The sequence below is a fragment of the Phytopseudomonas dryadis genome, assembly GCF_004327355.1.
Lineage (GTDB): Bacteria > Pseudomonadota > Gammaproteobacteria > Pseudomonadales > Pseudomonadaceae > Aquipseudomonas > Aquipseudomonas dryadis.
Map to the genome: position 1 here is coordinate 167,942 of NZ_QJUM01000006.1, position 57,671 is coordinate 225,612.

43 protein-coding genes and 8 tRNA genes (1 of these 51 cut by a window edge) are annotated in these 57,671 nt (G+C 65.7%); 38 read left to right on the top strand and 13 right to left on the bottom strand.

The annotated features are described in order from the left end of the window. Positions 1 to 959, top strand: the 3' portion of a protein-coding gene (fleR, locus tag DNK34_RS07215) for a sigma-54-dependent response regulator transcription factor FleR (RefSeq protein WP_131174030.1). Its footprint begins 451 nt before the window's first position; only the last 959 of its 1,410 coding nucleotides appear in the window; its start codon lies off the left edge, out of view; the stop codon is at positions 957 to 959. Positions 960 to 2,174: 1,215 nt separating this feature from the next. Here fleR and DNK34_RS07220 read toward each other — a convergent pair. Together DNK34_RS07220 and DNK34_RS07225 are read right to left on the bottom strand one after the other, a co-directional pair. Further along, positions 2,175 to 2,250 (bottom strand) — tRNA-Asn (locus tag DNK34_RS07220). Positions 2,251 to 2,319: 69 nt separating this feature from the next. Next, positions 2,320 to 3,516 (bottom strand): amino acid aminotransferase, encoded by a 1,197-nt coding sequence (locus DNK34_RS07225; RefSeq protein WP_131174031.1) that lies wholly within the window; start codon positions 3,514 to 3,516, stop codon positions 2,320 to 2,322. Positions 3,517 to 3,698: 182 nt separating this feature from the next. Here DNK34_RS07225 and uvrB point away from each other — a divergent pair, with 182 nt between their 5' ends. The 8 genes from uvrB (at position 3,699) to DNK34_RS07265 (ending at position 9,937) form a co-directional block, all read left to right on the top strand. After that, positions 3,699 to 5,714, top strand: a complete 2,016-nt coding sequence (gene uvrB / locus DNK34_RS07230) for an excinuclease ABC subunit UvrB (RefSeq protein WP_131174032.1) — start codon at positions 3,699 to 3,701, stop codon at positions 5,712 to 5,714. A 26-nt stretch (positions 5,715 to 5,740) separates the two neighbouring features. Further along, positions 5,741 to 6,259: a nucleoside 2-deoxyribosyltransferase gene (locus DNK34_RS07235; RefSeq protein WP_131174033.1), complete on the top strand. Its 519-nt coding sequence runs from the start codon at positions 5,741 to 5,743 to the stop codon at positions 6,257 to 6,259. A 162-nt stretch (positions 6,260 to 6,421) separates the two neighbouring features. Continuing rightward, a complete protein-coding gene (gene gltX / locus DNK34_RS07240) occupies positions 6,422 to 7,903 on the top strand; it encodes a glutamate--tRNA ligase (RefSeq protein ID WP_131174034.1) in 1,482 nt (493 codons plus the stop codon). A 268-nt stretch (positions 7,904 to 8,171) separates the two neighbouring features. After that, positions 8,172 to 8,247: transfer RNA gene (locus DNK34_RS07245), tRNA-Ala, on the top strand. 68 nt (positions 8,248 to 8,315) lie between these two features. After that, positions 8,316 to 8,391 (top strand) — tRNA-Glu (locus DNK34_RS07250). A gap of 51 nt (positions 8,392 to 8,442) precedes the next feature. Further along, a tRNA-Ala gene (locus DNK34_RS07255) sits at positions 8,443 to 8,518 on the top strand. Between the two features lie 48 nt (positions 8,519 to 8,566). After that, positions 8,567 to 8,642, top strand: a tRNA-Glu gene (locus DNK34_RS07260). A gap of 860 nt (positions 8,643 to 9,502) precedes the next feature. After that, on the top strand, positions 9,503 to 9,937 hold the full coding sequence (locus tag DNK34_RS07265; protein WP_131174035.1) for an acyl-CoA thioesterase: 435 nt from the start codon (positions 9,503 to 9,505) through the stop codon (positions 9,935 to 9,937). Here the strand turns inward: DNK34_RS07265 and DNK34_RS07270 are convergent. Continuing rightward, positions 9,928 to 10,347 (bottom strand): hypothetical protein, encoded by a 420-nt coding sequence (locus tag DNK34_RS07270; RefSeq protein ID WP_131174036.1) that lies wholly within the window; start codon positions 10,345 to 10,347, stop codon positions 9,928 to 9,930. The genes DNK34_RS07265 and DNK34_RS07270 overlap by 10 nt on opposite strands. Before the next feature lie 167 nt (positions 10,348 to 10,514). Here DNK34_RS07270 and DNK34_RS07275 point away from each other — a divergent pair, with 167 nt between their 5' ends. Next, the gene (locus DNK34_RS07275; protein WP_131174037.1) at positions 10,515 to 11,492 is read left to right on the top strand and encodes a tRNA dihydrouridine synthase; all 978 of its coding nucleotides are present in this window, start codon (positions 10,515 to 10,517) and stop codon (positions 11,490 to 11,492) included. 522 nt (positions 11,493 to 12,014) lie between these two features. Continuing rightward, entirely contained in the window at positions 12,015 to 12,461 is a 447-nt protein-coding gene (locus DNK34_RS07280; RefSeq protein WP_131174038.1) for an Hsp20 family protein, read from the top strand. 60 nt (positions 12,462 to 12,521) lie between these two features. Here DNK34_RS07280 and DNK34_RS07285 read toward each other — a convergent pair whose 3' ends face one another. Together DNK34_RS07285 and DNK34_RS07290 are read right to left on the bottom strand one after the other, a co-directional pair. Next, positions 12,522 to 15,449, bottom strand: a complete 2,928-nt coding sequence (locus tag DNK34_RS07285) for an EAL domain-containing protein (RefSeq protein WP_131174039.1) — start codon at positions 15,447 to 15,449, stop codon at positions 12,522 to 12,524. A 103-nt stretch (positions 15,450 to 15,552) separates the two neighbouring features. Then, entirely contained in the window at positions 15,553 to 16,458 is a 906-nt protein-coding gene (locus DNK34_RS07290) for a LysR family transcriptional regulator (protein WP_131174040.1), read from the bottom strand. A 484-nt stretch (positions 16,459 to 16,942) separates the two neighbouring features. On the opposite strand from DNK34_RS07290, the gene leuC reads away from it, so the two are divergent. From leuC to DNK34_RS07415, 24 genes are all read left to right on the top strand, one after another. Beyond that, positions 16,943 to 18,370: a 3-isopropylmalate dehydratase large subunit gene (gene leuC / locus DNK34_RS07300; protein ID WP_131174041.1), complete on the top strand. Its 1,428-nt coding sequence runs from the start codon at positions 16,943 to 16,945 to the stop codon at positions 18,368 to 18,370. Positions 18,371 to 18,380: 10 nt separating this feature from the next. Continuing rightward, positions 18,381 to 19,028 (top strand): 3-isopropylmalate dehydratase small subunit, encoded by a 648-nt coding sequence (gene leuD, locus DNK34_RS07305; RefSeq protein WP_131174042.1) that lies wholly within the window; start codon positions 18,381 to 18,383, stop codon positions 19,026 to 19,028. A gap of 42 nt (positions 19,029 to 19,070) precedes the next feature. Then, positions 19,071 to 19,835 carry a class I SAM-dependent methyltransferase gene (locus tag DNK34_RS07310; RefSeq protein ID WP_131174043.1) on the top strand — a complete coding sequence of 255 codons (765 nt, stop codon included), beginning with the start codon at positions 19,071 to 19,073 and terminating at the stop codon, positions 19,833 to 19,835. A gap of 160 nt (positions 19,836 to 19,995) precedes the next feature. Then, positions 19,996 to 21,078 carry a 3-isopropylmalate dehydrogenase gene (gene leuB, locus DNK34_RS07315; RefSeq protein ID WP_131174044.1) on the top strand — a complete coding sequence of 361 codons (1,083 nt, stop codon included), beginning with the start codon at positions 19,996 to 19,998 and terminating at the stop codon, positions 21,076 to 21,078. A 54-nt stretch (positions 21,079 to 21,132) separates the two neighbouring features. After that, on the top strand, positions 21,133 to 22,245 hold the full coding sequence (gene asd, locus DNK34_RS07320; RefSeq protein ID WP_131174045.1) for an aspartate-semialdehyde dehydrogenase: 1,113 nt from the start codon (positions 21,133 to 21,135) through the stop codon (positions 22,243 to 22,245). A 324-nt stretch (positions 22,246 to 22,569) separates the two neighbouring features. Next, complete coding sequence (locus DNK34_RS07325; protein ID WP_131174046.1) at positions 22,570 to 23,580, top strand: aspartate-semialdehyde dehydrogenase; 1,011 nt, start codon at positions 22,570 to 22,572, stop codon at positions 23,578 to 23,580. Positions 23,581 to 23,732: 152 nt separating this feature from the next. After that, complete coding sequence (locus DNK34_RS07330; protein WP_131174047.1) at positions 23,733 to 26,639, top strand: motility hub landmark protein FimV; 2,907 nt, start codon at positions 23,733 to 23,735, stop codon at positions 26,637 to 26,639. 36 nt (positions 26,640 to 26,675) lie between these two features. Further along, positions 26,676 to 27,509, top strand: a complete 834-nt coding sequence (gene truA / locus DNK34_RS07335; protein WP_131174048.1) for a tRNA pseudouridine(38-40) synthase TruA — start codon at positions 26,676 to 26,678, stop codon at positions 27,507 to 27,509. Between the two features lie 40 nt (positions 27,510 to 27,549). Further along, positions 27,550 to 28,173 (top strand): phosphoribosylanthranilate isomerase, encoded by a 624-nt coding sequence (locus DNK34_RS07340; protein ID WP_131174049.1) that lies wholly within the window; start codon positions 27,550 to 27,552, stop codon positions 28,171 to 28,173. A 139-nt stretch (positions 28,174 to 28,312) separates the two neighbouring features. Then, positions 28,313 to 29,197, top strand: coding sequence for an acetyl-CoA carboxylase, carboxyltransferase subunit beta (accD, locus tag DNK34_RS07345; RefSeq protein ID WP_131174050.1), 885 nt, complete (start codon positions 28,313 to 28,315; stop codon positions 29,195 to 29,197). Next, positions 29,194 to 30,489, top strand: a complete 1,296-nt coding sequence (gene folC / locus DNK34_RS07350; protein ID WP_131174051.1) for a bifunctional tetrahydrofolate synthase/dihydrofolate synthase — start codon at positions 29,194 to 29,196, stop codon at positions 30,487 to 30,489. The genes accD and folC overlap by 4 nt, the downstream gene beginning before the upstream one ends. Beyond that, entirely contained in the window at positions 30,482 to 31,087 is a 606-nt protein-coding gene (locus DNK34_RS07355) for an SPOR domain-containing protein (protein ID WP_131174052.1), read from the top strand. Before folC ends, DNK34_RS07355 begins: the two co-directional genes overlap by 8 nt. An 80-nt stretch (positions 31,088 to 31,167) precedes the next feature. Then, the gene (locus DNK34_RS07360) at positions 31,168 to 31,737 is read left to right on the top strand and encodes a CvpA family protein (protein WP_131174053.1); all 570 of its coding nucleotides are present in this window, start codon (positions 31,168 to 31,170) and stop codon (positions 31,735 to 31,737) included. Between the two features lie 28 nt (positions 31,738 to 31,765). Further along, positions 31,766 to 33,271 (top strand): amidophosphoribosyltransferase, encoded by a 1,506-nt coding sequence (purF, locus tag DNK34_RS07365; protein WP_131174054.1) that lies wholly within the window; start codon positions 31,766 to 31,768, stop codon positions 33,269 to 33,271. A gap of 114 nt (positions 33,272 to 33,385) precedes the next feature. Continuing rightward, a complete protein-coding gene (locus DNK34_RS07370; protein WP_131174055.1) occupies positions 33,386 to 34,597 on the top strand; it encodes an O-succinylhomoserine sulfhydrylase in 1,212 nt (403 codons plus the stop codon). After that, positions 34,594 to 35,358, top strand: a complete 765-nt coding sequence (locus DNK34_RS07375) for an SDR family oxidoreductase (RefSeq protein WP_131174056.1) — start codon at positions 34,594 to 34,596, stop codon at positions 35,356 to 35,358. Before DNK34_RS07370 ends, DNK34_RS07375 begins: the two co-directional genes overlap by 4 nt. 107 nt (positions 35,359 to 35,465) lie before the next feature. Then, positions 35,466 to 35,541: transfer RNA gene (locus DNK34_RS07380), tRNA-Val, on the top strand. A 36-nt stretch (positions 35,542 to 35,577) separates the two neighbouring features. Then, positions 35,578 to 35,654 (top strand) — tRNA-Asp (locus tag DNK34_RS07385). Between the two features lie 98 nt (positions 35,655 to 35,752). Beyond that, a tRNA-Asp gene (locus DNK34_RS07390) sits at positions 35,753 to 35,829 on the top strand. A gap of 362 nt (positions 35,830 to 36,191) precedes the next feature. Beyond that, on the top strand, positions 36,192 to 37,007 hold the full coding sequence (locus DNK34_RS07395) for an energy transducer TonB (RefSeq protein WP_131174057.1): 816 nt from the start codon (positions 36,192 to 36,194) through the stop codon (positions 37,005 to 37,007). Positions 37,008 to 37,087: 80 nt separating this feature from the next. Next, positions 37,088 to 37,813, top strand: coding sequence for a MotA/TolQ/ExbB proton channel family protein (locus DNK34_RS07400; protein ID WP_131174058.1), 726 nt, complete (start codon positions 37,088 to 37,090; stop codon positions 37,811 to 37,813). A gap of 1 nt (position 37,814) precedes the next feature. Then, positions 37,815 to 38,216 (top strand): ExbD/TolR family protein, encoded by a 402-nt coding sequence (locus tag DNK34_RS07405; protein ID WP_131174059.1) that lies wholly within the window; start codon positions 37,815 to 37,817, stop codon positions 38,214 to 38,216. Between the two features lie 305 nt (positions 38,217 to 38,521). Next, the gene (locus DNK34_RS07410) at positions 38,522 to 39,454 is read left to right on the top strand and encodes a LysR family transcriptional regulator (protein WP_131174060.1); all 933 of its coding nucleotides are present in this window, start codon (positions 38,522 to 38,524) and stop codon (positions 39,452 to 39,454) included. Continuing rightward, positions 39,451 to 40,404: an alpha/beta hydrolase gene (locus tag DNK34_RS07415; protein WP_131174061.1), complete on the top strand. Its 954-nt coding sequence runs from the start codon at positions 39,451 to 39,453 to the stop codon at positions 40,402 to 40,404. Before DNK34_RS07410 ends, DNK34_RS07415 begins: the two co-directional genes overlap by 4 nt. A gap of 100 nt (positions 40,405 to 40,504) precedes the next feature. On the opposite strand, the gene DNK34_RS07420 is transcribed toward DNK34_RS07415, so the two are convergent. The 4 genes from DNK34_RS07420 to DNK34_RS07435 form a co-directional block, all read right to left on the bottom strand. After that, on the bottom strand, positions 40,505 to 41,158 hold the full coding sequence (locus DNK34_RS07420) for a DUF6250 domain-containing protein (protein ID WP_131174062.1): 654 nt from the start codon (positions 41,156 to 41,158) through the stop codon (positions 40,505 to 40,507). Positions 41,159 to 41,207: 49 nt separating this feature from the next. Then, on the bottom strand, positions 41,208 to 43,955 hold the full coding sequence (locus tag DNK34_RS07425; RefSeq protein WP_131174063.1) for an exo-rhamnogalacturonan lyase family protein: 2,748 nt from the start codon (positions 43,953 to 43,955) through the stop codon (positions 41,208 to 41,210). 102 nt (positions 43,956 to 44,057) lie between these two features. Further along, positions 44,058 to 46,289, bottom strand: coding sequence for a TonB-dependent receptor (locus DNK34_RS07430; RefSeq protein ID WP_131174064.1), 2,232 nt, complete (start codon positions 46,287 to 46,289; stop codon positions 44,058 to 44,060). A gap of 75 nt (positions 46,290 to 46,364) precedes the next feature. Beyond that, positions 46,365 to 47,396 carry an ABC transporter substrate-binding protein gene (locus DNK34_RS07435; protein WP_131174065.1) on the bottom strand — a complete coding sequence of 344 codons (1,032 nt, stop codon included), beginning with the start codon at positions 47,394 to 47,396 and terminating at the stop codon, positions 46,365 to 46,367. 294 nt (positions 47,397 to 47,690) lie between these two features. Between DNK34_RS07435 and DNK34_RS07440 the strand changes: the two genes are divergently transcribed. Continuing rightward, positions 47,691 to 48,881 carry an MFS transporter gene (locus DNK34_RS07440; protein WP_131174066.1) on the top strand — a complete coding sequence of 397 codons (1,191 nt, stop codon included), beginning with the start codon at positions 47,691 to 47,693 and terminating at the stop codon, positions 48,879 to 48,881. A 124-nt stretch (positions 48,882 to 49,005) separates the two neighbouring features. Here the strand turns inward: DNK34_RS07440 and DNK34_RS07445 are convergent, their stop codons facing one another. From DNK34_RS07445 to DNK34_RS07460, 4 genes are all read right to left on the bottom strand, one after another. Then, complete coding sequence (locus tag DNK34_RS07445) at positions 49,006 to 49,824, bottom strand: ABC transporter ATP-binding protein (RefSeq protein ID WP_131174067.1); 819 nt, start codon at positions 49,822 to 49,824, stop codon at positions 49,006 to 49,008. Beyond that, positions 49,821 to 51,389: an ABC transporter permease gene (locus tag DNK34_RS07450; protein WP_242675304.1), complete on the bottom strand. Its 1,569-nt coding sequence runs from the start codon at positions 51,387 to 51,389 to the stop codon at positions 49,821 to 49,823. The genes DNK34_RS07445 and DNK34_RS07450 overlap by 4 nt, the downstream gene beginning before the upstream one ends. A 171-nt stretch (positions 51,390 to 51,560) precedes the next feature. Continuing rightward, complete coding sequence (locus DNK34_RS07455) at positions 51,561 to 52,613, bottom strand: ABC transporter substrate-binding protein (protein ID WP_131174068.1); 1,053 nt, start codon at positions 52,611 to 52,613, stop codon at positions 51,561 to 51,563. A gap of 109 nt (positions 52,614 to 52,722) precedes the next feature. Then, the gene (locus tag DNK34_RS07460; protein ID WP_131174069.1) at positions 52,723 to 53,676 is read right to left on the bottom strand and encodes a LysR family transcriptional regulator; all 954 of its coding nucleotides are present in this window, start codon (positions 53,674 to 53,676) and stop codon (positions 52,723 to 52,725) included. Between the two features lie 196 nt (positions 53,677 to 53,872). Between DNK34_RS07460 and DNK34_RS07465 the strand changes: the two genes are divergently transcribed. Both DNK34_RS07465 and DNK34_RS07470 read left to right on the top strand, forming a co-directional pair. Beyond that, positions 53,873 to 56,224 carry a TonB-dependent receptor gene (locus DNK34_RS07465; RefSeq protein WP_131174070.1) on the top strand — a complete coding sequence of 784 codons (2,352 nt, stop codon included), beginning with the start codon at positions 53,873 to 53,875 and terminating at the stop codon, positions 56,222 to 56,224. A gap of 10 nt (positions 56,225 to 56,234) precedes the next feature. After that, the gene (locus tag DNK34_RS07470; RefSeq protein WP_131174071.1) at positions 56,235 to 57,563 is read left to right on the top strand and encodes an arylsulfotransferase family protein; all 1,329 of its coding nucleotides are present in this window, start codon (positions 56,235 to 56,237) and stop codon (positions 57,561 to 57,563) included. Positions 57,564 to 57,671 lie beyond the last annotated feature (108 nt).

Consider the following 57,671-nt stretch of genomic DNA (forward strand, 5'->3'; position numbering starts at 1 on the left):
ACTCCACGGTACTGATCACCGGCGAGTCCGGCACCGGCAAGGAGGTGCTGGCACGCTACATCCACCAGCAATCGCCGCGTGCGGCCAAGCCTTTCATCGCCATCAACTGTGCCGCGATTCCCGACAACATGCTCGAGGCCACGCTGTTCGGACATGAAAAGGGGGCGTTTACCGGAGCGGTAGCCAGCGCCCCCGGCAAGTTCGAGCTGGCCGATGGCGGCACCATCCTGCTCGACGAGATTTCCGAGATGCCGCTCGGCCTGCAGGCCAAATTGCTGCGCGTATTGCAGGAGCGCGAAGTGGAGCGTGTCGGGGCGCGCAAGCCGATCACCCTGGATATCCGCGTACTGGCCACCAGTAACCGTGACCTGGCCGCGGAAGTCGCCGCGGGACGTTTCCGTGAGGATCTGTACTACCGTCTCTCGGTCTTCCCGCTGGCCTGGCGACCGTTGCGCGAGCGCCCCGCGGACATCCTGCCGCTGGCCGAACGCCTGCTGGCCAAGTACGTGAAGAAAATGAATCACGCCCCGCTGCGTCTGTCGCCCCAGGCCGTTGCCTGCCTGACCGCGCACAGCTGGCCGGGCAATGTGCGCGAACTGGACAACGCCATTCAGCGGGCGGTGATCCTGCAGCAGGGCGGCGTCATCCAGCCCCAGGATCTGTGCCTGACCGCGCCGATCGGCTTCGCCCCGGTGGCCGCTCAGCCGCAGCCTCATCTGGCCATCGTCGCGAGCGCGCCGCCGGCTGCTGTCGAGGCCGTGCCGGCGGAGCCTGGCGCGCTGGGCGAAGACCTGCGGCGGCGCGAGTTCCAGATGATCATCGATACCCTGCGCGCCGAGCGTGGGCGGCGCAAGGAAGCGGCCGAACGCCTGGGCATCAGCCCGCGTACGCTGCGCTACAAGCTGGCACAGATGCGCGATGCCGGGATGGACGTCGAGGCCTACCTGTACGCCAGTTGAAAGCATTGGCAAGAGGCCGCTGCCTTGGGGCGATACGATTGCGGCCAATACGCGACAGCGTGTCATGGCCACCATTCGCCGCGGGGGCGCGGCTCCCACGGTTGGGTACGGCGCCTAACTTACCCTACGCAAGAGTGGCAAACCGCCGTCCGTGTAGGAGCGCCGACCTCGGCGCGATGCGATTTCGGCCAATATGCGGCAGCGTGTCATGGCCACCATTCGCCGCGGGGTCGCGGCTCCCATGGTTGGGTACGGCGCCTAACTTACCCTACGCAAGAGCGGCAAACCGCCGTCCGTGTAGGAGCGCCGACCTCGGCGCGATGCGATTGCGGCCAATATGCGGCGGCGTGTCATGGCCACTATTCGCCGCGGGGGCGCGGCTCCCACGGTTGGGTACGGCGCCTAACTTACCCTACGCAAGAGCGGCAAACCGCCGTCCGTGTAGGAGCGCCGACCTCGGCGCGATGCGATTGCGGCCAATATGCGGCGGCGCGTTATGGTCACCATTCGCCGCGGGGCGCGGCTCCCACGGTTGGGTATGGCGCCTAACTTACCCTACGCAAGAGCGGCAAACCGCCGTCCGTGTAGGAGCGCCGACCTCGGCGCGATGCGATTGCGGCCAATATGCGGCAGCGTGTCATGGCCACCATTCGCCGCGGGGGCGCGATTCCCACGCTCGGAATCGTAGGGTGGGTTGGCGACGCCAGGCAACGCACTGTCAGGAACGACTTCTTCTGGCGCGTCGCGTAACCCACCAGTCGATCGTCGGGGTTGTGCCCATGGTGGGTTACGGCGCCCCGGTAAAGTGCCCGTTGTTCCTGATCGGTACGGCGCCTAACCCACCCTACGATTTTGATGGTGTGAGCGTTCGTGCAGGCAATAAAAAACCCGGCCTGCTGACCGGGTTTCCTTGATTTGGCTCCGCGACCTGGACTCGACAGCGCAGCTGAACGCGCTTCAGCGCGGCCCCGAAGGGGTGAGCGAAGCGAATAACCTGGGACGTAGTCCCTGGTGAGAGTCCGGGGGATGCAAAAAAGCCCCGGTATGAACCGAGGCTTTCGAATTTGGCTCCGCGACCTGGACTCGACAGCGCAGCTGAACGCGCTTCAGCGCGGCCCCGAAGGGGTGAGCGTTAGCGAATAACCTGGGACGTAGTCCCTGGTGAGAGTCTGGCGGATACAAAAAAGCCCCGGTATGAACCGAGGCTTTCGAATTTGGCTCCGCGACCTGGACTCGAACCAGGGACCCAATGATTAACAGTCATTTGCTCTACCGACTGAGCTATCGCGGAACGACGACGCGTATCCTACTGATTGCGAAAGGGAAGTCAAGCGTCCGTCTCTCGACTTCCCTTTGCGCCTCAGAGCACTTCGGCGATGGCGCGGGTCACGACCGGCAGGTTGCGCGTGTTCAGCGCGGCCACACAGATGCGGCCGGTGCCCACGGCGTAGATGCCGAACTCGTTTTTCAGGCGCTCGACCTGTTCGGTGGTCAGGCCCGAATAGGAGAACATGCCGCGTTGCTCGGCGACGAAACCGAAATCGCGCTTGGCGTTCAGGGCGGCCAGTTGCTCGACCATGGCCAGGCGCATGTCGCGGATGCGCTGGCGCATTTCGCCCAGTTCCGCTTCCCACATGGCCCGCAGCTCGGGGTTGTTGAGCACCGCGGAAACCACGCTGGCGCCGTGGGTCGGCGGATTGGAGTAGTTGGTGCGGATCACGCGCTTGACCTGCGACAGCACGCGGCCGGTTTCTTCCCCGGAGCCGGTGACGATGGACAGGGCGCCGACCCGCTCGCCATACAGCGAAAAGGATTTGGAGAAGGAGCTGGAGACGAAGAACGTCAGGTCGGATTGGGCGAACAAACGCACGGCGGCGGCGTCTTCTTCAATACCGTCACCGAAACCCTGGTAGGCGATATCGAGGAAGGGCACATGCTCACGTTCGCGTACGATCTCGAGAACCGCCTGCCAGTCTTCCAGGCTCAGGTCGACGCCGGTGGGGTTGTGGCAGCAGGCGTGCAGCACGACGATGGAGCGGGCCGGCAGGTTTTTCAGGTCTTCGATCAGGCCGCCACGGTTGACGCCATTGCTGAAGGCGTCGTAGTAGCGGTAGTTGCGCACTGGGAAGCCGGCGGACTCGAACAGGGCGCGATGGTTTTCCCAGCTCGGGTCGCTGATGGCGACCGTGGCGTCTGGCAGCAGGCGTTTGAGGAAGTCGGCGCCGATCTTCAGGGCGCCGGTGCCGCCGATGGCCTGGGCGGTGATGACCCGGCCCTGCTGGATCAGCGGCGAATCGTCGCCCAGCAGCATCGTCTGTACGGCCTTGTCGTAGGCCGCGATACCTTCGATGGGCAGGTAACCGCGCGGTGCATGGGCAGCGGTCAGGACGGTTTCCGCCTCGGCCACGGCGCGCAGCAGGGGGATGCGACCTTCCTCGTTGGTGTAGACGCCAACGCCAAGGTTGACCTTGGTGGGGCGGGGGTCGGCGTTGAATGCTTCGTTGAGGCCCAGGATGGGATCGCGCGGAGCCATTTCGACGGCGGAGAACAGACTCATGGAGGCGGCAGCTCTATGGTGAGGGTGGGTTTCGAGCAACCCCGGCAACTGAGACTAGGGGTTGCGCAAGCGGATCGTTAGTATAGCGAGCCAGACCGTGTGTCGCGACAGCGGCCACACGCTTTTCGCCAGGTTTTGACGCCGGCTGTTTCGCCGCGTCACAGCCGTTTGTCGAGGTAGTTATGTCCGAGTTTCAATTGGTCACCCGTTTTCAGCCGGCAGGCGATCAGCCGGAGGCGATTCGGCAGATGGTCGAAGGGCTGGAGGCGGGGCTGTCGCACCAGACCCTGCTTGGCGTGACCGGCTCCGGGAAGACCTTCAGCATCGCCAACGTGATCGCCCAGGTGCGGCGTCCGACCCTGGTGCTGGCGCCGAACAAGACCCTGGCCGCCCAGTTGTACGGCGAGTTCAAGACGTTCTTCCCGAACAATGCGGTGGAGTACTTCGTTTCCTACTACGACTACTACCAGCCCGAGGCCTATGTGCCGTCGTCGGATACCTTCATCGAGAAGGATGCGTCGATCAACGACCACATCGAGCAGATGCGCCTGTCGGCGACCAAGGCGCTGATCGAGCGCAAGGACGTCATCGTGGTCTGCACCGTGTCGTCGATCTATGGCTTGGGCAGCCCCGAGGAGTACCTGAAAATGGTGCTGCACCTCGACCGCGGCGACAAGATGGATCAGCGCGCGCTGCTGCGCCGCCTGGCCGAGTTGCAGTACACGCGCAACGACATGGATTTCGCCCGGGCGACCTTTCGCGTGCGCGGCGATGTGATCGATATCTTCCCCGCCGAATCCGACCTCGAAGCGATCCGCGTCGAACTGTTCGACGACGAGGTGGAGAACATCAGCGCCTTCGATCCGCTGACCGGAGAGGTGATCAGCCGCCTGCCGCGCTTCACCTTCTACCCCAAGAGCCACTACGTCACGCCCCGCGAGACGCTGCTCGAGGCGATGGAGCGGATCAAGGTCGAGCTCAAGGAGCGCCTGGACTACCTGCGTGGCGCCAACAAGCTGGTCGAGGCCCAGCGCCTCGAGCAGCGCACCCGCTTCGATCTGGAGATGATCCTCGAGCTGGGTTACTGCAACGGTATCGAGAACTACTCCCGCTACCTCTCGGGACGCGACCCGGGCGCGCCGCCGCCGACGCTCTACGACTACCTGCCGGACGAGGCCCTGCTGGTGATCGACGAGTCCCACGTCAGCGTGCCCCAGGTCGGCGCCATGTACAAAGGCGACCGCTCGCGCAAGGAAACCCTGGTCGAGTACGGTTTTCGCCTGCCCTCGGCGCTGGATAACCGGCCGATGCGTTTCGAGGAGTGGGAGGCGGCCAGTCCGCAGACCATCTTCGTCTCGGCGACGCCTGGCCCCTACGAGGCCGATCATGCCGGCCGGGTGATCGAGCAGGTGGTGCGGCCCACGGGGCTGGTCGATCCGCAGATCGAAGTGCGCCCGGCACGCACCCAGGTCGACGATCTGCTGTCCGAGATCAGCAAGCGCGTGGCGCTGGAGGAGCGTGTGCTGGTCACCACCCTGACCAAGCGCATGGCCGAGGATCTGACCGATTACCTGGGCGACCACGGGGTCAAGGTGCGCTACCTGCACTCGGATATCGATACCGTGGAGCGGGTCGAGATCATCCGCGACCTGCGCATCGGCGCCTTCGATGTGCTGGTGGGCATCAACCTGCTGCGCGAGGGGCTGGATATGCCCGAGGTGTCGCTGGTGGCGATCCTCGATGCCGACAAGGAAGGCTTCCTGCGTTCCGAGCGCTCGTTGATCCAGACCATCGGCCGCGCCGCGCGTAACCTCAACGGCCGCGCCATCCTCTATGCCGACCGCATGACCGGCTCCATGGAGCGCGCCATCGGCGAGACCGAGCGGCGTCGGGACAAGCAGATCGCCTTCAACGAGGCCCATGGCATCGTACCCAAGGGCGTGTTCAAGGACGTTCAGGACATCCTCGAAGGCGCCACCGTGCCGGGTTCGCGCAGCAACAAGCGCAAGGGCATGGCCAAGGCCGCCGAGGAAAGCGCCCGCTACGAAGCCGAGTTGCGCTCGCCGAGCGAGATCACCAAGCGCATCCGCCAGCTGGAAGAGAAGATGTACCAGCTGGCCCGCGACCTGGAGTTCGAGGCGGCGGCGCAGCTGCGCGACGAGATCCAGAAGCTGCGCGAGCGGCTGCTGGCCGTGTGAATGAAGCTGATTGTGGAGGAGGGCTGATGCGCAGCGTGGAGGGCGCCAGGATCTATCTGGCGGGGTTCGATGTGTTCCGCGCCGATGCCGACGAGCACGGCGACTACCTGAAGGCCCTGTGCCGGGAACAGGGAATGGAGGGCCTGCACCCCTTCGACAACGAGGTGCGGGGCGGTCTGCCCATGGGCGAACGGGCCAGCCTCATTTGCCGGCTGAACATGCAGATGATCCGCGATGCCGACGCGGTGCTGGCCAACCTCAACCTGTTTCGTGGCGATGAGCCGGACTCCGGTACGGCGTTCGAGGTCGGCATGGCCGTGGCCCTGGGCAAGCCGGTGTGGGCCTACTTCGAGCAGTGCGGCGCCATGCGTGAATGGATCGCCGGCGATGGCCAGGGGCGTGATGCCCGGGGCTTCTGGATCGAGGATTTCGGCCTGCCGCGCAACCTGATGCTGGCCTGCAGCTGGGCCGGCTGCAGCGGCACCGTGGAGGATGCGGTGGCGGCGTTGAGCCGGTACCTGAATGGATTGCTGGCAGAGGGCTGATGCAGGCGCCTTGCGAAACCCGGATTACGCCTTCGGCTGATCCAGGCTACGGTCTGACCGCTGGAGCCGTCGGGCCTGGCCCTGCTACTATTCGCACTTTCCGCGAAAGCCTCTCCGGCTCGGCCTGATGGTGGTTTTCGCCCCATTGCATCGGGATTTTCCATGACCACCGTCCGTACCCGCATCGCTCCGTCGCCCACTGGCGATCCGCACGTAGGCACTGCCTACATCGCCCTGTTCAACCTGTGTTTCGCCAGGCAGCACGGCGGTGAGTTCATCCTGCGTATCGAGGACACCGACCAGCTGCGCTCGACCCGCGAGTCGGAACAGCAGATCTACGACGCCCTGCGCTGGTTGGGCATCGAATGGAACGAAGGCCCCGATGTCGGCGGCCCCTATGGCCCGTATCGGCAGAGCGAGCGCGGCGAGATCTACCGTAAGTACGCCCTTGAGCTGGTGGAGAAGGGCCATGCCTTCTACTGCTTCTGCACCCCGCAAGAGCTCGACCAGATGCGTGCCGAACAGATCGCCCGGGGCGAGACGCCGCGTTACGACGGTCGTGGCCTGCTGCTCTCCGCCGAGGAGGTGCAGCGCCGCCTGGCGGCGGGCGAGCCCCACGTGATCCGCATGAAGGTGCCCAGCGAGGGCATTTGCGTCGTGCCGGACATGCTGCGCGGCGATGTCGAGATTCCCTGGGATCGCATGGACATGCAGGTGCTGATGAAGACCGATGGCCTGCCCACCTATTTCCTCGCCAACGTGGTCGACGACCACCTGATGAAGATCACCCACGTGCTGCGTGGCGAGGAGTGGCTGCCGTCGGCGCCCAAGCTGATCCTGCTCTACGAATACTTCGGCTGGGAAAAGCCGCAACTGTGCTACATGCCGCTGCTGCGCAACCCCGACAAGAGCAAGCTGTCCAAGCGCAAGAACCCGACCTCGATCACCTTCTACGAGCGCATGGGCTTCCTGCCCCAGGCCATGCTCAACTACCTGGGCCGCATGGGCTGGTCGATGCCGGACGAGCGCGAGAAGTTCACCCTGGGCGAGATGATCGAGCACTTCGACATCAACCGCGTGTCGCTGGGCGGGCCGATCTTCGATCTGGAGAAGCTATCCTGGCTCAACGGCCAGTGGCTGCGCGAGCTGCCGCTGGAGACCTTCGCCGCCGAAGTGCAGAAGTGGGCGCTCAACCCCGAGTACCTGATGAAGATCGCCCCGCATGTGCAGGGCAGGGTGGAGACCTTCAGCCAGATCGCGCCACTGGCCGGCTTCTTCTTCGCCGGTGGCGTGCAGCCCGACAAGGCGTTGTTCGAGCACAAGAAACTCGCCGAGGATCAGGTGCGCCTGCTCATGCAGTTGATCCTGTGGAAGCTCGAAGCCCTGCGCCAGTGGGAAAAGGAGCGGATCACCGCCTGTATCCAGGCCGTGGTCGAGCACCTGCAGTTGAAGCTGCGCGACGCCATGCCGTTGATGTTCGCCGCGATCACCGGGCAGGCCAGTTCGGTTTCCGTGCTCGATGCCATGGAGATTCTCGGGCCGGATCTCACCCGTTTCCGTCTGCGCCAGGCCATCGAGTTGCTCGGCGGCGTGTCGAAGAAGGAAAACAAGGAGTGGGAGAAGCGCCTGGCCAGCATCGGTTGACCTTGGCGGAAAAGGCGCTGCAGGCTTGAGACTGGACGAGGGGCGTGATTGCTCTTGCGTCCCGCGTTCGGCCTCCAGCGCTTTTTTCGAATACAGTTCTTGAAAGCGGGCGCAGGTGAAAGGATGCGCCCGCCGGTCGCCAGCCGAACCCGAAAACCGGCCGTTTGCGGTAAGTGATTGTTATGTCAGCGAAAAAAAATGCATTGCCGGTAAAAATTTTGTTGACAGGGTGCAGGGGCGCACTTAACATGCGCCCCGTCCTCGAGATGGGGCTATAGCTCAGCTGGGAGAGCGCTTGCATGGCATGCAAGAGGTCGACGGTTCGATCCCGTCTAGCTCCACCAATCTCTTAAAGCCGAAAGGCTTGCCACAACCGGTTCAGCGAACGGGTTGAGTTGTTAGAAGGGTTTGCGTCCCCTTCGTCTAGTGGCCTAGGACACCGCCCTTTCACGGCGGTAACAGGGGTTCGAGTCCCCTAGGGGACGCCATTATTTCCAGCCGCAGCGCTTCGGCGCTGTGTGTCGAGAGACGTTAAATCCGGGGCTATAGCTCAGCTGGGAGAGCGCTTGCATGGCATGCAAGAGGTCGACGGTTCGATCCCGTCTAGCTCCACCAATTCCACGACAGGCCAGCCTAGCGCTGGCCTTGTTCTTCGAAGGTTTCGTCCCCTTCGTCTAGTGGCCTAGGACACCGCCCTTTCACGGCGGTAACAGGGGTTCGAGTCCCCTAGGGGACGCCAGTTTGCCCGCTCTGCGGGATTTTTAAGGGTCATTCTTCCGGGAATGGCCCTTTTGTTTTTTCAGCACCCTGATAACGTGGCGCGCGGCGGCGTTCATGCCGAACGCCGGCAGAATGCTGATCAGATAAGGTTTTCGTAGGCGCCTACAGACGATCGGCAAACCGCCGCTCGTGTAGGAGCGCCGCCCTCGGCGCGATACGATCGTGGCCATCCTGCAGAATCCGTGGCGTGGCCACCATTCGCCGCGGGGTCGCGGCTCCTACGAGGCCGTGGCAAGCCACCGCCCGTGTAGGAGCGCCGCCCTCGGCGCGATACGATCGTGGCCATCCTGCAAGAATCGCGGTATGACCACCATTCGCCGCGGGGTCGCGGCTCCTACGGGATCGCGACAAACCACCGATCGTGTAGGAGCGTCGACCTCGGCGCGATACGATCGTGGCCATCCTGCAAGAATCGCGGTATGACCACCATTCGCCGCGGGGTCGCGGCTCCTACGGGATCGCGGCAAACCACCGATCGTGTAGGAGCGTCGACCTCGGCGCGATACGATCGTGGCCATCCTGCAGAATCCGTGGCGTGGCCACCATTCGCCGCGGGGTCGCGGCTCCTACGGGATCGCGACAAACCACCGCTCGTGTAGGCGCGTCGACCTCGGCGCGATGCGCTGACGGCCATGCTGCAGAAATAGCGCTATGGCCACGATTCGCCGCGAGGTCGCGGCTTGTATGTTCTCCTACAGGGTCAGGGCAAGCCGCCTGGGCTGCCGGCCATGCGTAAGGCGCTGCCCGATAAGCGGGTATCATTCATGTCGACCGGTTCGCCGAGGCAGGCGAGCTGGCGCACACTCTGGAGCAGCATTCATGAACTGGGACAGGCCGGATCCTTTCGTGATCGAACTGGCGGTCGGGTCTGAAGACATCGACGGCCTGGGGCATGCCAACAATGCCGTGTACGTGACCTGGCTGGAACGCTGCGCCTGGCGTCACTCGCAGTTTCTCGGCCTGGATCTGGTCGAGTACCGCCGGCTCGACCGGGCCATGGCGGTGGTGCGGCACGAGATCGACTACCTGGCGAGCGCCTACGAAGGGCAGCAGCTGTCGATGGGCACCTGGATCGTCGCGTCCGATCAGCGCCTGAAAATGGATCGCTGCTTCCAGTTGATCCGCCCGCAGGACGGCACCACCCTGTTGCGCGCCAAGACCACCTTCGTCTGTATCGAGCTGTCCAGCGGCAGGCCGAAGCGTATGCCACCGGAGTTCATCGAGGGTTATGGACGTGCCTTGTTTCAGGGGTGAGTGCGCTCAGGGTCTGCGGGTTGCAAGGCTTCCTCGGGAGCCAGGAACAGCGAATCGCTGCTGAATTTCACCTGGTAGCGCCGATTCTCGCCGGGCTGCAGCAGTAGCGACTGGCTGCTGAGCTGGTTCAACTGCCCGCAATAGGCCGCGCGCGCGGGTCTCAACACCAGGGTGAGTTCGCCGCTGGGCACGTCGACGGTCACGCTTTCACCGACCGGCAGCGAGACCAGTAGCTGTTCGTCGATGCTCAGTTCGATATCGCAGGCATTCGGTGCGTCGCGATCCCGGCTGAGGGTCAGGCGTGCGCTGGCCGCCGGGTCGAGGACTATGCCGCTGGATATCGCTTCGCTGGCCGGCACGGCGCCACTGCCTAGCAGCAGCGCAAGCAGGCCAGCGCTTATCTTGCCCATGGCATTTCTCGCTTGAGCGGGGTGTATGCAGTGGACTGCCTGACCATGCTGGCGTTCCCCCGGTTTCTCGGCGACAGAAAGCGTTACACGCCGGATGCCTCGTCGCTACACTGGGCGCCGTTTTTACTGGCCGCCCTTGTCACCCGGCCATTTTCTCGAGGTTCTTTATGCAGATCGCGCTGGCGCCCATGGAGGGCTTGGTCGATGAAATCCTCCGCGATGTACTGACGCGGGTCGGCGGCATCGACTGGTGCGTGACCGAGTTCATTCGGGTTACCGAGCGGGTGTTGCCGGTTTCCACCTACCGCAAGTTGGCGCCGGAACTGTTCACTGCCGCGCAGACGGCGGCCGGTACGCCGCTGCGGGTACAGTTTCTCGGCTCCGATCCGCAGTGCTTGGCCGACAATGCGGCGTTCGCCTGTACCCTGGGCGCGCCGGCCATCGATCTGAATTTCGGCTGCCCGGCCAAGACCGTGAACAAGTCCCGGGGTGGTGCCGTGCTGCTCAAGGAGCCGGAGCTGCTGCATGCCATCGTGCGCGAGGTGCGGCGCAGCGTGCCGCTGGCGATCCCGGTGACGGCGAAGATGCGTTTGGGCTTCGATCACAAGGAACATGCCGTCGAATGTGCCCAGGCGCTGGCCGCAGGCGGTGCCGCGCAGATCGTCGTCCATGCCCGCACCAAGGTCGAAGGCTACAGGCCGCCGGCGCACTGGGAGTGGGTGGCGCGGGTGCGGGATGCCGTGGCGGTTCCGGTGTATGCCAATGGCGAGGTGTGGTCGCTGGCCGACTGGCGGCGCTGCTGCGAGGTGAGTGGTGTCGAGGACATCATGCTCGGCCGTGGGCTGGTGGCGTGTCCCGATCTGGCCCGGCAGATCGCCGCGGCGCGGGCCGGGCAGGCTGTCGAAGCCATGACCTGGCAGGAGCTGCAGCCGCTGCTGGCGGATTTCTGGTTGCAGGCGCGGCGCAAGATTTCGCCACGTTATGCGCCGGGGCGCCTGAAACAGTGGTTGGCCATGCTCACGCGCAGCTACCCCCAGGCGGTCGAGCTGTTCAGCCTGCTGCGCCGGGAGAACGACTGCGAGCGGATCGATGCGCTGCTCGGCGTGGCGTTCGCCCCGGAGCGGGCAGTGTGCCGGGTGGATTAGCCAAACCCACGGTACAAGGCACAGCTTGCCCCGTAGCCTGGCGTTGAGCGCAGCGATACCCAGGGTGCGGTTTCCCGGGTGTCGCTGCGCTCGACCCGGGCTATGCAAGGATAGCGTTCGACTCGAAGTCGTTTACCTCTCAGCATGGCAATGCTGATTGCGTAGCCTGTCGAGACGTTCGGCGGATTCAGCACCAGGTGCGCAGAATGGCCACATTCGTGTAGGAGCCGCGACCCCGCGGCGAAGCGTGGACATACCGCGATTTCTTCGCCATGGCCGCCATCGCATCGCGCCGGGGGCGACGCTCCTGCTGGTCAACCCTGACTGCGAACGGGCCAAGGATCTAAGGCGCTGTGGCGGCGCGCCACGGCTGGCGCCGGTAATCAGCATGACCTTGCCCATGGTGACCGCTCCTTGCAGTCAGGCCCTTGAAATTTTCCGGCGTGTCCACATTTTCACTACTGCGGGATGCCGAAGTCGGGTTCCGCACTTTATCACTCGCTGAAAATCAGGAGCCAAACCATGAGCAATGCATTTTCCATGACCCCGCTGTTCCGTCAGTCCATCGGTTTCGACCGCTTCAACGACCTGTTCGAGTCGGCGATGCGCAACGAGGCGGGCAGCAGCTATCCCCCTTACAACGTCGAGAAGCATGCCGACGATCGCTACCGCATCGTCATCGCCGCCGCCGGTTTCCAGGATGAAGACCTGGATCTGCAGGTCGAGCGCGGCGTCTTGACCGTCACCGGCGGCAAGCGTGGCGACACGGGCGATAACGTCACTTACCTGTACCAGGGCATCGCCCAGCGTTCGTTCAAGCTGTCGTTCCGCCTGGCCGACCATATCGAGGTCAAGGGCGCCAATCTGGTCAACGGCCTGCTGAACATCGACCTGGAGCGTCTGGTGCCGGAAGAAGCCAAGGCCAAGCGCATCCCGATCGGTGCCGCACGCCCGGTGCTGGAGAACTGAGCGGTCGCGTTGTAAGTGGATAAGCGAAGGCGCCTGCGGGCGCCTTCGTCGTTTCTGCGATCAACCGAGTAGCGGTCGCTGCGCGGTGTGCAGCAGCAGGGCACGAAACTCCGCCAGTGGTTGCGGGCGGCTGAACAGGTAGCCCTGGTAGCAATGGCAGCCCTGGCGTTGCAGGAATTCCAGCTGTTCCTGTTGCTCGACGCCTTCGGCGATCACCGCCAGGCCCAGGCTCAGGCCCAGGGCGACGATGGCGCGGATGATCTCGGCATCGCTGGGGTTGCGGGTGGCGTCGCGCACGAACGACTGGTCGATCTTCAGGACATCCACCGGCAAGCGCTTGAGGTAGGTCAGCGAGGAATAGCCGGTACCGAAATCGTCCATGGCGAAACTCACGCCCAGGCGTCGCAGGCGGTTCATCTTGGCGATGGTGTCGTCGATGTTCTGGATCACGATGCCTTCGGTGATCTCCAGCTTGAGCATGCCTTCGGGCAGATGGCTGTTGCGCAGGCAGCTTTCCACGCGCTCGACGAAATCGTTCTGCAGGAATTGTCGGGTGCTGATGTTCACGCACAGGCTGAAGTCTTCGTCGATGACGCGTTCGTCGAGCAACTGCGCGCAGACATGGCAGGCCTCGACCATGACCCAAGCGCCGACTTCGAGGATCAGCCCGCTTTCTTCCAGGACGTGGATGAACAGGGCGGGCGACTGCTCGCCGAGGGTCGGGTGGATCCAGCGCAGCAGCGCCTCGGCGCCGATGATCTGGCCGTTATGGGCATCGACCTGGGGCTGGAAGTACAGCTCGAATTCACCGCGGGCCAGGGCCAGGCGCAGTTCGTTTTCCAGGCGCAGGCGCTCGCTGGCGGCGTGCTGCATGCTGTTGTGGAACAGCTGGACGGCGTTGCGGCCTGAATCCTTGGCCCGGTACAGGGCGATGTCCGCGCGTTTGAGCAGATCGGCGGGGGTATGGCCGTGGTCGGGAATCAGGGCGATACCGATGCTGGGCGTGACCTGCAGGCGATGGCCATCGAGCAGCATGGGTTCGGCCAGCAGCTTGCGCAGCTTGTCGGCGGCGCTGCGCGCATGGCTGATGACCTGCTGGCGCTTGCCTTCGATGCCGGTCAGCAGCACGACGAATTCGTCACCGCCGAGCCGGGCCACGGTGTCCTCTTCGCGGACGCTGGCCTCCAGGCGTGCGGTGACCATCCTCAGCACCGCGTCGCCCAGCGGGTGGCCGAGCGAATCGTTGATGTGCTTGAAGTGGTCGAGGTCGAGGAACAGCAGGGCGCCGCGCAGCTCATGGCGTTGCAGCAGGGCGATCTGCTGGGTCAGGCGATCCATCAGCAGGGCGCGGTTGGGCAGGTTGGTCAGCGGGTCGTGGTAGGCCAGGTGCTGGATCTGCGCCTGAGCGGCCTTGAGTTCGCCGATGTCCCGCGCGGTCAGCAGCAGGCAGGGTTCCCCATCCAGTTCGATCTGTTCGACGGACACTTCGACATCCAGGTACTTGCCGGTGCGATCACGCCCCCGCATTTCCAGGCGATGGATGCGTCCGTCCTTGTGCAGTGCCTCGAGCATGCGCTGGCGCTGTTCGGCACTTGCCCAGATGTCGAGTTGCGTGGAGGTGCGGCCGATGACTTCTTCCGCGCTGTAGCCGGTGAGCCGGCTGAAGCCATCGTTGACTTCGATGTAGCGGCCGCTGTCGCGCGCGGTGATGGTGATGGCGTCCGGACTGGAGTGGAAGGCCTTGTAGAACTTTTCCTGGCTGGACTTGAGCGCCGCTTCGGCGCGCTGTCGTTCGGTGATGTCGCGGAAGGTGGTGAGGATGCAGGGCTGGCCGTCGAATTCGATGCGCCGGCAGGACACCACACAGGTCAGGGGCCGGCCTTGCGCGTCGAGCAAGTCGACGTTTTCGTCGCCCAGGTCGCGCCCTTGCCGCAGCTTTGCGCGCAGGCCGGACTGCTGTGGCAGATCGCTCCAGGGGCGCAGGTCGAAAATGCCACGGCCCACCAGTTCCTCGGCTTGCCAGGCGAAGGCCTGGGTGAAGCTCGGGTTGATTTCCAGGATGCGGCCTTCCGGCAAGGTGGTGACGCAGATTGGGTCCGGGCTGGCCTGGAACAGCGTGGCGAACTTGCGCTCCGACGCCTGCAGGCGCTGTTCGCGCAGGGTGCGCTCGCTGGTATCGATGAGGATGCCGGTCATGCGCAGCGGCTGGCCCTGGGCGTCGCGATAGAGCTTGGCGGTGCTCTCCAGGTAGTGCACCTGCCGGTGGCTGTCGAACGCCCGGTAGGTCACCTGATAGTCCTGGCCGCTGCCTTGCCGCAGCTCCTGGTAGGCCCGGCGCATGCTGCGGCGTTCGCGCATGGGCACGAAGGCGAAGAACTCGCGAAAGGGGCCGTGAAAGGGCTGCGCCGGCAGGCCATGGAGCATGGCTGTGCGAGCCGAGGCGAACAGCGTGTTGCTGGGGATGTGCCAGTCCCAGGTACCCAGGTCGGCCGACTCCAGCGCCAGCCTGAGACGTTCCTGGCTGTCCGCCAGGGCCTGTTCCTGGACGCGTTGCCGGGTGATGTCGCGGATCACCCCGAACATCTTGCGTTGCCCGCTGCCGCCGGTCTGCAGGCTGCCGCTGATTTCCAGCCAGTGCAGGCTGCCGTCCGGCCAGCGTATGCGCTGGCGGAGCGCCTGGCTGCTGGGGGCGCCATCGAGTACGGCCTGGAACTGGCGCAACACTTCGGTGCGGTCTTCTTCGGGAATCAGGTCGATGTAATCGATTGGCGTACGCAGTGGCCGGTTGGGATCGAGGCCGAAGAGTTTCTGCGCGCCGCGTGACCAGTTGACTTCGCCGCTGCTGATATTCCAGTACCAGGCGCCGAGTTGCGCACCATTGAGGGCCGCCAGCAGGCGTTGGGCGTCGTGCCAGGTTTTCTCGAACTCGGCGGGATCGAGCGCGGGTACATAGGGCAGTGGTGGGCGATTGTCATTGGAGTTGCCCATGGTGGCCCTTCCTCTATACGGGGCGGCTTGGTAGCGCTTGGGGCGGCCTGGCAAGTCAGTCTCGGTGCGGCACTGCCTGGCTGCGAGCAGCCAGGCACGGCAATCACGTTAGCTGTTGCAAGGGCGCGAGCGCAAGGTCGTCACGCTGGGCATCGAGCAATTGCATGAAGGCGCGGGCGGCGTTGGACAGGGTGCGCTCGGTATGCACGATGTAGCCCAGTTGCCGGGACAACTGGATACCCGGCAGCGGCAGGCGGGAGACCTGTTCGTCGAGCATGGTGCGTGGCAGCACGCTCCAGGCCAGGCCGATGGAGACCATCATCTTGATGGTCTCCAGGTAGTTGGTGCTCATGGCGATATTGGGGGTCAGCCCCTGGGCTTCGAACAGGCGCTGGACGATGTGGTGGGTGAAGGTGTTGCCACCGGGGAACACCGCCGGGTGCAGGGCCACGTCGGCCAGGCTGACGCCGCTGTCGCGCGCCAGGGGGTGCTCGGGGGCGGTGACGAAATCCAGCGGATCGTCCCATACCGCGACAGCGCGCACCGGCTCGCGGGTTTCCGGGGCCAGGGTGATCACCGCCAGTTCGGCGCGGCCATGGAAGACTTCTTCATAGGCCACTTCGGAGTCGAGGAACTGGATGTCCAGGGCCACCTGCGGGTAGGCGCGGGTAAAGGCGCGCAGCAGTGGCGGCAGGCGATGCAGGCCGATGTGGTGGCTGGTGGCCAGGGTCAGGCGGCCGGTGATCTCGCCATTGAGGTTGGTCAGGGCGCGGCGCGTGTCCTCCAGCACGTTGAGAATCTGATAGGCGCGCGGCAGCAGGGCGCGTCCGGCCTCGGTGAGGCTGACTTCACGGCCCAGGCGGTCGAACAGGCGCACGCGCAATTGCTGTTCCAGGCTGGCGATGCGTTTGCTCACGGCCGGCTGGGTCAGGTGCAGGCGCATCGCCGCCTCGGAAAAACTGCCGAGTTCGGCGATGGCGATAAAGGCGTTCAATGTAGCTAGATCCATGACTTACCCGAATGACGTTAAAGGCGCTGGACGAGAAAGGCCGGAAGCCGAGAACAGCGCTGGAGGCTGAAGGCTGGACGAAAAAGCCTGGTAGCCCGGGTTGAGCGGAGCGACACCCGGGGAGGTTTCACCTGGGTATCGCTGCGCTCGACCCAGGCTACGGGGCAGAAGCCGATAAGAGCGCCAGAGGCTGGAGGCTGAACGAAAAAGCTTGACAGGGGCAAGGCCCGAGCAAAACCCTCTCCAGCCTCCAGCCTCCAGCCTCCAGCCTCCAGCCTCCAGCCTCCAGCCTCCAGCCTCCAGCCTCCAGCCTCCAGCCTCCAGCCTCCAGCCTCCAGCCTCCGATTCTATATGAATTCCTCCTGGGAATCCTCTGGATGAAAAATATGAATTTGAGTTATTTGCACGGTGGTCTTAGCATTCTCCCCATAAGCCAAAGGGCTATTGGCCCCAGGCATAGAAACGCGCTGATGAGGACAGGTACATGGCCGGCAAGACGCTGTATGACAAGTTGTGGGAAATGCACGAGGTGAAGCGTCGCGACGATGGTTCGTCGCTGATCTACATCGACCGTCACATCCTTCACGAAGTGACCTCGCCCCAGGCCTTCGAAGGCCTGCGCCTGGCTGGCCGCAAACCCTGGCGGATCGACGCCAACATCGCCACCCCCGATCACAACGTGCCGACCACCCGCACCGAGCGTCTGGGCGGGCTGGACGCCATCGCCGACGAAGTGTCGCGCATCCAGGTCAAGACCCTGGACGAGAACTGCGACGACTTCGGCATTCTCGAATTCAAGATGAATGACGTCCGTCAGGGCATCGTCCACGTGGTCGGCCCGGAGCAGGGCGCGACCTTGCCGGGCATGACCGTGGTCTGCGGCGACTCGCACACCTCCACCCATGGCGCGTTCGGCGCCCTGGCCCACGGCATCGGCACCTCGGAGGTCGAGCATGTGCTGGCGACCCAGTGCCTGGTGGCGAAGAAGATGAAGAACATGCAGGTGCGCGTGGAAGGCACCTTGCCCTTCGGCGTCACCGCCAAGGACATCGTGCTCGCGGTGATCGGCAGGATCGGCACCGCCGGCGGCAATGGCCATGCCCTGGAGTTTGCTGGCAGCGCGATTCGCGGCCTGTCCCTCGAAGGGCGCATGACCATCTGCAACATGTCCATCGAGGCCGGTGCCCGCGTGGGCCTGGTGGCGGTGGACGAGAAGACCATCGACTACGTCAAGGGCCGTCCGTATTCGCCGAAGGGCGAGCACTGGGAGCAGGCCGTCGCCGTGTGGCGCGACCTGGTTTCCGATGACGATGCCCATTTCGATACCGTCGTCGAACTCAAGGCCGAAGACATCAAGCCCCAGGTGAGCTGGGGCACTTCGCCGGAAATGGTGCTGGCGGTCGACCAGAACGTGCCGGACCCGGCCCGCGAAAGCGATCCGGTGAAGAAGGATTCGATCACTCGTGCCCTGAAATACATGGGCCTGAGCGCCAACCAGCCGATCACCAGCATCCAGCTCGACCGCGTGTTCATCGGCTCGTGCACCAATTCACGGATCGAGGATCTGCGTGCCGCGGCCCTCGTCGCCAAGGGCCGCAAGGTTGCCAGCACCATCAAGCAGGCGCTGGTGGTGCCGGGCTCGGGGCTGGTCAAGGCCCAGGCGGAAAGCGAGGGGCTGGACAGGATCTTCATCGAGGCCGGCTTCGAGTGGCGTGAACCGGGCTGCTCCATGTGCCTGGCGATGAACCCCGACAAGCTCGGCAACGGCGAACACTGCGCCTCGACCTCCAACCGCAACTTCGAGGGGCGCCAGGGCGCCGGCGGACGTACCCACCTGGTCAGTCCGGCCATGGCGGCGGCGGCGGCGGTGACCGGCCGTTTCATCGATGTTCGCGAACTGATCCAGGCCTGAGGAGTAGCGCATGAGAGCCTTTACCCAACATACCGGCCTGGTCGCCCCCCTCGATCGTGCCAACGTCGACACCGACCAGATCATTCCCAAGCAGTTTCTCAAGTCGATCAAGCGTACCGGCTTCGGCCCCAACCTGTTCGACGAGTGGCGCTACCTGGATGTCGGGCAGCCGAATCAGGACAACTCCAATCGTCCGATCAACAAGGATTTCGTGCTGAACTTCCCGCGCTACCAGGGCGCCAGCGTGCTGCTCGCGCGGGAGAACTTCGGTTGCGGCTCGAGCCGCGAGCACGCGCCCTGGGCGCTGGACGAGTACGGTTTCCGCACCGTCATCGCGCCGAGCTTCGCCGATATCTTCTACAACAACAGTTTCAAGAACGGCCTGCTGCCGATCATCCTCGGCGAAGACGAGGTCGACGCACTGTTCCAGCAGGCCGAGGCCGAGGAAGGCTATCAGCTGACCGTCGACCTGCAGGCGCAGACCGTGACCCGTCCCGATGGTGTGCAGTATTCGTTCGAAGTCGATGCGTTCCGCAAGCACTGCCTGCTCAACGGCCTCGACGATATCGGCCTGACCCTGCAGGACGCCGACGCCATCCGCGCCTTCGAGGTCGGATATCAGCAGCGCCAGCCCTGGTTGTTCGGCGCCATCAAGTAAACACGAAGGCGCGCGCAGTAGCGCAGCCCCAAGGAGTCCGCGGTGAGCGACAAAGCCCATGTACAGGTGGTTCAGCGGCAGTTCGGCGAGCAGGCCAATGCCTACCTGACCAGTGCCGTGCATGCCCAGGGCAGCGAATTCGCCCTGTTGCAGGCCGAAGTGGCCGGGTGCGACAGCGCCCGTGTGCTCGACCTGGGGTGCGGTGCGGGACACGTGGCTTTCCAGGTGGCGCCGTTGGTGGGCGAGGTCGTGGCCTACGACCTTTCCGAACAGATGCTCGAGGTGGTCGCCGGTTCCGCTGCCCAGCGCGGCCTGGGCAATCTGCGCACCGTTCGCGGCGCGGCCGAACGCCTGCCGTTCGCCGATGGCGAGTTCGATTTCGTCTTCAGTCGCTATTCGGCGCACCACTGGAGCGACCTCGGCCTGGCCCTGCGGGAAGTGCGCCGGGTGCTCAAGCCGGGCGGCGTGGCGGCTTTCATCGATGTGGCGTCGCCGGGCCGACCACTGCTGGACACCTACCTGCAAACCGTCGAGGTACTGCGTGACACCAGCCACGTGCGCGACTACTCGCCGGCCGAGTGGTTACGCCAGGTCAGCGAGGCGGGGCTGCAGGTGCGCAGTCACACACGTCAACGCCTGCGTCTCGAGTTCGCTTCCTGGGTCGAGCGCATGCGCACGCCCCAGGTCATGCGCGAGGCGATCCTGACCTTGCAGGCCGCGGTCGGCGAGGAAGTGCGCGAGTACTTCGAGGTCGCCGCCGATGGCTCCTTCAGCACCGATGTGCTGGTGCTCTGGGCGGAAAGATAAGGTTACCTGTTGTCCCTCGAGGGGCACCGCACCCCATTGACCCCGGTCGCCGGGGCGTCGAACATGGCGCCCCTTGCGCGGGGAGATGGCGGTTGGCGGGCCCGTTCAAGTTGAAATGGCCGAGTTGCCGTGCGACCCGAGCTTCGTGAAGGAAAAAGACATGAGCAAGCAGATTCTGATTCTCCCCGGCGACGGTATCGGCCCGGAAATCATGGCCGAAGCGGTCAAGGTGCTGCGCCTGGCCAATGACAAGTTCGGCCTGGACGTCGAGCTGTCGTTCGACGAGCTGGGCGGCGCCGCCGTGGACAAGTACGGCGTGCCGCTGGCCGACCAGACTCTGGAGCGCGCGCGCGCGGCCGATGCCGTGCTGCTCGGTGCGGTGGGCGGGCCCAAGTGGGACAGGATCGACCCGGCCATCCGCCCGGAGCGTGGCCTGCTGAAGATCCGCTCGCAACTGGGCCTGTTCGCCAACCTGCGTCCGGCCATTCTCTATCCGCAACTGGCCGATGCCTCCTCGCTCAAGCCGGAAGTGGTGGCCGGCCTGGATATCCTCATCGTCCGCGAACTGACGGGTGGCATCTACTTCGGTCAGCCGCGGGAAAGTAAAGTGCTGGAGAACGGCGAGCGCATGGCCTACGACACCCTGCCGTACAGCGAGAGCGAGATCCGGCGCATCGCCCGGGTCGGTTTCGACATGGCCCGGGTGCGTGGCAACAAGCTGTGCTCGGTGGACAAGGCCAACGTGCTCGCCTCCAGCCAGCTGTGGCGCGCCGTGGTCGAGGAGGTGGCGAGGGATTACCCGGACGTCGAACTCAGCCACATGTACGTCGACAACGCCGCCATGCAACTGGTGCGCGCGCCCAAGCAGTTCGACGTGGTGGTCACCGACAACATGTTCGGCGACATCCTCTCGGACGAGGCTTCCATGCTCACCGGTTCCATCGGCATGCTGCCGTCCGCTTCGCTGGACGCCAACAACAAGGGCATGTACGAGCCGTGCCATGGTTCGGCGCCGGACATCGCCGGGCAGGGCATCGCCAACCCCCTGGCGACCATCCTCTCGGTCTCGATGATGCTGCGCTACAGCTTCAACCAGGCCCAGGCCGCCGATGCCATCGAGCAGGCGGTGAGTCGCGTGCTGGATCAGGGCTTGCGTACCGGCGACATCCACTCGGCGGGTACGACCAAGGTCGGCACCGCGGCAATGGGCGATGCGGTAGTCGAAGCACTGCGTAGTCTGTAATCTTCCAGGCCCCCGGGGATCGTCCGGCGGTTTGTTCATATAGGTGTAGTGGTTATGAAACGTGTAGGTCTTATCGGTTGGCGCGGCATGGTCGGTTCCGTGCTGATGCAGCGCATGCTGGAAGAGCGGGACTTCGACCTGATCGAGCCGGTGTTCTTCACCACCTCCAATGTCGGCGGCCAGGGCCCGGACATCGGCAAGCAGACCGAGACGCTGAAAGACGCCTACAGCATCGACGAGTTGAAAGGCCTGGACGTGATCCTCACCTGCCAGGGCGGCGACTACACCAACGAGGTGTTCCCCAAGCTGCGCGAAGCCGGCTGGCAGGGCTACTGGATCGACGCCGCCTCGTCGCTGCGCATGGCCGATGACGCGGTGATCGTGCTCGACCCGGTCAACCGCAGGGTGATCGACCAGCAGCTCGACCTCGGCACGCGCAACTACATCGGCGGCAACTGCACCGTCAGCCTGATGCTCATGGCCCTGGGCGGTCTCTACGAAGCCGGCCTGGTCGAGTGGATGAGCGCCATGACCTATCAGGCGGCATCCGGTGCCGGCGCGCAGAACATGCGCGAGCTGATCAGGCAGATGGGCGCGGTCAACGCCAGCGTCGCCGACGACCTGGCCGATCCGGCCAGCGCCATCCTCGACATCGACCGCAAGGTGGCCGAGGCCATGCGCGGCGATGCCTTCCCGGTGGACAACTTCGGCGTGCCGCTGGCCGGCAGCCTGATCCCCTACATCGACAAGGAACTGCCCAACGGCCAGAGCCGTGAAGAGTGGAAGGCCCAGGCCGAGACCAACAAGATCCTCGGTCGTTTCAAGAACCCGATCCCGGTGGACGGCATCTGCGTGCGCATCGGCGCCATGCGCTGCCACAGCCAGGCGCTGACCATCAAGTTGAACAAGGACGTGCCGCTGTCCGACATCGAAGGGCTGATCAGCCAGCACAATCCCTGGGTCAAGCTGGTGCCGAACCAGCGCGAAGCGAGCATTCGCGAGCTCGGCCCGACCGCTGTCACCGGTACCCTGAGCGTGCCGGTGGGACGCCTGCGCAAGCTCAACATGGGTTCGCAGTACCTGGGCGCCTTCACCGTCGGCGACCAACTGCTGTGGGGGGCGGCCGAGCCGCTGCGGCGCATGCTGCGTATCCTGCTGGAGCGCTGATAGCCTGCGGAGCGGGCCGATCCCCTGGCCTGCTCCTTGATGCCGATCAGATAAGGTTTCTGTAGGAACAGGGAGGCCTACAGAAAAGCGATCCCCCGCGCGCAGGAGCGTCGACCTCGGCGCGATGCAATCGTGGCCAGCGCACAAATCGTGTCACGGCCGCCAATCGCCGCGGGGTCGCGGCTCCTACAGGGCCAGGGCAAACCGTCGATTTGCGGGCCAAGCGCTCAACTGACTGGCATTAGGCCTGCTCCTATGCTTTTCATGGGATGCGCTATAGAGTGCTGGGCTTGTTTCATCCACTCAGAGTCCAGAAGCCTGTCCATGACCCGTACCTTTGATATTGCCGTGATCGGCGCCACCGGCAGCGTGGGCGAAGCCCTGGTACAGGTGCTCGAGGAGCGCGACTTCCCGCTCGCCAACCTGCACCTGCTGGCCAGCGGCGACTCGGCCGGGCGTTCGGTTGCCTATAAAGGCAGGAATCTGCGCGTACGCGCACTCGATACCTTCGATTTCTCCAGTGTCCGTCTGGCCTTCTTCGCCGCCGACCCGGCCGTGACCCGCGCCTCGTTCGAGGCCGTGCAGGCCGCAGGCTGCGCGCTGATCGACCTGTCGGGCGCCTTGCCGGTCGCCCAGGCGCCACGCGTGGTGCCGGAGGTCAATCCCGAGTCGCTCGAGGCATTGGCCGCGCCCTATTACCTGAGCAGTCCGGCGGCCCCGGTCGTGGCCATCTCCCTGGCGCTGGCCGCCCTGCGCCCGCTGCTGGACCTGCGCCGCGTCACCGTCAATGCCAGCCTGGCGGTTTCCAGTCGCGGGCGTGAGGGTGTGTCCGAGTTGGCCCGGCAGACGGCCGAGCTGCTCAATGGGCGCTCTTTCGAACCTCGCCTGTTCGATCGGCAGATGGCCTTCAACGTCCTGGCCCAGGTCGATGCGGTGGATGCCGACGGGCATGGTGCGTTCGAGCGCCGGGTGAGCGATGAACTCAAGGGCCTGCTGGCCATCGCGGGACTGCACGTATCGGTCGCCTGCCAGCAGGTGCCGGTATTCTTCGGTGACAGCCTGAGCCTGAGTCTGCAGAGTGGCTCGGCGGTGGACGTGGCCAAGGCCCGCGCGGCCTTGCAGGCCGCGGCGGGTATAGAATTCATCGAGGCCGGCGATTTTCCGACCGCGGTGGGCGATGCGGTGGGGCAGGACGCGGTCTATGTGGGGCGCGTGCGCGGCGGCCTGGACGACACCAGTGAGCTCAATTTGTGGATTGTGTCTGATAATGTGAGAAAAGGCGCCGCGTTGAATGCTGTGCAATTAGCTGAGTTATTGATAAAACACTATCTGTAAAAGATACTTACCTAGAAATTTGAAGAATTTTTCGAGCTTGGCAATTACTGACCGAGTTGGTTGTTGGCTGGGGGAACCTCCTTTGGAGGGGGCAGGCAGCAATCATGAAACCCTTTCGCCCAGCGAAAGCAGTTAATACAAAGGAAAAGGCTATGGTTCGGGTTCGCAAACTGGTACTGGCTATCGCGGCGGCGTCAGCGCTGTCTTCCGGCATGGCGCATGCACTGGGGATGGGTGAGCTGACGCTGAAGTCGTCGCTGAATCAGCCGCTGGTAGCAGAGATAGAACTGCTGGAAGTTCGCGATCTGTCCTCCGACGAGCTGCGCCCGATGCTGGCCTCGCCTGAAGAGTTCAACAAGGCCGGGGTGGATCGCCAGTACTTCCTGACCGACCTGACCTTTACCCCGGTCGTCAATGCGAATGGCAGGAGCGTCATCCGCGTGACCTCGAACAAGCCGGTGCGCGAACCCTACCTGAATTTCCTCGTGGAAGTGCTGTGGCCCAACGGCCGCCTGCTGCGCGAATACACCCTGCTGCTCGATCCGCCACTCTATTCGCCGCAAATCGCGGCAGCCGCCGCACCGCAATTGCCGGTGGCCGCTCCCGCACCGCCTCCTGCCGCCGCGCCGGCGCCGCGCCCCGCGCCCCAGGCCAGCGCGTCTGCGCCGAGCCCGAGCCCGAGCCCGAGCCCGAGCGCCGCGCCGGCCGCGGCAGGGGCGGGAGGGGAGTACCGAACCCAGGCCAACGATACCCTGTGGGACATCGCCCAGGGCGCACGGGGCAACGGCAGCGTGCATCAGGCCATGCTGGCGATTCAGGATCTGAACCCCGATGCTTTCATCGACGGCAACATCAACCGCATGAAAGCCGGCCAGGTGCTGCGCCTGCCCGATCAGCAGCAGGTGAACAGACGCAGTCAGTCCGAGGCGCTGGCGCAGGTCAGTGAACAGAATGCCGCCTGGCGCCAGAGCCGCAGTGCCCAGGCCGGCACCCGCCAGATCGATGCCACCCGGCGCACCAGCGCCGGCGCCGCCCCGGCCGAAGTACAGTCGCAGGACAGCCTCAAGCTGCTGTCCGCCGACGGCGGTCAGTCCACCGCCGGCAGCGAGAATGGCGCCGCCGATAGCAAGGCCCTGTCCGATAAACTGGCCGTGACCCAGGAAAGCCTGGATTCGACCCGTCGCGAAAACGACGAGTTGAAGGATCGCATGAATGATCTGCAGAGCCAGCTCGACAAGTTGCAGCGACTCATTCAGTTGAAAGACGATCAGTTGGCCAAGCTGCAAGCCGATCTGGCGGCTCCTGCGGGCACGCCCGGCTCTGGCGACCCGGCCGCTTCCGCTGCAGCGCCTGCCACCGGCTCCGCACCGGCACCCGGCACTGGCGATACGGCTGCGCCGGCAGTGCCCGAAAGCGAAAGTGCCGAACCTGGCGTTCCAGCTGCGCCCGAGGCGGCAAGCCCGGGCGAAGCGGATGTGGCCGGTGCGGGTGATGCGAGCACGACACCGGATGCGGCCAGCCAGGCGCCAGCCCCTGGCGCCGATGGCGAAGCCGCTCCGGCACCCGCCGAGGCGCCTGCCGCTGCGCCGGCGCAGTCGGACGCTGCCGCTCCTGCCGTGACCCCGGCTCCAGAGCCGCTTGCCGAGACGCCGCAGGATGAAGCCAGCGCACTGGATAACCTGCTGGCCAACCCGCTGCTGCTGGGTATCATCGGCGGTAGCGCACTGCTGGCGCTGCTGGTTCTGCTGATGATCATCTCGCGACGCCGCGCCCTGAAGGAGGCCGAGCTGGAAGAGCGTCTCGTCGCCGAGCAGGCTGACGACAGCCATCGTTTCGATGCCGATATGGAACTGCCCGCCGACAGCCTGGATGGCCTGCCGGACGACCTCGCCGGCGCTGACGAGCTGCCCTTGGGCGAAGAGCGCGTCACCGCGCAAACCGGCGATGCCCTGGGCGAGGCCGACATCTATATCGCCTACGGTCGCTTCAACCAGGCCGCCGACCTCCTGCACAACGCCATCAACGATGAGCCGCAGCGCGCGGATCTGCGCCTGAAGCTGATGGAGGTGTACGCCGAACTGGGCGACCGCGAAGGGTTTGCCCGCCAGGAAAACGAATTGCGCGAGATCGGTGGGGCATCGGCCGAAGTCGAACAGTTGAAGAGCCGCTACCCGGCCATGGCGGTGTTCGCCGGTACCGGTCTGGCGGCGGCAGCGGCAGCCGATGACCTGGATAGCTTCAGTCTCGATGACCTGACCCTGGATGAGCCTGTTCAGCCGGTTGCGCAGCAGCCAGTCGACAATGCCTTCGATCTGGATCTGGACGATCTCGATGCCGAGTTCGATCGCGATCTGCAGGCCGGGCAGGGTGCTGCCGCTTCGGACGTTGACCCCCTGGGGCTGGATGCCGATCTCGAACCGCAGGCCGCGGCGCAGCCGGAGGCGAATCCGGACGATGACCTGGGCTTCGCCCTCGATTTCGACGATGCTGCCGAAACCGGGCAGCAGCCGGGGGGCGAGCTGGCCGACTTCAACCTCGACCTGGATGCGCCGGCCGCACCTGCCGCCGAGGAGGACGAGTTCCTCCTGAGCCTGGACGACGAGGCCGAGCAGACGCCGGCCGATGACGGCCTGGCCGACCTGTCCCTGGACCTGCCCGCACCCGCCGAGACGCCGGCCGACGACGATTTCGAGCTGCCGGCCGATTTCGACCTGTCGCTCAATGACGAGGAGCCCGCTCCGGCAACGGAGGCCAGTTTCGCCGCGCAGCTCGATGACGTGACCGCGGAGCTGGATCAGCTGGCCGAGAGCCTGGAGCAGCAGGGGCGCGCCGAGCCGGAAGCCGCGCCGGCCCAGGCGGCCGCGTCCGACCTCGATGACGACGATGACTTCGACTTCCTGTCAGGCACCGACGAGACGGCGACCAAGCTGGACCTGGCACGCGCCTACATCGATATGGGCGATTCCGAGGGTGCCCGTGACATCCTCGATGAAGTGATCGCCGAAGGTAACGAAGGTCAGCAGCAGGAAGCGCGAGAGCTGATCGGCAAACTGGTTTGATACATGTCTGATGTGTGTTCGACGACGGCAGCCGAAATGGCTGCCGTCGGCATTTACAAGATCGCCCTCGGCGTCGAGTACAAGGGTTCCCGCTATCGCGGCTTCCAGCGTCAGCGCGACGGCGTGCCCTCCATCCAGGCCGCCCTGGAAAAGGCCTTGTCCAAGGTGGCCGGCGGTGCGCCGGTGACCTTGAGCTGCGCCGGGCGTACCGATGCCCTGGTGCACGCCAGCGGCCAGGTGGTGCATTTCGACACCCGCGTCGAGCGCTCCATGCATGCCTGGGTGATGGGCGCCAACATGAACCTGCCCGGCGACATCAGCGTGACCTGGGCCAAGTCCATGCCGGCGCATTTCGATGCGCGTTTCTGCGCCATGGCCCGGCGCTATCGCTATGTGATCTACAACGACCAGATCCGCCCGGCGCACATGGCCGAGGAGGTGACCTGGAATCATCGGCCGCTGGATGTCGAGCGCATGCGCGAGGCCGCCAGGGTATTCATCGGCACCCATGACTTCAGTGCGTTCCGGGCGCGGCAGTGCCAGGCCAAGTCGCCGATCAAGACGGTGCACCACCTGCAGTTGATTCAGCACGGGCGTTTCATCGTGCTGGATATCCGCGCCAATGCCTTTCTCCACCACATGGTGCGCAATATCGCCGGCGTGCTGATGACCATCGGTGCCGGCGAGCGGCCGGTGCAATGGGCGCGCGAGGTGCTGGAGACCGGCGTTCGGCGTACCGGTGGCGTCACCGCGCATCCCTATGGCCTGTACCTGGTGCAGGTGGATTATCCGGCCGAGTTCGACTTGCCCACGCGCTATCTGGGGCCGCATTTCCTTTCCGGCCTGGTGGACGTGGCGGCTGACGCCTAGGTTTTGCTACCATCCGCTCTTTCGCAGAGGTATTCGTCCGTTGTCAGTCGTTCGCTGCAAGATCTGTGGGATTACCCGGATAGAAGATGCCCTGGCGGCGGTCGAGGCAGGGGCCGACGCCATCGGCCTGGTGTTCTATCCGCGTAGCCCGCGTGCCGTCTCCGTGGCTCAGGCTGGCGAGATCGTTGCCGCCTTGCCGCCATTCGTGACCACGGTCGGCCTGTTCGTCGACATGCCACGGGCCGAGCTCGCGCAACTGCTCGAGCGCGTGCCGCTGGATCTGCTGCAGTTCCATGGCGAGGAAAGCGCCGAGCAGTGCGAGGGTTTCGCCAGGCCCTACATAAAGGCGCTGCGCGTCAGGCCGGGAGATGACATTGCGGTGCGGGTAGCGGCCTATCCCGGCGCCCGTGGCGTATTGCTCGATACCTATGTGGCCGGTGTGCCCGGTGGCACGGGCGAGGCGTTCGACTGGTCGCTGGTGCCGCCACGACTGAGCAAGCCGGTGGTGCTGGCCGGCGGCTTGACGGCGGGCAATGTCGCCGAGGCCATCGCCCGTGTCCGCCCCTATGCGGTGGACGTCAGTGGCGGGGTGGAAGCGAGCAAGGGCATCAAGGATGTCCACAAGATGAATGCGTTTGTGCGGGCGGTGAGGTTGTCGATGTGACGGCGCCCGGCACTGAGCCGTCCATACAGCTATTGCCGCCATGGCGGCGCGCTGTCGCGTGATCCGCGATCGCACCTGGTGAATTCGCTCGTATGTGCCGCAGGCATGTCAGAGCCCGAAGCGTTGGAGAATTGAGAGCATGAGCAACTGGTTGGTAGACAAACTGATCCCTTCGATCATGCGTTCCGAGGTCAAGAAGAGTTCGGTGCCCGAAGGCCTGTGGCACAAGTGCCCATCCTGCGACGCGGTGCTGTACAAGCCCGAGCTGGAGAAGACCCTGGATGTGTGCCCCAAGTGCAACCACCACATGCGTATCGACGCCCGCGCGCGCCTGGACATCTTTCTCGATGCCGACGGCCGTGAGGAGATCGGCGCCGACCTGGAGCCCAGCGACCGGCTGAAATTCCGCGACAGCAAGAAGTACAAGGATCGCCTGGTCGCCGCGCAGAAGCAGACCGGCGAGAAGGATGCCCTGATTTCCATGAGCGGTACCCTCGAAGGCATGCCGATCGTGGCCTGTGCCTTCGAGTTCTCCTTCATGGGCGGCTCCATGGGGGCGATCGTCGGCGAGCGCTTCGTGCGTGCCGCCAACGTCGCCCTGGAGCAGCGTTGCCCCTTCGTCTGCTTCGCCGCCTCCGGTGGCGCGCGCATGCAGGAAGCGCTGATTTCGCTGATGCAGATGGCCAAGACCTCGGCGGTGCTGGCGCGTCTGCGCGAGGAAGGCATCCCGTTCATCTCCGTGCTGACCGACCCGGTCTATGGCGGCGTATCGGCCAGCCTGGCCATGCTCGGTGACGTCATCGTCGCCGAGCCCAAGGCACTGATCGGCTTCGCCGGCCCGCGGGTGATCGAGCAGACCGTGCGCGAGAAACTGCCGGAAGGCTTCCAGCGCAGCGAGTTCCTCATCGAGCACGGTGCCATCGACATGATCATCCACCGTGCCGAGCTGCGTCCCCGCCTGGCCCGCCTGCTGGCGCAGTTCATGCACCAGTCATCGCCTGCCGCGCTGCCGGCCACTGCATGACGCAACGCTCCCTGGCCGATTGGCTGGCGTATCTGGAGCGTCTGCATCCCAGCGCCATCGACATGGGCCTGGATCGCTCCCGCGCGGTGGCGCTACGTCTCGGCCTGGGGCGCCCGGCGCCGCGTGTGGTCACCGTCACCGGCACCAACGGCAAGGGCTCGACCTGCGCCTTTCTCGCCGCCTTGCTGCGCGAGCAGGGGCTGAAGGTCGGCGTCTACAGTTCGCCGCACCTGCTGCGCTACAACGAGCGCGTGCAGATCGATACGGCCGAGGTCAGCGACGCGCTGCTGTGCGAGGCTTTCGCTGCGGTGGAGGCGGCGCGCGGCGAGGTTTCCCTGACCTATTTCGAGATGGGCACCCTGGCCGCCTTCTGGCTGTTCCAGCGGGCGGCGCTGGACGTGGCCGTGCTCGAGGTCGGCCTCGGCGGGCGCCTGGACGCGGTCAACCTGATCGATGCCGATCTGGCCCTGATCAGCAGTATCGCCGTCGATCACGCCGATTGGCTGGGCGACAGCCGCGAGTCGGTCGCCTATGAAAAGGCCGGTATCCTGCGTGCCGGCAAGCCGGCGCTGTGCGGTGACTTCGAGCCGCCGCTGCCGTTGCTCGAGCGTGTGGCCGAGCTGGATGTGCCGTTCTTCCTGCGTTGCCGCGACTTCGATCTGAGTATCGGCGCCGAGGGCTGGGACTGGTATGGCCTGACGGCGCAGGGAGAAGTGCTGCGCCTGACGCAGCTGCCGTTGCTCGATCTGCCCATGGAAAATGCCGCCCTGGCCCTGCAGGCGTATGCCTTGCTCGAGTTGCCATGGGACGCTGCCCGTATCGCCAGGGCGCTGCAGGCAACCCGGGTGACTGGGCGTCTGGACCGGCGTAGCTTGAACTGGCGCGGCAAGTCGCTCACCCTGTTGCTGGATGTCGGGCACAATCCCCATGCCGCCGAGTTCCTCGCCCAGCGTCTGGCCAGTCGGCCCTGCGCCGGCAGGCGCCTGGCGGTGTTCGGCCTGTTGGCCGACAAGGATCTGCCCGGCGTGGTGGCGCCGTTGCTGGCCGACGTGGCGCAGTGGGCGGTGGCGCCTTTGCCGACGGAGCGTTCGCGCCCGGCTGCCGAGCTGGAAGGGCACTTGCGGGCCTGTGGCGCGCTCGTCGACAGCCATGCCGATGTAGCGGCGGCCCTGCAGGCACAGTGCGAGCGAGCCGAGGCGGGCGATGAAATTCTGCTCTTTGGATCTTTTTTCTGCGTGGCCGAGGCCTTGCAGTGGCTGGCTCGCCCTATCCGGGAGGACGTGCATGGATAACGTATTGAAGCAGCGCATGGTCGGGGCGCTGGTGCTGGTCGCCCTGGCGGTGATTTTCCTGCCGATGCTGCTGTCGCGCCCAGATGAGCTGCGTCATGTGGTGGTCGAGGCGCCGACGATACCGTCCAAGCCGGTGGTGCCGGAGATCGAGATGCAGCCGGTGATCGTGCCGGACCCGCAGGAGTTGCCCGACGAGCCGGTGCCGGGCGAGTCCCCGGCCGAGGCCGAGATACTGCCGCCGGATAGCGAGCCGCCGGCCGTGGCCGAAACCCCGGTGCCAGCGCCCACGCCGGCCAAGCCGGCCGAGGTCGCGCCGCCACCGCAGAAGGCGCCGGCCGAACGCCTGGATGCCAACAGCCTGCCGGTCAGCTGGTCGGTGCAGCTGGCCAGCCTGTCCAGTCGCCCGGGGGCCGAGACGCTGCAGAAGACCCTGCGCGCCCAGGGCTACAACGCCTATATCCGCAATGCCGATGGCATGAACCGGGTATTCGTCGGGCCGCTGATCGAGCGCGTCGAAGCCGATCGCCTGCGTGATCAGCTGAACCGCCAGCACAAGCTCAATGGCTTCGTGGTGCGTTTCCAGCCGGAAAGCAACTGAGCCGGCAGCCCGCATCTTTGCTTACCCGATGGGCAGGGCTCTGCTAAAATGCAGCGCCTTTTCCATCGGTAGCCTGCATCGTGGCATTCACTTGGGTCGATTGGGCGATTGTCGCCGTCATCGTCGTATCGAGTCTGATCAGTTTGAGCCGGGGCTTCGTCAAGGAGGCCCTGTCGCTGCTCACCTGGATCATCGCCGGTGTGGTCGCCTGGATGTTCGGCGGAGCCCTGTCACAACACCTCGGGGCCTATATCGAAACGCCTTCCGCGCGGGTCATCGCCGCCTGCGTCTTGCTGTTCGTACTGACCCTGCTGGTCGGTGCCTTGATCAACTATCTGATCGGCGAACTGATTCGCGTCACCGGTCTGTCGGGAACCGACCGCTTCCTCGGTATGGTATTCGGCGCCGCCCGCGGCGCCCTGCTGGTCGTGGTGGTGGTCGGGCTGTTGAGCCTGGCGCCCGTCGAGCAGGACACCTGGTGGCAGCAATCGACGCTGCTGCCGCATTTTTTGATGGTCGCCGACTGGTCGAAGAACCTCATTCTGGGGATGTCCAGTCAGTGGCTTGCGAGCGGTGTCAGCGCGCCTGTCGAGCTGCCGTTCAAAGAAGCGCTGCTGGGGCCTGCGACGCCCGGCGGCACTGGTAATTAGCTGTTCCACTGAGTAGGGGTTGCGTCACATGTGTGGCATTGTCGGGATCGTCGGTAAATCGAACGTCAATCAGGCGCTGTATGACGGCTTGACCGTCCTTCAGCACCGCGGCCAGGATGCTGCCGGTATCGTTACCAGCCATGAGGGACGGCTGTTCCTGCGCAAGGACAATGGCCTGGTGCGCGATGTGTTCCAGCAACGCCACATGCAGCGCCTGATCGGCCACATGGGCATCGGCCATGTGCGCTATCCCACTGCGGGCAGTTCCAGTTCGGCGGAGGCGCAGCCGTTCTACGTCAACTCGCCCTACGGCATCACCCTGGCGCACAACGGCAACCTGACCAACGTCGAGCAGTTGGCCAAGGAAATCTACGAGTCCGACCTGCGCCATGTGAACACCAGTTCCGATTCGGAAGTGCTGCTCAACGTGTTCGCCCACGAACTGGCGGTGCGCGGCAAGCTGCACCCCACCGAGGAGGACGTGTTCGCCGCGGTCAAGGACGTGCACAAGCGCTGTCGCGGCGGTTACGCGGTGGTGGCGATGATCACCGGCTACGGTATCGTCGGTTTCCGCGACCCCAACGGTATCCGTCCGATCGTTTTCGGCCAGCGCCATACCGACGAGGGCGTGGAGTACATGATCGCCTCGGAAAGCGTGGCCCTGGACGTGCTCGGCTTCACCCTGATCCGTGACCTGGCGCCGGGCGAGGCGGTGTACATCACCGAGGAAGGCCAGCTGCACACCCGCCAGTGCGCGCCCAATCCGCAGTATTCGCCGTGCATCTTCGAGCATGTCTACCTGGCCCGTCCGGATTCGCTGATGGACGGCGTGTCGGTGTACAAGGCGCGCTTGCGCATGGGCGAGAAACTGGCCGAGAAGATCCTGCGCGAGCGTCCCGATCACGATATCGACGTGGTCATCCCGATTCCCGACACCAGCCGTACCTCGGCGCTGGAACTGGCCAACCACCTCGGCGTGAAGTTCCGCGAGGGGTTCGTCAAGAACCGCTATATCGGCCGCACCTTCATCATGCCCGGCCAGGCCGCGCGCAAGAAGTCGGTACGGCAGAAGCTCAACGCCATCGAACTCGAGTTCCGTGGCAAGAACGTGATGCTGGTTGACGACTCCATCGTCCGCGGCACCACCTGCAAGCAGATCATCCAGATGGCCCGCGAAGCCGGGGCGAAGAACGTGTATTTCTGTTCGGCGGCGCCGGCCGTGCGCTATCCGAACGTGTACGGCATCGACATGCCCAGCGCCCATGAGCTGATCGCCCATAACCGCAGTACCGAAGAGGTCGCCGAGCTGATCGGCGCCGACTGGCTGGTCTACCAGGATTTGTCAGACCTGATCGACGCGGTGGGCGGCGGCAAGGTCAAGATCGAGCATTTCGACTGTGCCGTGTTCGATGGCCAGTACGTCACCGGTGATGTCGACGAGGCCTACCTGAACCGTATCGACCAGGCGCGCAACGATGGCTCGAAGGTGCAGAATCAGGCCGTCAGCGCGATCATCGATCTGTACAATAATTGAGCTTCAAGCTTCAAGCTTCAAGCTTCAAGCTTCAAGCTTCAAGCTTCAAGCGAAGAACGAAGAGCGTGAACCGGGCCCCTGTGGCCCGGAATGGTTTCTGCACGAGGAAGGGATATGACACAGGATTGGAATGCCGGTCGGCTCGACAGTGATCTGCAAGGCGTTGGTTTCGATACCCTGGCCGTGCGCGCCGGGCAGCATCGTACGCCCGAGGGCGAGCACAGCGAGGCGCTGTTCCCGACCTCGAGCTATGTGTTCCGCAGCGCCGCCGATGCCGCGGCGCGCTTTGCCGGCGAGGTGCCGGGCAATGTCTACTCGCGCTACACCAACCCCACCGTGCGCGCCTTCGAGGAGCGCATCGCCGCCCTGGAAGGCGCGGAGCAGGCCGTCGCCACGGCTTCCGGCATGTCGGCGATCCTGGCCATCGTCATGAGTTTGTGCAGTGCCGGCGATCACGTGCTGGTCTCGCGCAGCGTGTTCGGCTCGACCATCAGCCTGTTCGAGAAGTACCTGAAACGCTTCGGCGTCCAGGTCGATTACGTGCCCCTGTCGGACCTGCAGGCCTGGGCCGGCGCGTTCAAGCCCAACACCAAACTGCTGTTCGTCGAGTCGCCGTCCAACCCGCTGGCCGAGCTGGTGGATATCACCGCCCTGGCGCAGATCGCGCACGACAGGGGCGCGCTGCTGGCGGTGGACAATTGCTTCTGCACCCCGGCCTTGCAGCAGCCGCTGCAGCTCGGTGCCGATGTGGTGATGCATTCGGCGACCAAGTACATCGACGGCCAGGGCCGCAGCATGGGCGGTGTGGTGGCCGGTAGCGCCAAGCTGATGACCGATGTGGTGGGCTTCCTGCGTACCGCCGGGCCGACCCTCAGCCCGTTCAACGCCTGGATCTTCCTCAAGGGCCTGGAGACCCTGCGCATCCGCATGCAGGCGCACTGCGCCAGCGCCCTGGAACTGGCCCGCTGGCTGGAGTCGCAGGCGGGAATCGAGCGGGTGTATTACGCCGGCCTTGCCAGCCACCCTCAGCACGAGCTGGCGGTGCGCCAGCAGCGCGCCTTCGGCGCGGTGGTCAGCTTCGAGGTCAAGGGCGGCCGGGACGCGGCCTGGCGTTTCATCGACGCCACCCGGGTGATCTCCATCACCACCAACCTGGGCGATACCAAGACCACCATCGCCCATCCGGCGACCACCTCCCACGGGCGTCTGTCGCCCGAGGAGCGGGCCAATGCCGGTATCCGCGACAACCTGATCCGGGTCGCGGTCGGTCTGGAAGACCTGGCCGACCTCAAGGCCGATCTGGCCCGCGGTCTGCAAGCGCTGTGAGCGGTCGCGGCGAAGCGGTGCCGGCCCGGGTCGCCCTGGTGACCGGCGCCGCGCGCGGCATCGGTGAGGGGATCGCCGCCTGGCTGATCCGCGAGGGCTGGCGGGTGGTGCTTTGCGATCTCGGCGACAGCCGTGGGGCGCAAGTAGCCGAGACCCTGGGTGGCAACGCCTGCTTCATCGCCATGGATGTGGCCGACGAGGCTCAGGTGAGCGCGGGTGTCCGCCAGGCCGTCGAACGATCCGGTCGCCTGGATGCGCTGGTCTGCAATGCCGGGGTGGCCAGCCCGCACAACGAGCCGCTGGAACGTCTGGACTTGGAGCAGTGGAACCATGTGCTGGCGGTCAACCTCGGCGGGCCGCTGCTGTTGGCCAAGCATTGCGCGCCCCACCTGCGTGCCTGTGGCGGCGCCATCGTCAACCTGGCGTCGACCCGCGCCCGGCAATCCGAACCGGACAGCGAGGCCTACGCGGCGAGCAAGGGCGGGCTGGTGGCGCTGACCCATGCCCTGGCGATTAGTCTCGGCCCGGCGATCCGGGTGAATGCGGTCAGCCCCGGCTGGATCGATTCGCGGGACGCGCAGCAGCGCCGGGCCGAACCCCTGAGTGCGAGCGACCACGCCCAGCATCCCTGCGGGCGGGTCGGCGAGGTGGACGACGTGGCGGCCATGGTGGCCTGGCTGCTGGCGCCCGAGTCAGGTTTCGTGACCGGCCAGGAATTCGTGGTCGACGGCGGCATGACGCGCAAGATGATCTATGCCTGAGGGCCGCGAAGGCGCCTGGCGGGATTTCCTCTTTTCCGAAAAAAGTTCAACGGCGGCCTTGACTTAGCTTCGGCCCACGGGTAAATTTCGCGGCCTCGCAAGACGAAGGGTGATTAGCTCAGCCGGGAGAGCATCTGCCTTACAAGCAGAGGGTCGGCGGTTCGATCCCGTCATCACCCACCATTTTCTTGAGAGCCTGGACGCAAGTCCAGCCGACGCGCAGCGGTAGTTCAGTCGGTTAGAATACCGGCCTGTCACGCCGGGGGTCGCGGGTTCGAGTCCCGTCCGCTGCGCCATATTTTCCATGCCGGGCACTGCCTGCATGGGCTGCGACAACCCTGGTTGCCGCAGCCGACGAAGCAAGGGTTACACCGGACGCAAGTCCAGACGACACGCAGCGGTAGTTCAGTCGGTTAGAATACCGGCCTGTCACGCCGGGGGTCGCGGGTTCGAGTCCCGTCCGCTGCGCCATATCCGCTCGCTGGCCCCCTGAACGCCAGCGAGTTCCCTGAAAAGCGGCCATTGGCCGCTTTTCTCGTTTCCGCCTGCAGCAATTCCTCCCTCCTGTTCCTCCTGGATGGCCCTGGGCCGCATTCGGCGCTGTTTTCGCTGCGCAGAGGGCGCCCAGCCTGTGTTGTGAGCGCCGGCGGAGAAGAAGGGCTCGTACAAGCGGGCCGAGCGCGCCTTGTATATACGAATAAAGAATTAGCATCGTATAAAAAGTGATTTTACGAAATAAATAAGAACCCTCATTCTTGCCCGCACCAGACGACTGGAAATCTTGTTTGCGCTTAGACCGGCTCTAAGTCGGTATTTCCAGGAGTATCTTCGTGATGGGCAATCTGCAATCCTCTGCGCGCTCCAGTGCGACCTGGCAACAGGCGCGCCTGCCCGGAGAGGTATTCGAACTGGGCGTGCCGTTGCGCCAGGCGCTGGGCACCCTGCGCCATGGCCCCCATGTATCCAAGCCCGTTCTGAGCCGCCGCGAGGCGATCCTGCTGGGTGCCTTCGCCCTGGTTCTGCATGGCGCTGTGCTGCACTGGCTGAGTCAGCGACCCGAGCCGGTGTTGCCGGAAGTACCGGTCGAAATCCCGCCGATGACCATCGAGTTCGCCAGCCCGCCACCCCCGCCGGAGCCGGTGGTCGAGCCACCGCCTCCCGAACCTGTCGTCGAGCCGCCACCGCCGGTGGTCGAAGAGCTGGCGGTCAAGCCGCCGCCACCCAAGCCCGTGCCGCCCAAGCCGCAACCGCCGAAACCGAAGCCGGAGCCCAAACCGGCGCCCAAGCCGGTCGAGCCGCCGCCCGCGCCGCCGAAGGCCGAAGCGCCACCGGCACCGCCAGCGCCACCCGCGCCCAAGCCGGTCACGGAAACGCCGCCGTCGGCCAACGCCGCCTACCTGCGCAACCCGGCGCCGGAATACCCCTCGCTGGCCCAGCGCCGCGGCTGGGAAGGCACCGTGCTGCTGCGCATCCGGGTATTGGCCAATGGCAAGCCGGGCGAGATTCAGATCCAGACCAGCAGCGGTCGTGACGTACTGGATCAGGCCGCGGTCCGCGCCGTGCAGCGTTGGAGCTTCGTCCCGGCCAAGCGTGGCGATGTGCCCCAGGAAGGCTGGGTCACGGTGCCGCTGGACTTCCGCCTGAATTGAGCAACGCCCTTATCCGCGAGCCCGGGGCAGCCCGGGCCTGAACCCCGTTATCGACATACCGTTTTTCCGAGGAACGCATCATGAACCTGTTAGTGGATTCCCCCCTGCAATCGGTCGAGCACGCGGTCATCTGGCTGCTGATCGGCTTTTCCGTCGTCACCTGGGGTCTGGCGCTGATCAAGGCCATCCAGTTCGCCCGTCAGCGTCATCAGGATCGCAAGTTCCAGAAGCTGTTCTGGGCGGCCACCAGCCTCGATTCCGCCGCCGAGCTGGGCCAGAACCAGTCCGGGGCGGTGGCGCACGTGGCCCAGGCGGGCTTCGCCGCGATCCAGGTGCAGGACGGCCAGCAGCCGGGCGACCTGAGCCAGGCGATCAACCACCAGGACCGCCTCGAGCGCGCCCTGCGCCAGCAGATCCAGCGCGAGCGCCGTTCCCTGGAGTCGGGGCTGGCGGTGGTCGCCTCGATCGGCTCCACCTCGCCCTTCATCGGCCTGTTCGGCACCGTGTGGGGCATCATGGAAGCGCTCAAGGGCATCAGCGCGGCGGGCAATGCCAGCCTGGAGACCGTGGCTGGCCCGATCGGCGCGGCGCTGGTCGCCACCGGCGTGGGGATCGCCGTCGCGGTGCCGGCGGTGCTGGTCTACAACTACTTCCTGCGGCGCCTGAAACTGACCGCCGCGGATCTCGACGACTTCGCCCACGACTTCTACAGCCTGGCGCAGAAGAGTGCGTTCAAGGTCATCGTCCACCCGGGCGGCAAGCGTGGCGGCGTCGCTGCCGGCCAGCCCGTGAAGGAGGCCGTCTGACATGGCCTTCTCGACCCAGGACAGCGATGAAGTGCTCAGCGAGATCAACGTCACGCCGCTGGTGGACGTGATGCTGGTGCTGCTGGTGGTGTTCATCGTCACCGCGCCGCTGCTGACCAACTCGATCCCGATCAACCTGCCGAAGACCGAAGCGGTGGCGCCGGCGGACCAGAAGGACCCGCTGGTGATCAGCATCGACGGCGACGGCAAGCTGTACATCAACAAGGACGAGATCCAGCCGGAGCTGCTGGAGAGCAGCCTGATCCAGGCCAAGGCCGAGGATGCCGAACTGAAGGTGCAGCTGCAGGCCGACGATCAGGTGGACTACGGGTCGGTGGCCAGGGCCATGGCGGCCATCGAGCGCGCCGGCATCACCAAGCTGGCGGTGATCACCGCGCGCTGAGTACAGCCTCGTAGCATCATCATCATGGACGAGGGCCTGTAGCGTAAGCTCAGGCCCTCGTCCTATTCATCAGGGCAATTGCGCTACGCGCTCGAAAAGCCGACGACTGCACGGATGCGGAGCCCAAGCCGAAAACAGCGCTGGAAGGCTGGAGGCTTAACGAAAAGCAGCCTGAGCACGCAGGAGAACAGAGGTTTCTCGTTCAGCCCTCCAGCCTCCAGCGCTTTTCAGCGAGTGTCTTTCACACAATGACGCCATAGCGCGATTGCCCTGTCCTATTCATCGTCTACCGTGGCTGTCGGCCCATGCATATCGATCTTCGCCAGCTCCGCCATTTCATCGCCCTGGTCGAGCACCGCAATTTCACCTCGGCGGCCCAGGCCATGAGCATTTCCCAGTCGGCGTTCAGCCGCAGCATCCAGGCCCTGGAGCAGGGCTTCGGCGCGCGCCTGGTGGATCGTACCCGCAACCTGGAACCGACCCGCAAGGGGCGCCTGGTGCTCGAGCATGCGCGGCGCCTGCTCGGTGATGCCCAGGAGCTGCTCAACGAGGTACGCCAGTTCAACGAACAGGATGCCGGCGAGGTGCGTTTCGCCTGCGGCCCGGCCCCGGCGGCCTGGCTCATGCCCCAGGCCATCGGCCTGTTCAACCGGCGCCTGCCGAAGGTACGCCTGCGTTTCCAGGTGGATAACTGGCAGGCCCTGGGGCAGCGGCTGCTGGCCGAGGAGTTCGAGTTCTTCGTCGCCGACAGCCGCAACTTCGAGATCAACCCGGATTACCAGGTGCAGTTGCTCAGCCAGCATCGCTGGGGCTTCTGCTGTCGCCACGGACACCCGCTGGCGGCGTTCGACGAGGTCACGGTGGAGCAACTGCTGGGCTACCCGCTGGCCGGCACGGTGCGCCCGCCGAACCTACGCAAGGCGCTGGTCGAACTCAGCGGCAAGCCGGATTTCCAGACCAGCATCGAATGCGAGAACGGTTACAGCCTGGTCGCCGTGCTGCAGCATTCCGATGCCATCGGTACCACCAACGTCAGCGACAGCAATCCCCACCTCGGCCCGGGTGGCCTCAAGCTGCTCAAGGTGGCCGGGCTGGATATGCAGGGTGAGGAGTTCTACACCCATTACGGCATCATCAGTCGCGCCGGCTACCGACTGTCCTATCCGGCGCAACTGCTGATCGAAAGCTTTCTTGACGCCGATCGCGAACTGCAGGTGCGCGAAGAGCTGGCGCAGTGAGCAGGGCAGGGCTGCTGGCGGTGCTTCTGAGTGGCTGCAGTATCCAGGCGCCTGTGCCGCCTGGCTTCAGCGAAGGGCTGACGCTGGCTGCCCGTGCGCAACAGGTCGATGCCTATCCCCAGCGGGAAACCCGCTTCGCCGACGGAGTAATCGGTCTGGCGGACGTGGTGTACGCCACGCGCGAGGGTTTCCGGCCCCTGACGCTGGATCTTTATCTGCCGTCCAGATCTGCCGCCAGACCGGCAGCGCCCTTGCTCATCTATGTGCACGGTGGTGGTTGGTCGGCTGGCCATGCGCGCGCCAGTGGTGCCTTCAGCGACTTTCCCGCCGTGTTGGCACGTTTTGCCGCGCGGGGCTATGCGGTGGCCTCGATCAATTACCGGCTCAGTGGCGAGGCACGGTTTCCGGCGCCGCTGGAGGATGTTCGGGCAGCCATGGCCTGGCTGCGCGAGCAGGCCGCCACCTATGCCCTGGACGCCGACCGCGTGGCGTTGTGGGGCGGTTCGGCGGGCGGCCATCTGGCGGCACTGGCCGCATTGCGGTGTACCGACGATTGCCCGAAGGTGCTGGTCAGCTGGTACGGCGTGCATGATCTGCAGGCCTTGCGCGATACGCCCGGATACCCGGCCATCAAGGATGCCGCAGGGCGGCTGCTGGGGTGTCAGTTGGCGGCCTGCAAGCAGGCCACTTTGCATGCCGCCAGCCCGGTTGCCAGGCTGTCTGGGCAATTGCCGGCGACCTTGTTGATTCATGGCGACGCGGATCGGGTAGTGCCCCACGAGCAATCGCTACTGCTGGCGGCGGCACTGCGCAGGAGCCAGGGCAGCGTGCGGACGCTGATCGTTCCCGGTGTGGGGCACAGTCTGGTCGGTGCGGACCAGGCTGCCACCGAGGTGGCCAACGAAATGGCCCTGAAGGCGACGCTGGCGTTCTTCGAGACGCATCTCTGATTCGATCGATGCGCTGAAGGCTGGAGGCTGAACGACAAGCAAACCGTGCGCGTTCTTTCGTTCAGCCTCCAGCGCTCCTATCGGCCGTCGGCAGGACAGGTTACAGGCGCACCACGCGAAAATCGCTGATCGACTGGCGTGACCACACCAGGCGAAAGCCGAAGTAGCCCGGTGGTGGCAGGCCATCGTGGCGGGTCTGGAAGAACGTCTGTCCATCGACCAGGTAGCGGGTGCCGCCGGCATCGAGTTCGATGGCGATGTGGTACGGGCGGTTGGCTTCGAGCAGGTGCGCCGGATCGAGGTATTCCCCCAGTACCGGGCGCCGGCCGCTGCCGTCGTAGCGGCGAAAGCGCGTGGTGCTGTTGTGGTTGCCGCCCATGCCGACATAGTAGAGGGCCAGGTTGTCGTACTCGGCCAGGGCGCCGCTGCGGGTGAACAGGTCGGCGTTGCCCGGGTCGCGTGCCGCCCAGAACTGGTTGAGGTCGGAAAGGCGGTCGTTGGCGCCGTCGCCCAGCAGCACCTGGCGCTGGAATTCGATGCGATAGGCACCGTCCAGCGGCTGTTTCAACCACAGGGTCACTCCTCGCGGACTGTCGATCAGCAACTGGCCTCGTTCGGCCCGTACCCGGGTGGCCGGGTCCTCGGCCTCGACGTGCCAGCGTTGCGTGGAGAAGTGGGAGAAGTCGTCTTCGAGCAGGATGTCCGGCAGGTCGTTGTCGCCGATGGGGTGCTCGGTGCACGAGGGAAAAGGCATGAGGCGCTCTCTGTTACGGCTGGGGCGCCGGTATGGCCGGCGCGTGGTTTCAGTCGAGGGTTGGCGGCGGGCCGGCCAGGGCCAGCAGCGCCATGGCGGTAAGCCCCCATTGGGCGACGGCGTTGGTCGACAGGTTGGCACTGGCGCCGCTGTCCGAGTGCTGGTCGATCAGCGAGACCGGTTCCGCTTCGCGCAACGGATGGAGGTAGGCCGGTGTGTCGATCTGCCGGTAGCGGCGGTTCGGGCGCGCAATGCCGCCGGCGCCCGTGCGGAACTCCTGCCAGGCGCGCCGCTGCAAGGCGGCGTCGTGCAGGCGATTGCCGGCGAAGGCGCTGAGGCGCGCATGGGCCTGGGTCAGATTGGTGCTGGGCAGCGCTTCACCGAGTGCCTGGCGTTGCTCCTGCGGGCTGGCGTTGTACAGGCGGCAATAGTCGAGCCAGGCGCGCTCGAAGGCTGGGGCGGGCAGCAGCTGCAGCAGTTCGCCGCAGATCTCCGCGAGGCCGAACACCGCGCTCAGGTGCAGCACGTAGAGCTGGCCGCTGTCGTTGCGATCGAAGCGCCCGCTGGCGATGTGCATGTCCGCCGAGCCGCTGAAGAAACCGTGGGGCTGGGCGGCGATGCTGTCCATGCTGTCGAGCAGGCGCTGGCGGATGTCGGCGTCGCCGGTGCGTTCCCACTCGGTCAGCCAGGCGGCGGCGATGGCGCCCCAGTCGATGCCGAAGAACAGGTTGACCTTGTCCGCATCCTGCGCCTTGCGCTGGCCGATCTTGCGCGCCGGCACCACGTCGCGCAGGGTCCGTAGCGCTTCGACCTGTTCGCGCAGCAGGTCGCCGGTGCGCTCGTCGGCGGTCAGGTAGTAGAGAAAGCGCCGGTTGGCCGCGGTGGACACGCGCAGTTGCTTGGCGCTGTCGCCCCAGTGGCGCACGTTGTGCCGCGAGCCGAGCGGGGCGAAGGGGCCGAGGTGATGCACGTCGACCTCGCCGGTGTGGCGGGTCATCGCCTCGGCCATGCGGAACACGTCGGCGCGGCCGCTGCGCAGGAAGTAGTACCACAGCCACAGGTCGGTGGAGAGTTCCGAGTTGTCCCAGGCGTAGCCGCCGACATCGTAGCGCCAGACGTGGCGGTCGCCATCGTAGGTGTGCATGACGTCGCCGTAGTCCCAGAAGCCATACCATTTGCGCTGCTCGACTTCGCCCTTGTAGAAGTCGAAGTACCAGGCCAGCTGTTTTTCCAGTTCGTCCTCGCCGGGGCGCTGCGGCTGGATCGGCGACCAGGCCGGGCCGAACACGCCGGCGGCATGCAGGCGTTCGGGGCTGGCCAGCAGCAGCGGCGGTTCCTGGATACGCGCGGCGATGGCCAGCAGGTGCTCGCTCGACGGTGTGGCGGCGAGCACTTCCAGTTGCAGTTCGCTGGTGCGCGCCACGCCCTTGGGCGAGCCGAAGCCGGGCTCGTAGTCCTCGTAGGTAATGTCCAGGGCTTCGCGCTGCCTGGCGTGGCTGTCCTGGCCGAGACCGTCGTGGTAGAAGCGCAGGTCCATGGGCTCGGCCTGGGGCGCCCACAGCCACAGGGTGACCTGGGCGAGGTCGCGGTGGGCGTCTTCGATGTCCAGCTGTGCCGGGTAGCTCTGCCAGAAGTTGCGCAGGCCGAAGGCCACGCCGCCGTCGGGGCTGCCGAGGTAGCCGACGCCGGCGGCGCGCTCGCCGCTGGCGACCTGCACCCAGCCCTGGCCGCTGGCCGTGCGCTTGGCGATGCTGTACGCGTCGGGATGCGCCTGCAGCAGCCGATAGCTGCCGAAGGCCGGCACGTAGCCGAGGCCTTCGGCTACCGGCGACACCAGCGGCGGGGTGGTCTGGCCGGCCAGTTGCGCGGCCACCACCCCGGGGCCGGGATCGCGGCGCAAGCCGCTGAGGCCGCGCACCGCCTCGCGCAACAGGCCGCCATTGGCCGAGACGAAGCGCACGTGACGGTCGTGCAGGGGGGCATCCAGGGGCACGCCGAAACGCACGCCGATTCCCTTGATGAAATCGCGTTGCTCGTCGCCGTCGTAGACGATGGTGTGCATCAGCCGCACGGCCGCGGAGCCGGCATAGAAGTACAGGCGCACGGTGAACGGCAGCAAGGCCGGCAGCCCCGGGGTGTCGCTGCGGTGCGCGCCGCGCAGAGTGACCACGGCCCGTACCGGGCCATGCTGTTCGATGTCCAGTTGCTCGACGTGGCTGTGGTAGCGGCGGGTCAGCACCTCGTCCTGATCGGGATCGCCCTGCACCTGCAGCACCAGTTCGCCAGCCACCAGTGCCGGCTGGTTCCGCCGCAGAATGCGTTCGATCAGCAGCGAACCACGGCGCGGGATGATGCAGCGCAGGGCGCCGGTATCGACCGTGATCGACTCGGGCGATTCGCTGACCAGGGAAGGGCCGCGCGTTTCCGCCGCCGCTACGGGTTGCAGGCCATAGCGCTCGCTGGGCGCCGAATGGGGCGCCAGGGCATGAGCCGACCATTTCAGCGAGCCGTCCGGCCACCAGGCCAGGGGCCAGCTCTGCAGCGGCAGGGCACGCCCTGCGGTATCGCGGATCTCGAAGCCGCTGTTGCCGGGCACCTGGCCCAGGGCCCAGGGCGTACCCCAGGTGACGCCGGCGAAGGCTGGCGGCGCCGTGTCGGCCAGCCAGTGCAGCGCCGCACCGGCTGGCGGAGCCCCGCGCTGGCCCGCCAGAGCGCCAGCGGCCAGCCAGGGCGCGGCCAACGCGGCGAGGCCACTGCCCTTGACGAAGGTGCGACGGGAGAAGGTCAGTTTGTGCATGGGATACCTGTTTTTAGCTGCAAGCGGCAAGCTACAAGCGGCAAGTTGAAAGCTCGATGCCTTTCTCTTGCAGCTTGAAGCTTGCTGCTTGCCGCTGCTTCATCAGAAGTCATAACCGAGGGTCACTCCCAGCGTGCGCGGCTCGCCACGGTTACCGTAGACCTCGCCATAGCTGCCGGCGCTGAGGGTGCGGTAGTAGGTCTTGTCGAGGGCGTTGTTGAGCCACAGCGAGGCGTTCCAGCGGCCGTCGCCATACTGGCCGCCCAGGCCGGCGGACAGGTTGAGCAGGCCGTAGCCGGGAATGCGCGTGAAGCGCGAGTTCTCGACGGTGCCATAGGCCCAGGAGCGGTAGTTCCAGCGCGCCTGGAAGAAGGCGTCGAGGCCGTCGCCCACGCCCCAGTCGTAGCGGCCGGTGAGGTTGTAGGTGACCTTGGGCGAGCGGAAGACCTGCTCGCCGGAGAGGTCGCAGGTCGCCGGAGCGTTGCCGGCCAGGGTCACTTCGGCCGGGCAGCGGGCATTGTCGAATTCCATGTAACTGGCATCCAGCAGGGTGCCGTCGAGGTTCAGGCTGAGGCCGTCGATGGGCCTCAGGCCGATGCTCGCGGCCACGCCGCGCGAGCGGATGCTGCCGGCGTTGATCAGGTACGAGGTCTGGAATTCCTCGTCGTAGGCATTGGTCTGGAAGTCCTTGACCCGCGACCAGAACACCGCCACATCGGCACTCAGGCGCTGCTCGAACCAGGTGCTCTTGATGCCCAGCTCGGCGCCACGGGTGGACTCCGGCAGGATGAACAGGCTTTCGGTACCGGCACGACCCGCGGCCCCGGAGGAAATGTTCAGGCCACCGGCCTTCTCGCCGTAGCCCAGGGTCAGGTAGCCCTGCAGGTCGGGCTGGAACCAGTAGCTGAAGTTGAGCAGCGCGGAGGGCAGGAACTTGCGTTGTACCAGGTCGCCGGAGTTGAAGTCGTTACGGTTGACCCGGACGAAGGAACCTTCCTTGCGCTGGTGGGTGCCGCGTACCCCGGCGGTGATGTCGAAACGCTCGCTGACGTGCCAGGTGCCCTGGGTGAACAGGGAAAAGATGCGCTCGTCGATCTCGCCCCAGCGTTGCACCAGTTTGCCGTTGAGGGCGTTGTTGCCGTACCAGATGGCGGCCTGGTCGCTATCGGCATAGTAGTCGTGGGCGTAGGTGTCGAGGTTTTCGCCGAAGTACAGGGCGCCGAGGGCATAGTCGAAATGCTCGCCACGGGGCGAGTCCAGGCGGATTTCCTGGGACCAGATACGGTCGCGCACATCGGCACCGCTGTTCGCGTACAGGGGAATGTCCAGGGTGTCGGTGGTCTTCGGCTTGTAGCCGAAATAACGGAAGGCGGTGGTCGAGCGCAGGTTGTAACCGCCGTCCAGGGTCCAGTTGGCCTCGGCGGAAACCCCGCCCTGCTGCAGGCGGGTGTGGTTCTCGTCGTCGGTATTCACGCCGCCCACGATCGGGTTGGCGCCCGCCGCGCGGGCGCGTTCGAGAAACAGGTCACGGCCATTGATCGGGTTGGTGGACTCCAGTACCGCCACCGGTGCGTTGCGCGCGTCGTTCCAGTCGGCGATCAGGCGCAGGCTGAAGTCCTCGGCCGGCACCCAGAGCAACTGGCCGCGCAGGCCATCCTTGATGCTGCCGCCCAGGTCGTGGCCGCTGTAGTGGTTCTTGATGTAACCGCCGCGCTCGCTGTGGGAAAGGTTGATGCGTCCGGTCAGGGTTTCGTTCAGCGGCCCGGAGAACATCGCCTGGGTCTGGGTGTAGCCGCGCTGGCCGAAGGACTGACGGATCGAGCCTTCCGGGGTGAAGGTCGGCTTGCGGGTGCGGATGTCGATGGCGCCGCCGGTGGTGCTGTAGCCGTACAGCGTGCCCTGCGGGCCGGCCAGCACGCTGGCGCTTTCGATGTCCAGCAGGTCGCTGGAGAGCATGCCCGGGCGGCTCAGGTAGACGTTGTCGAGGAACAGGCCGATGCTGCTGGGCATGCCGATATTGATCTCGGTGCCGCCACCGTCGCCGATGCCACGGATGGTCAGACGGGTGTCGTAAGGGTCGACCACCGCCACGTCCAGGCCGGGAGCCAGTTGCGGCAGGTCTTCCAGGGACTGGATGCCCTGCCGCTCGAGCTCCTTGCCGTCGATCACGGTGGAGGAGCTGGGCGTGCGTTGCGGGTCCTGTTGCAGGCGCTGGCCGTCGACGCGCACGGTGTTCAGGCGTGTCGTGTCCTGGCCGATGTCGGCGCTCTGGGCCAGGGCCAGGCCGTGGGACAGCGCCAGGGCCAGGGTGATCGAGGAGGGCAGGTGCTTCATGGTGTTTCCTTTCTGCGTGCGAGTGGCGCCCGCCGCCGGGCTTACCGGGCGGTGGGGCAGGCAATGGGCTGGGTGTTACGGAAGCGTTCGGCTCTGTTCGAGGAAGCGCGGCTCGAGCCACCGCCCGAGGTCCACGGGGCGGCGGATCAGACGGGCTTCCAGGGCGGTGTCGATGGACTCGCGCAACTGCGCGACGAACGCCTCGTCCAGTTCCGGCGAGAGCAGGTGGGCCAGATCGGCGCCTTCCAGCTCGGCGCGCAGCAGGCTTTGCGGATAGCCGCTCTGGGTCGCCTGCAGCTCGATGTAGGCCTCGCGATTGGCCGGTTCGCCCGCCCAGCGCGCGGCTTCGCGCTGTACCTTGAGCAGACGCGGCAGCCAGTCCGGATGCTGCTTGGCGAAACGTTCGCTGACCAGCACCAGGCCGCTCAGCTGGCCTGCGCCGTGGGCGGTGTTGCGGGTCGATACCGGCAGTTCGGCCAAACCGCGCTCGGCCAGCGCCAGGGCATTGTTGCCGCCCCAGGTGGCGTCGATATGACCGGCGGCCAGGGCCGCGCTGGCGGCGGCGAAGTCCAGGTTGATCACCTGCAGGTCACGTTCGCTCAGGCCGCTGGAACGCAGGGCGCTGATGAACGACAACTGCGCCGCCGTGCCACGGAACAGGCCGACGCGCTTGCCCTTGAGGTCGGCCAGGGTCTCGATCGAAGAGCCGGGGCGCACCGCCAGGTAGTGGTTGACCCCGCGCGCGGCGGCCGCCACCACGCGGGTGTCGAGGTTGCCGGCCTTGCCGACGATGCTGGCCAGGTCGCCCAGGTAGGCCATGTCCACCTGGCCGTTGGCGAAGGCTTCGTTGATCACCGGGCCGGCGCCTTTGACGAACACCCACTGCACCGCGATGCCATCTCCGGCGAATTCATTTTCGAGGCGCTTCTGTGCGTGCAGCACATCGACCAGGCCGCCGCCGGCGGGTTTGCCTCCCGCGCCGATATCGGACACGGCGATACGGATCTGCCCGGCCGCCAGCGTGGTTTGCGTCAGGCACAGCAAGGCCAGCAGGGCGAGGCCCGACTGCAGGCGGCGAAGAGGGAGGGCAAGCCGGGATGCGGCCATGGCTGGAGACTCCGTGGATGGGCTGGTCGGCACGGACGATCAGGCAAAACCTTCAAGCAAACTAATAATAAAAAATAATTTATTAATTTCCTTATTGCATAAGCGAGCTGCGACGCGGCCTTGCGCCATCATGTGGGGACAGCAAAAAAACTATGCTCGAAATGCATTGGCTTCAGGGCCGCCGTCGGCGTTGAATGCCGCCGGTTCGGCCAGGCGCGCACAGGCGTACGGGCCATGGCCGGGCGCTCTCATCTGCGCGCCGCGCCCGCCTCGTCATCCGGGAATCCTCATGCCATGAGCACCGCCTCCGTCGCCCTTGCATCGCGTCCGGCCATGCCGCTGTTGCTGCTGATCAGCCTGGCCCATCTGCTCAACGACATGCTGCAGGCGGTGTTGCCGACCCTGTACCCGGTGCTGAAGGCCGAGCACGGCCTGAGCTACGGGCAGATCGGTCTGCTCACCCTGGTATTCCACCTGGTGGGCTCGCTGTGCCAGCCATTGATCGGTTACTGGGGCGACAGGCGCAGCCAGCCCTGGCTATTGCCCACGGCGATGCTGTGCATGGCTGCCGGCCTGCTCCTGCTGGCGCAGGCCGACTCGTTCCCCGCCTTGTTAGGGGTCGCGGCCCTGGTCGGGCTCGGCTCGTCGATCTTCCATCCCGAGGCGGTACGCGCCTGTCGTCAGGTGGCGGCCGGGCGCTATGGCCTGGCGCAGTCGCTGTTCCAGCTGGGCGGCAATATCGGCTCGGCGCTGGCGCCACTGTTGATCGCCCTGCTGTTGCTGCCGGCCGGCGCGCAGGGCATGGCCTGCCTGCCGCTGCTGGCGCTGCTCGGTTTCATCCTGTTGTGGCGCGTGGGGCGCGGCCTGGCGCTGCGCCTGGGCGAGCGTGTGCGGGCGCCAGGCGTCGGGCTGGTGTTGCCCGCTATCGGGGGCCGGCGCCTGCTGCTGGCGATGTCGTTGTTGAGCGCGATGATCCTCTCCAAGTACGCCTACCTGGCGGCCATGGCCAACTACTACAGCTTCTACCTGATCGAGCGTTTCGACCTGAGCGTGGCCCAGGCGCAGATGCACCTGTTCCTGTTCCTCGCCGCCGTGGCGCTCGGCACGCTGCTCGGCGGGCCGCTGGGCGACCGCATCGGGCAGCGCAAGGTGATCCTGCTGTCGCTGCTCGGCAGTTGCCCGTTCACCCTGCTGCTGCCCCATGTGGGCTTCACGGGCTGCGTGCTGCTGTCGGTGGTCATCGGCGTGCTGATGGCATCGGCCTTTCCGGCGATCATCGTCTATGCCCAGCAATTGCTGCCCAACCGGGTCGGTCTGGTGGCGGGGTACTTCTTCGGCCTGACCTTCGGCGTCAGCGGCATCGCCGCCGCGGCGCTGGGCCTGCTGGCCGACCGCTGGGGCATCGAGGCGACCTTCGTGCTGGTGGCGTGGTTGCCGCTGTGCGGGCTGCTGGCGCTGTGGCTGCCGGCTGGGAACGGTCGCTAGCTTCAAGCTTCAAGCTTCAAGCTTCAAGCGAAAAGCTTCAAGCGAAAAGCGAAAAGCGAAAAGCGAAAAGCGAAAAGCGAAAAGCGAAAAGCCAAGGAACCGCTTGCAGCTTGAAGCTAAAAAACTACCAGGCAATCGAGGCCAGCGGCAGGTCCTCCACCCGCGGTGGCGGGGCGCGGTACTCGCCGTCGCCGGTGAGCTGGAACAGCAGGTCTTCGCGCAACTGCTGGAAGTCGTAGCCGTTGCGGTTGCGCGGGTGCGGCAGGTCGATGTCGACGATGCGCTTGATCCGCCCCGGCCGCGGCGCCATGACCACCACCCGGTCGGCGAGGAAGATCGCTTCCTCGACGTCGTGGGTCACCAGCAGGCTGGTGATGCCGGCCCGTTCGCGGATGCTCAGCAATTCTTCCTGCATCTGCTGGCGGGTCAGCGCGTCGAGAGCGCCGAAGGGCTCGTCGAGCAGCAGGATGCGCGGGCTGCACACCAGGCCGCGGGCGATGGCCACGCGCTGGGCCATGCCGCCGGACAACTGGTGCGGGTAGGCGCGCTGGAAACCGTCGAGGCCGACCAGGTGGACGAACTCGTCGACCCGGCGCAAGCGCTCGGCCTGGGTCAGGCCCTCGTTGACCAGGCCCAGCTCGATGTTCTGCGCCACGCTCAGCCAGGGGAACAGGCGGTGTTCCTGAAAGACGATGGCGCTTTCGCTGCCGATGCCGTCCACCGCCTTGCCGTCGATCCGGATGCTGCCGCGAAACTGGCGGTCGAGGCCGATCAGTAGGCGCAGCAGGGTGGATTTGCCGCAGCCGCTGGAGCCGAGGATGGCGATGGATTCGCCTTCGGCGATCTGCAGGCTGAATTCGCGGATCGCTTCGAGCTCGCCCCCCTCGACGGGAAAGAACTTGCCGACTTTGTCGAAGCTGACGATGGGAGCTGGGGCGGTCATGCGTTTCTCCAGCGCGTGGCACGCGCTTCGATCAGTTGTCCGAGGTGGTTGAGCAGGGCGCCGGTGAGGCCGATCAGCAGCATGCCGGCCATCACCTGGTCCATGCGGAACAGTTGCTGGGCGCTGATCATCAGGCTGCCGATGCCGCCGTTGGACGGCATGAAGTACTCGGCGCCGATGGTGCTCAGCCAGGCGAAGATCAGCGCCAGCTTGAGGCCGGCGAAGATCGCCGGCGCGGCGCCGGGCAGGATCAGCCGCAGCAGGCGCTGGCGGCCGTTCAGGCGCAGGGCGCGGGCGGCTTCGTCCAGTTGTGGCGAGAGGTTGGCCACGCCGCGCTGGGTGGCGATCAGCAGGGGGAAGAAGGTGGCCAGGCTGACGAACACCACCTTGGCCAGCTCGCCGAGGCCGAACCAGGCGGTGAGCAGCGGTACCCAGGCGAAAATGGCGATCTGCCGCAGGGCGCTGAGGGTCGGCCCGAAGACCCGTTCGGCCGGGCGCCACAGCCCGAGCAGCAGCCCGCTCAGCAGGCCCAGCGTGGCGCCCAGCGCCAGGCCGCCGATGGCGCGGCCGAGGCTGAGCCGCATGGCCTGGATCAGGCTGCCGTCGGCCAGCCCCTGCCAGGTGGTGCGCAGCACATCCAGCGGCGCGACCAGGATACTGGCGTCGACCCAGCGCGCCATCACCGCCACCTGCCACAACGCGGCCAGTGCCAGCGGCAACAGCCAGGCCTGCAGGCGGGCCCAGCCCTTGGCGCGGCCGCGCCGGCGCAGTTCCGCGGTGGCCGGGTGCGGCCAGTACACCAGGCGCTGGTCGAGCCACTGCACGCCACGGTCGAAGACGATGCCGAACAGGCCGATCACCAGGATGCAGACGAACACGATATCCAGCATGAACAGCTGGCGGCCCCAGACCATCAGGTAGCCGATGCCTTCGCTGGAGGCCAGCAGTTCCACCGCCAGCAGCGACGACCAGCCGGTGGCCAGGGCCAGGCGCAGGCCGGCCATGAACGAGGGCAGGGCGGCGGGAATCACCAGCCGGGTGATGCGCAGGTGCCAGGGCAGGCGCAGCACCGCCGCCGCCTCGCGCAGCCGTGGTTGCGCATCGCGCACGCCGACCAGGGTGTGCACGGTGATCGGCACCACCACGGCCTTGATCAGCACCACCAGCTTGAGCGCCTCGCCGATACCGAGCAGCAGCATGAACAGCGGGATCCAGGCCAGGGTCGGAACCTGGGCCAGGGCGGCGAAGGTCGGGTAGATCAGGCGTTCCGCGCGCGGGCTGGCGCCGAGCAGGGTGCCCAGCAGCACGCCGGCCGTCACGCCGCCGAGCAGGCCGAAGGCCAGCCGTTGCAGGCTGATGCCCAGGTTCAGCCAGAGTTCGTCCCGGCCCAGTTCCAGCAGGGTCTGCCCGACCAGCGCCGGGGTCGGCAGGATCTGTTCGCTCATCCAGCCGAAGCGGCTGGCCAGGTACCAGAGCAGGAACAGACCCAGCGGCAGCAGCCAGGGCAGCACACGGTTTGCGGACAGAGGCGAACCGCTACGGCTCCTCGCTTGAGGTACGGACAGGGACGGCGTGCTCACGGGCGTGAGTCCATGGGGGCGGGGTTATATCGAATCGTTATTTTTTGCATAAAAAATATAATATAAATTCTTTTGAGAAATATGAGCGCGTATTAAAGAAACCTTGCCGCTGTGCGGCCAATGCATTTGCCACATAACTTTCATGCCTTGCGCGCATCACTCGGCCATGCCGCTGGGGTCATAACGTTGCCACCTGGCCTGCAGGTTCTGGTGTTCGATGGCCCGCTCGACGAAGCGCTCGTCGAACCAGTCGTCGACCTGGAAAGCGCGACGGATCAGGCCGAGGGCCTTGGCCTTGTCGATGCTGTCCTGGTAGCTGTGGCGCAGGAAGGCATCCAGGCGCGGCGAGGCGCGGAAGGCCAGGTCGTCGTCCTGATACTCGTGGACGAACAGCTCGGCGGGAATCGCGCTCTGCTGGGCGAGCAGGTCGATATAGGCGTCCAGGTTGTCCGCGGTGGAGATCCAGTCGGCATTGGCCACCAGCACGTCGACCAGCTTCTGGGTCGCCTCGGGGTAACGCTCGATGAAGGCGGCGCTGGCCACCACGCCGGTCTGGGTGGTGGCGGTGACCGGCAATTGCCGGGTGTCGACGGGGAATTCGATGCCTTGCCTGCCCAGGGCGAGGATGCCCATGCCCGACCAGGCCGCGTCGATCTGCCGGCCAGCCAGGGCCGCGCGGGCGGCGCTCCAGTCCAGGCTGACGATGCGCAGGTCGCGCTCCTTCAGGCCCGCCGCGTCCAGCACCCGGGCGAAGGACAGCTGGTCGGCGGTGCCGCGATACACCGAGACCCGCTTGCCCTCGAGGTCCTCGAGCGTCTCGATGCCCGACTCCGGCGTCGCCGCCAGGTACATGTTGGCGCCGCGGCCACCGAGGATCAGGCGCGTATCCAGGCCCGAGGCGCGGCCGATGATCGCCGCCAGGTCGCCGAGGCCGGCGAAGTCCAGCTGGCGGTTGGCGAAGGCTTCGTTGACCGCCGGGCCGGCGCCCTTGAAGAAGTGCCACTCGACCGTGATGCCATCGGCGGCGAAGGCTTCCTCCAGTTGCTGGCGGATGTGCGCCAGGCCCAGCACGCCGGAGGCGAAGGGTTTGTCGCCAGCGCCCTGGTCGGGCGAACCGATGCGGATGCTGGCCGGCTTGTCGGCCGCCTGGGCGAACAGGGTGGCCAGCGCCAGCAGGGCGCTGCATAGCAGGGTCGTCAGTCGGGTCATGGGCAGGTCTCGGCGAGGAAGCGTGGCGTCATTTCACGAATCCGCCGCCCGGCTGACAAACGCAAAGCGGGAATACTTTGTATGCACGGCGTGCAAGCCCGGCCATTTTCTAAACCCCTACCTGGGATAGCGGCAAGCCGGCCATCTGGTCGGCGAGCTGGGCGTCGCTGCGTTCGATCTGCTCGACCATGGCCCGGGCCAGGGGCGACAGCGCCCGGCCGACGCGGCTGACGATGCCGTAGCGGGTGTTGAGTTCCTCCAGATGGCCGGGCAGGTCGCGTACCTCGAGGATCTGCAGTTCCTCGCCGAGCAGGTAGTCCTCCAGGTTGACCGGGTTGGCGATGCCGATGGCGTCGGAATGGCGCACCACGTTGAGCAGGGCATGGCTGCACTCGGATTCCACGGCCGGGGCGAAGTCGCGGCGATCGCTGTATTCGCTCAGCACCTTGCGGATGTTCGGCGGGCGAAAGGTGGTGGCCAGTGGATAGCGGAACAGCTCGGCGCAACTGACGCTGGGCTGGCGGGTCAGCGGGTGGCCGTTGCGGCAGCAGAAATGCCATTTCTGCGGGCGCAGGCGGGTGATGCGGTAGTCGGGGTCGGCTTCGAAGCGGCGGGTGTCGGCGACGAAGAATTCGATGTCCTCGGCGACCAGGCGCTTGTTCAGTTCCTGCCAGTTGTCGACCTGGAAATGCACCCGGGCCCTGGGGTAGTCGCCGATGAAGCGCGCCACCGCCCGGGGGATCAGTTGCGCCGCCGGGGCCGGGCCGCTGCCGAACAGCAGCGCGCCGGTGTCGGCGTCGTTGAAACGGCTGATCTCGTTGTTCAGGTCGTGGGCGTCGCGCAGCAGGCGCCGGGCATGTTCCAGCACCACCAGGCCCTGCTTGGTGGGCGGCAATTGCTTGCTCGCCCGATCCACCAGCTGGAAGCCGGCGGCATGCTCCAGCGCCTGGATGCTGCGGCTGAAGGCGGACTGCGAAAGGTTCACCGCCTCGGCGGCGGCGACGAAGCTGCGGTGCTCGGCAAGGGCGACGAAGTGGCGGAGCTGGCGGAGATCTATATGCATTTTCTACATGGAAAAATTCGGTCGAATGCAATTGCTGCAACGGTTCGGGGTTCTTTATAAAGGTAATTGCTTATTACGAAAACATCGCATTAAGTATAAATAACTACATTTAAGGAATATGAGGGCGTTTCGCTCTCCGCACGATTCGCCTCCGCCATACGGCAGCGCTCGCCGCGATAGTCCCCTGGAGCATTGCATGATCCCGATCCATCCCGAGCGTGATGTCGTTGGCTGTTTTCCCCTGAAACCCTTGCTTGCCGCCCTCCTGCTGGCGGCTGCCAGTCAGGTCCTGCAGGCGCGTGCCGCTGAGCCGGCGTCGGTCGAACAAAGCGTGGCCGATGGCGGCACCGCCCTGGGCACGGTGACGGTGAATGCCCGCCGCCGCGAGGAAAGCGCGCAGTCGGTGCCGACGCCGATCAGCGTGCTCGGCGGCGAGACCCTGGAGAACCAGCGTATCTACCGGGTGCAGGACATCCAGCAACTGGTGCCCAGTACCAGCGTCGCCTACGTGCATGCGCGGCAGTCGAGCATTTCCATCCGCGGCCTGGGCAACAACCCGGCCAGCGATGGCCTCGAGGGCAGCGTCGGGGTGTACCTGGACAACGTCTACCTCGGCCGCCCCGGCATGGCGGTGTTCGACCTGCTCGACGTGGAGCAGATCGATGTACTGCGCGGCCCCCAGGGCACGCTGTTCGGCAAGAACACCACCGCCGGGGTGCTCAACATCAGCACCCGCAAGCCGACCTTCAGCCCCGAGCGCAGCATCGAGACCTCGGTCGGCGAGGACGGCTACCTGCAGACCAAGGGCAGCATTTCCGGGCCCTTGAGCGATACCCTGGCCGGGCGTTTCTCGGCCTACCGCACCCGCGACGATGGTTACGTGAAAAACGTCTACAACGGCGACGATCTCAATGGCGGCGCGCGTCAGGGCTTCCGCGGACAGCTGCTGTTCCAGCCCAGCGAGACCTTCAACCTGCGCTGGATCGGCGAGTACAACGAGGAGGACTCCAACAACGGCATCCTCTCGCTGTACAGCACCGGGCCGACCATCAACGGCGTCAACCGTTACGAGCAACGGGCCGCCGCGGCCGGCGCGACCCTGGTGTACGGCAAGGATCGCAAGGTCAACCTGGATTCCGATCAGCAGGTCACGGTGTTCCAGGGCGGCACCTCGGTGGAGGCCAACTGGACGCTGCCCAACGATTTCACCCTGACCTCCATCAGTGCCTATCGCTGGTGGGATTTCACCCCGCGCAACGACGACGGCCTCGACGTCTCGGCCTCGATCAATGCCGGCGTGGCGGTGCGCGACAAGCAGTATTCCCAGGAGATCCGCCTGGCCTCGCCGAGCGGCGGCGCCTTCGACTACGTGCTCGGTGCCTACTACTTCAGGCAGGACCTGGATAACCGCCAGCACAATATCTACGGCCCGCTGGCCGACGTGTGGAACGGCACCGCCACGGGCGCGCTGGCCAATGTCAGCAGCTTCGGCAAGGGCCATATCGATACCGACAGCTACGCGCTGTTCGCCCAGGGCACCTGGCACCTGACCGACAAGCTGGATTTCACCGCCGGCATCCGCGGCACCTACGAGGAGAAGGAGGCCTGGGTGACCCGCGATGCGCCGCTCGGTGGCGCCGTGGTCAGCGCCGCCGCCGCCGCGCAGCGCGAGGCCCGGCATGGCGCGTTCGCTTCCGGCGACCTGAGCCAGCACAGCTTCAGTCCCTCCGGATTGCTCAGCCTGAGCTACCAGTTCAGCCCGCAATTGCTCGGCTATGCGTCGTTGTCCCATGGCGAGAAATCCGGCGGGGTCAACCTCACCGTCGGCGCCGCGCCGACCGCCGGGGTCGACTCGCTGCTGGTCGGCACCGAGCGCGCCAACAACGCCGAGCTGGGTTTCAAGAGCACCCTGCTGAACGACAGCCTGTTGCTCAACGCCAACCTGTTCTGGACCGAGGTCAACGGCTACCAGGCCAACGCCTATGACCAGGTGACCCGTACCCAGTACCTGACCAACGCCGGCTCGGTGCGCTCGCGCGGCGTCGAGGCCGAGGCCACCTGGCAACCGCTGCGCGGGCTCACCCTCAACGCCAACGGCTCGTTCAACGACGTGCGCTACAGCGATTACGAAGATGCGCCCTGCGCCCCGGAAGTGGCGTTCCAGGCCGGTGCGCCGGCGTCCTGCGACCTCACCGGCCACCAGGTGGTCGGTGCCTCGAAGTGGATCGCCAACCTCAATGGCAGCTACCGCTGGGATCTGGACAACGGCCTGCAACCCTACGTCAACGCCAGCTATGCCTTCCGTTCCCGGGCCGTGGGCACCATCGACGACTCCGAGTACGGGCAGATCCCCAGCTATGCGGTGGTCAACCTGTCCACCGGCCTGCGTGGCGACCTGGGCGACGGCCAGTGGGATGTCTCGCTGTGGCTGAAGAACGCCGGCGACAAGACCTATTTCACCAGCCTGTGGAACAGCGCCAACGGTGGCTATGCCGGCGTGCTCGGCACGCCGCGCACCCTGGGCCTGACCGCCCGCTACGACTTCTGAGGAGCAACGGATGAAACCGCGACTGCATGCCCTGGCGCTGGCCGCCGCCCTGCTGGCGGGCGCCGTCCAGGCCGCGCCGAGCGTCTACCCGACCGGCGTGACCCGCTATGACCCGGACAAGGCCTGGAATGGCTACGTGCTGTTCGGCGCCGCCGATGAAAAGACCTACCTGGTCGACGCCAATGGCAACGAAGTCCGCCGCTGGGAGCATGTCGGCTTCCCTTCGCAACTGATCGATCCGGCAGTCAACGGCGGCAAGCATGGGCATGTCCTGGTGCGCCTGGAAAAGCGCAAGGAGCTGGACCCGCGCGGCTTCGGCAACGGCCTCAACACCCATGTCGTCGGCGAACTGGACTGGAATGGCGAGCCGGTATGGACATGGGGCGAGCAGGCGCCAACGGGTTCGGCGCTCCAGCACCATGACTGGCAGCGCCTGGCCAATGGCAATACCCTGCTGCTGGCCAACAAGCTGCACAGGATCGAGGGCTTCAAGCTGGATGAAACCATCGATGACGCGATCTATGAGGTCGACCCGAGCGGCAGGATCGTCTGGCAGTGGCTGGCTTCCGAGCACCTGGAGGAATTCGGTTTCAGCGCGGAGCAACTGGAGCTGGTGCGCAACAGCGACAAGGCCGACTACCTGCACTTCAACGACCTCAAGACCCTCGGCCCGAACAAGTGGTACGAGCAGGGCGACGAGCGCTTCCATCCCGACAACCTGATCGTCGATTCGCGGGAAGCCAATTTCGTCGCCATCATCGCCAAGCAGACCGGCAAGGTGGTGTGGAACCTGGGGCCGGACTATCCGAAGCTGGTCCCGGTCAACGCACCACTGCCGCGCCCGGTGGATCAACTGGCCGGCCTGCACGACGCCAACCTGATCCCCAGGGGCTATCCGGGCGAGGGCAATATCCTGATCTTCGACAACCAGGGCGGCTCTGGCTACCCGGCGCTGCCGGCCAGCATCATCGGCGGCTCGCGGGTGGTCGAGATCGACCCGCTCAGCAAGGAGATCGTCTGGCAGTACAACGCGACGAACTCCGCCCAGCCGCTGTGGCAGTTCAACAGCACCTTCATCAGCAGCGCCCGGCGCCTGCCCAATGGCAACACGCTGATCGACGAAGGCATGTTCGGCCGCATCTTCCAGGTGACGCCGGCTGGCGAGATCGTCTGGGAGTACGTGAGCCCGTACTTCGGCACGTTCCCCTACGGCAATGCCACCAGCAACTGGGTCTACCGCGCCCAGCCCGTTCCCTACGACTGGGTGCCCGCCGGCACGCCACGTAGCGAAAAGCCCGTGGCCACACCGGCCCTGAGCGATTTCCGCATGCCTCACTAAAGGTCATGGCGGCTGGCGTCATCCCGGCAGGAAAAGATGGCGTTTTCATGCCGGACCGAGCCGCGGCCACCAATCGCCGCGGGGCGCGGCGCCTACACGAGTGCTGCT

Coding starts and splice junctions, on each gene's coding strand:
- DNK34_RS07225 (WP_131174031.1), bottom strand. CDS start 3,516: ATGAGTCTGTTCTCCGCCGTCGAAATGGCTCCGCGCGATCCCATCCTG.
- uvrB (WP_131174032.1), top strand. CDS start 3,699: ATGTCCGAGTTTCAATTGGTCACCCGTTTTCAGCCGGCAGGCGATCAG.
- DNK34_RS07235 (WP_131174033.1), top strand. CDS start 5,741: ATGCGCAGCGTGGAGGGCGCCAGGATCTATCTGGCGGGGTTCGATGTG.
- gltX (WP_131174034.1), top strand. CDS start 6,422: ATGACCACCGTCCGTACCCGCATCGCTCCGTCGCCCACTGGCGATCCG.
- DNK34_RS07265 (WP_131174035.1), top strand. CDS start 9,503: ATGAACTGGGACAGGCCGGATCCTTTCGTGATCGAACTGGCGGTCGGG.
- DNK34_RS07270 (WP_131174036.1), bottom strand. CDS start 10,347: ATGGGCAAGATAAGCGCTGGCCTGCTTGCGCTGCTGCTAGGCAGTGGC.
- DNK34_RS07275 (WP_131174037.1), top strand. CDS start 10,515: ATGCAGATCGCGCTGGCGCCCATGGAGGGCTTGGTCGATGAAATCCTC.
- DNK34_RS07280 (WP_131174038.1), top strand. CDS start 12,015: ATGAGCAATGCATTTTCCATGACCCCGCTGTTCCGTCAGTCCATCGGT.
- DNK34_RS07285 (WP_131174039.1), bottom strand. CDS start 15,449: ATGGGCAACTCCAATGACAATCGCCCACCACTGCCCTATGTACCCGCG.
- DNK34_RS07290 (WP_131174040.1), bottom strand. CDS start 16,458: ATGGATCTAGCTACATTGAACGCCTTTATCGCCATCGCCGAACTCGGC.
- leuC (WP_131174041.1), top strand. CDS start 16,943: ATGGCCGGCAAGACGCTGTATGACAAGTTGTGGGAAATGCACGAGGTG.
- leuD (WP_131174042.1), top strand. CDS start 18,381: ATGAGAGCCTTTACCCAACATACCGGCCTGGTCGCCCCCCTCGATCGT.
- leuB (WP_131174044.1), top strand. CDS start 19,996: ATGAGCAAGCAGATTCTGATTCTCCCCGGCGACGGTATCGGCCCGGAA.
- asd (WP_131174045.1), top strand. CDS start 21,133: ATGAAACGTGTAGGTCTTATCGGTTGGCGCGGCATGGTCGGTTCCGTG.
- DNK34_RS07325 (WP_131174046.1), top strand. CDS start 22,570: ATGACCCGTACCTTTGATATTGCCGTGATCGGCGCCACCGGCAGCGTG.
- DNK34_RS07330 (WP_131174047.1), top strand. CDS start 23,733: ATGGTTCGGGTTCGCAAACTGGTACTGGCTATCGCGGCGGCGTCAGCG.
- truA (WP_131174048.1), top strand. CDS start 26,676: ATGGCTGCCGTCGGCATTTACAAGATCGCCCTCGGCGTCGAGTACAAG.
- accD (WP_131174050.1), top strand. CDS start 28,313: ATGAGCAACTGGTTGGTAGACAAACTGATCCCTTCGATCATGCGTTCC.
- folC (WP_131174051.1), top strand. CDS start 29,194: ATGACGCAACGCTCCCTGGCCGATTGGCTGGCGTATCTGGAGCGTCTG.
- DNK34_RS07355 (WP_131174052.1), top strand. CDS start 30,482: ATGGATAACGTATTGAAGCAGCGCATGGTCGGGGCGCTGGTGCTGGTC.
- purF (WP_131174054.1), top strand. CDS start 31,766: ATGTGTGGCATTGTCGGGATCGTCGGTAAATCGAACGTCAATCAGGCG.
- DNK34_RS07370 (WP_131174055.1), top strand. CDS start 33,386: ATGACACAGGATTGGAATGCCGGTCGGCTCGACAGTGATCTGCAAGGC.
- DNK34_RS07395 (WP_131174057.1), top strand. CDS start 36,192: ATGGGCAATCTGCAATCCTCTGCGCGCTCCAGTGCGACCTGGCAACAG.
- DNK34_RS07400 (WP_131174058.1), top strand. CDS start 37,088: ATGAACCTGTTAGTGGATTCCCCCCTGCAATCGGTCGAGCACGCGGTC.
- DNK34_RS07405 (WP_131174059.1), top strand. CDS start 37,815: ATGGCCTTCTCGACCCAGGACAGCGATGAAGTGCTCAGCGAGATCAAC.
- DNK34_RS07410 (WP_131174060.1), top strand. CDS start 38,522: ATGCATATCGATCTTCGCCAGCTCCGCCATTTCATCGCCCTGGTCGAG.
- DNK34_RS07420 (WP_131174062.1), bottom strand. CDS start 41,158: ATGCCTTTTCCCTCGTGCACCGAGCACCCCATCGGCGACAACGACCTG.
- DNK34_RS07425 (WP_131174063.1), bottom strand. CDS start 43,955: ATGCACAAACTGACCTTCTCCCGTCGCACCTTCGTCAAGGGCAGTGGC.
- DNK34_RS07430 (WP_131174064.1), bottom strand. CDS start 46,289: ATGAAGCACCTGCCCTCCTCGATCACCCTGGCCCTGGCGCTGTCCCAC.
- DNK34_RS07435 (WP_131174065.1), bottom strand. CDS start 47,396: ATGGCCGCATCCCGGCTTGCCCTCCCTCTTCGCCGCCTGCAGTCGGGC.
- DNK34_RS07440 (WP_131174066.1), top strand. CDS start 47,691: ATGAGCACCGCCTCCGTCGCCCTTGCATCGCGTCCGGCCATGCCGCTG.
- DNK34_RS07445 (WP_131174067.1), bottom strand. CDS start 49,824: ATGACCGCCCCAGCTCCCATCGTCAGCTTCGACAAAGTCGGCAAGTTC.
- DNK34_RS07455 (WP_131174068.1), bottom strand. CDS start 52,613: ATGACCCGACTGACGACCCTGCTATGCAGCGCCCTGCTGGCGCTGGCC.
- DNK34_RS07460 (WP_131174069.1), bottom strand. CDS start 53,676: ATGCATATAGATCTCCGCCAGCTCCGCCACTTCGTCGCCCTTGCCGAG.
- DNK34_RS07465 (WP_131174070.1), top strand. CDS start 53,873: ATGATCCCGATCCATCCCGAGCGTGATGTCGTTGGCTGTTTTCCCCTG.
- DNK34_RS07470 (WP_131174071.1), top strand. CDS start 56,235: ATGAAACCGCGACTGCATGCCCTGGCGCTGGCCGCCGCCCTGCTGGCG.